We start from the raw sequence: 53,783 nt of genomic DNA, 5'->3' as shown, positions 1-53,783 counted from the left end.
CCAGCAAGCCGGCTCCTACGAAAAGCGATACTGGCGCCATGTTTTTGAGGCATAAAAAAAACGCCCCGAACCAGTCGGGGCGTTTTCATGTGTGGCTCAGCAGCGGGAAATTACTTGCCTTCCCAGCGCTTCAGTACCAGCGTGGCGTTGGTGCCACCGAAACCGAAGCTGTTGCTCATCACGGTGTTGATGGTGGCGTTCTCGCGGGTCTTGGTCAGCACCGGCAGATCGGCCACTTCAGGGTCCAGCTCGTCGATGTTGGCGGAACCGGCGATGAAGTTGCCTTCCATCATCAGCATGCAGTAGATCGCTTCGTGAACGCCGGCGGCGCCCAGGGAGTGACCCGACAGGCTCTTGGTGGAGCTGATGGCCGGAGCCTTGTCGCCGAACACTTCACGCACACCTTTCATTTCCGCGACGTCGCCGACCGGAGTCGAAGTGCCGTGGGTGTTCAGGTAGTCGATCGGGGTGTCGACGGTGGAGAGCGCCTGCTGCATGCAGCGGATCGCGCCTTCGCCGCTCGGGGCAACCATGTCGTAGCCGTCGGAAGTCGCGCCGTAGCCAACGATTTCCGCGTAGATCTTCGCACCACGGGCCAGAGCGTGTTCCAGCTCTTCAACCACGACCATGCCGCCACCGCCGGCGATGACGAAACCGTCACGGTCAGCGTCGTAGGCACGGGAGGCTTTTTCCGGGGTGTCGTTGCGCTTGCTGGACAGGGCGCCCATGGCGTCGAACAGGAACGACTGGCTCCAGTGCTCTTCTTCACCGCCGCCGGCGAAGACGATGTCCTGCTTGCCCATCTGGATCTGTTCCATGGCGGTACCGATGCAGTGAGCACTGGTGGCGCAGGCAGAAGCGATGGAGTAGTTCAGGCCCTTGATCTTGAACGGAGTGGCCAGGCACGCCGAAACGGTGCTGCTCATGGTCCGCGTTACGCGGTATGGGCCGACGCGCTTGACGCCTTTCTCGCGCAGGATGTCCAGCGCTTCCATCTGGTTCAGGGTCGATGCGCCACCGGAACCGGCGATCAGGCCGGTACGCGGGTTGGACACCTGCTCTTCGGTCAGGCCGGAGTCGGTGATGGCGTCTTTCATGGCCAGGTAGGCATAAGCTGCCGCGTGGCCGACGAAGCGATAGATCTTGCGATCGATCAGTTCTTCAAGGTTGAGGTCAATGGAGCCGGAAACCTGGCTACGCAGACCCATTTCGGCATATTCCGGGTTGAACCGGATGCCAGGGCGGCTTGCACGCAGGTTAGCGGAGACGGTCTCTTTGTCATTGCCCAGGCAAGAAACGATGCCCAGACCAGTGATAACGACGCGGCGCATGCGGATAACCCTTAGAAGTTGTCAGTGGAGGTGAACACGCCGACCCGGAGGCCTTCGGCGGTGTAGATTTCGCGACCGTCGACAGTCACCGAACCGTCGGCGATGGCCAGGTTCAGCTTGCCCTTGAGGACGCGCTTGATATGAATGTTATAGGTGACTTTCTTGGCGGTCGGCAGGACCTGGCCGAAGAATTTCACTTCGCCCGAACCCAGCGCACGGCCACGGCCCGGCAAACCTTGCCAGCCCAGGAAGAAACCGACCAGTTGCCACATGGCGTCGAGGCCCAGGCAGCCTGGCATCACCGGATCGCCTTCGAAGTGGCAGGCGAAGAACCACAGGTCCGGATTGATATCCAGCTCGGCGACCAATTCACCTTTGCCGTACTTGCCACCTTCTTCGCTGATCAGGGTGATGCGATCAACCATCAGCATGTTCGGGGCGGGCAGTTGCGCGTTACCTGGGCCGAACAGCTCACCGCGACTGCAGCGCAGCAGGTCTTCCCGGGTAAAGGCGTTTTGTTTGGTCATGCGAGCTCCTCAATAGTCCCATGCGGCAGGTGGGGCAAATCTTCCCGGCCGATCGAAGCGTTCATGCCTCGAACCGGCAGCCTACTCATAGACTATTGCGTTGTGGTGAAAGTCACAGCACCAAGGACATGAATGTACACTTGTGCACTGAAATTATTATTCAAGCCCCTTTTCGGGCCTGTACGGGTGCCTAAGACTGCCGCACTTTCGCCTTTCACGCCAGTCACAGATGGTCGAAAGGCCTGTTCTACTGCACCCATCGTTGCAGAATTTGCTGCAGATCAGTGCGTTTGAAGGGCTTGGCCAGGTAATCGTTCATCCCCGCCGACAGACAGGCTTCGCGGTCGCCCTGCAAGGCGTTGGCAGTCAGGGCGATGATCGGCAGGTCGCTGCAACCGGGCAGCTTGCGGATCAGTCGGGTGGCTTCATAGCCATCGATGATCGGCAAGCGGCAATCCATCAGGATCGCCTCGAAAATCAGACTCTCGGCGCTGCGTACCGCCTGGGCTCCGTCGGCGACGACACTGACCTTGAAGCCCAGGCTGCGCAACATGGCTTCGATGACCGTCTGGTTGACCGGGTTGTCTTCGACCAACAGCACATTGCGTCCTTCGCCGTCGCTGTTGCCGGTTTGCGTGCGGGGAGGTAACTGCGGCTGTGTCTGTTGGTGCAGCGCCAGGGGGATTTCCAGGGTGAACACCGAGCCGCGGCCTTCTTCACTCTGCGCGCGCAGGGTGCCGCCCATGCGTTCGGCGAGGGTGCGGGCAATCGGCAGGCCCAGCCCGGTGCCGCCGTAGCGCCTGGAAATGGAGCTGTCGGCCTGCTGGAACGCGTCGAACATCAATTCCAGGCTTTGCGCCGGGATGCCGATGCCGCTGTCGCGCACGGTGCAGGTGAACCACAGCAACTCGTGGTCCAGCGACTGCCATTGCGCCTCGATGGTGACGCGGCCCCGCTCGGTGAACTTCAGCGCATTGCCGACCAGGTTGACCAGTATCTGCCGGATACGCGTCGGGTCGCCCTTGACCTGCAAGCCTCGCATGTCGTCGGGGATCATCAGTTGCAGGTCGAGGCCGCGTTGTGCGGCGCTGTGCTGGAACGACTGGGCGCAACTGCCGATCAGGTCGGTGAGATTGAACGGAATGTGTTCCAGTTCCAGTTCTGAGCGTTCGATACGCGAGAAGTCGAGAATATCGTTGATGACCTTGAGCAAGTGCTCGGTGGATTCGGAGGCCAGCGCCGCGTACTCCACCTGCTCCTCGGTCATGTCGGTGGTTTCCAGCAACTGCAGCATGCCCAGTACGCCATTCATGGGCGTGCGCAGTTCATGGCTCATCATGGCGAGGAAGTCGGATTTGGCGTTGTTGGCCTTTTCCGCTTCTTCGCGGGTCTGGATCAACTGCGCCATGGCCTGATGCTGTTCGCGGCTGGCCTGCTCGAGACCGCTGGCGAGGTTGTTGATGTGTTGCGACAGCGCCCCCAGTTCGGCGTCATCGACAATGGGCAGCGGTGTTTTGTAGTCGCCGTCCTGAATCGCCTTGACCGCATTGCCGATATCACGGATCGGTTGCGACAGGCTGCCCGCCAGACGCCGGGCCACGAGGAAGGTAAACAGCAGGGCGAACAGCGCCAGAATCGCAGCCTTGAGGACGATTTCCTGCTGGCGACGGCTGAAGGCATCGTTGGACAGGCCGACGATCACCCGACCCAGATAGTCCTCGGTGGGGGCCGCGATAGTGGTTTTGCTGCTCTGGAAAAAGTCATTGTGCAATGCGATTCGCTGGAGCCGGATCGGTGCCTGGAACACTTCGAGCTGTTGCGCGCGATTGTGGTGTTCGTTCGGTTGTTCGACGTACACCAGAACCCGGTTGGCGCTGTCCTGAATTTCCAGAAAGCTCACGTTGGGCGTGGCCAGCGTCGCCTTGAGCAAGGTTTCGAGCACTTCGTTGTTGCCCGATATCACCCCGTACTCGGTGGCGGGGGCCAGTTGGTTGGCGATCAACTGGCCGGTGTGAGTGATTTCCTGACGCAGATCCTGGATGCGCACGAACGTGAAGAAGCTGATCAGCAACAAGGTCAGCAGCAGGGCAGGGCCGAGGCTGATGAGTTGGGTGCGGGTGTTGATGTCCCAGCGACGGCGCAAGTTCATGGGCGGCGTTCTCCTTCAGCCAGCAATGTGGCGACAGACGCTTCGTTTATCTGCTCGATACCCAAGGAGCGCGCTACTTGCGGGTTGCTCGAGACTTTGAATCGCTGGGGATAATGGGTGCGCGGCCAGGTAGCGGGGGGGCGGTCGAGCAATTCGTTGAGTACCGCCAGCCAATCGCTCTGATCGCTATAGGTGCTGGCCAGGCTCCCGGCCTTGACGAATCCGGCGTTGGGTCCGATCAGCGCCACTTGTCGCGAGTAGCTGCTCAGCAGCAGGTTTTTTGCGGTTTGCGGGTTGTATAGGTCGGCGTCGTCCAGGCCCAGCAACACGTCGCTGTTTTTCAGCAAGGCCTGCAACGGACGACTGTCATGAATGTTGTCCCAGCGCTGGGTGACCACCTCGAGACCCAGGGGGAGGGCGGCCTCACGCAGCTCAGCCAACAGGAACTCACTGTGGTTGTCGTAGAGCACGCCGATGCGTTTGGCCTGGGGCAACAGGGTGTGGGTCAAGCGCAACTGGCGGTCCACGGGTGGATCGCTCCATAGCAGGCAAAGGCGCGCAGGCAGCGTGTTGTTCAAGCGTTGCCGGGCTTGCAGGCGGCTGATGCGCAACACCAGTGTCGCCGGGCCCTCGGCGTCTTGCAGGCGCCAGTCGAGGCTGGGCAGGTCGAGCAGTATCAAGCGGATGTTTTCCGGCAACCTGTCGGGAATCGGCAAACTGGCCAGTGCCTGGAATCGCACGTTATCGTTTGGTCGCAACTCGCTCAAGGCCTGGGTAAACGCCCGCACACCGGGGCTGTCTTCGGCCCCCGTGAGCAAAATATCGGCGGCGTTACCCGCCAGGCTGCTGGACAATAGGCACAGCATGGCCAGCAACCGACCCAGGGACGGCATTTTCCAGGCCGGGCGATACCGCATCCTAAAGCTCCAGCTCCGCGCTCAAATACATCACGTGGCGCTGGTCATAATTGTTGTCGTTGAAGGTGGTTGGCTGATTATCCAACCGTTGCTGGAGCACCCCGGCCAGTTCCAGGCTGGCCTTTCCCAAGGCGATGCGTTTGGCGATGCGCGCGTCGACCCGTTCGAAGCGGTAGCCGTTGAGCGCGTCATCGCCATAGTAGAAAAGCGCACTGTTCCATCCTTGTCCCCAATCCCTCAGCCATCCGGCCGAACCGCTGTTGCGTGCGGTCTGCCTGGCATCCAGCGGGTTGCTGGCGTCGGCATCGACGTAGGCATAGGTCAATCGCAGGCGATCGAGGCTGCCGACACGCCAGTCCAGCTGGGTTTCGGCTCCCGAAAAACGCTCTTTATTCGCATTGCTGGCGATGTACTGATTGTTGCGCAGCGGTTCGCTGATCATCCCAGTGATTTCGTCGTGGAACAGCTTCACGTCGAGTGCCAGGCCGGTTTCGGGGAAATAGCCGTTGTAGCCCAGCTCCCGGGAGCGCATGTGCTCTTGATCGAGATCGCCGGGGCCACGGGTCTTGACGAAGTAACGGGCACTGGACTGGCCAAAGGCACCGGGCCTGAGGTTGGTGACCTGATAACTCCAGTTGACGTTGTTCTCGAACATGTCCGGCGAACGGATGGCTTCGGAGTACACCGCACGCAAGCCGTGGCGTGGGTTGATCAGGTAGTTGACTGCCACGCGGGGTGTCAGCGAGCTGCCGATCAACCGGGTGTCCTCGAACATGGCGCCGCCTTGCAGCAACCAGTGTTCGCTGGCACGCCACTCGAACTGGCCGAACACGCGCCAGATCGTGTCATCGAGAGTGCCATTGAAGTAGGTCTCGGAATCCGCCCGGTCGTAACGATAGTTTATCCCGCTGACCAGTCGCAGGTTATCGGCAAGGCTCAGGGTGTCCTGCAGTTCGAGGTCGTAGCGCGATTCCCGGGTGCTCTGGTCGATGTCGCCGCACAGGGTCTGGCTCGCGCCGTTACGCCATTGATCGAGAACCTGGTTGGCCAGTGCCTGTTCGGTGGGTGTGCCGGCAGGCGCGCCCGTGCCGATGAAACGCGTGATGTTGCGGGCCAGCCGTTCGGTGTAGTTCGGATTCAATTGCCAGAGTTCGGTCAGTTGCGGGCTGAACGATACTTCGGCGTCGCAGGCGCGCCAGGTTTGCTGGCGATCCCAGTGTTGGGTCGAACCCTGGATATAAAGGCTGTGATCGGGATTGATGTCCAGGTTCCAGCGCAACGAGCCGGCGTAGTCCTTGGCGGTGACGTCGGAGTCGTCGCCCGCGCGAGTAATCCCCGGGAACACCGGCCGGTAGGTATAGGGCCGCTGGTTGGTGCCGTCCTTGGCATTCAATTGCCAATCCAGGCTTTGCCGTTCGTCGAGGCTCTGGCTGACAGCGAGGTTGAATCGATCGAGGCGACGGCTGTCATGGTAATCAGCGCCGGTGCGGTCGGTGTCGAAGCCATCGTCTTGCTGGCCGGACAGGGACAGGCGCATATCGCCATCCGCCCAGCCCACTCCCTGGCTGGCGTAAAAGTCGTTGATGCCGCGTTGGCCCCGGGTGACCTTCATGCGTGTGCCGTGACTGTCGGCCGGCCGCCGGGTAATGATGTTGACCACGGCCATCAAGGCATTGGCGCCATAGCTGACGGTATTCGGCCCACGAAAAACCTCGATGCGTTCGATGTCTTCCATGGCCACCGGAATGTCGCTCCAGTCGACGGTGGCCAGGCCGGCGCGATACACCGAGCGCCCGTCGATCAGCACTTGCATGCGCCGCGCTGCAGTTGCATTGGTTCCGTGGTAGTTCACCGCCGCCTGATTGCCACTGATGTTGCCGACCATCATCCCCGGCACCAGACGCAGCAGCTCGCTGATGTCGCGGGCACCACTGGCGTGGATCAACGCGCTGTCGACCACCGTCATGCTTCCCGGAACGGCCGCCGGCGACTGCTTCAGGCGCGTGGCCGTGAGCACTTGCGGCAGCGGTTCGCTGTCCAGGAACAGGTCGTCGGCCAGCAATGGCGAGCTGAAAACCAGCGCCAGGACCAGAGGCGAACGCGGTGAAGGAGCACCCGGAGACACAACACATCCCTGTCAGTGATTGTTGGCGCGCATGTTAACCGAGCCGAGTGACTTTTCCATTCACGATGTCCGCATTTTCCTCGGCTTTGTTGGTCTTCTTCCTACGGGTGCCGGTATTTGACGTCGGGGCTGGCCGCCGATGGGCTGCCCCGTATAATGCCGACATCGCCACTGGTATGGATTAACGGATTGCATATGACTGAACAGCGCCCGATTGCGGTCCTGGGAGGCGGAAGTTTCGGAACCGCCGTGGCTAATCTGCTGGCCGAGAATGGGCATCAGGTCCTGCAATGGATGCGTGACCCGGAACAGGCCGAGGCCATTCGGGTCAATCGCGAGAACCCGCGTTACCTCAAAGGCATCAAGATTTTGCCTGGCGTCACGCCGGTCACCGATCTGCAAGCCACCCTGGATGCCTGTGACCTGTGTTTCGTCGCATTGCCTTCCAGCGCGCTGCGCTCGGTGCTGGTGCCGCACGCCGAACGCTTGACTGGCAAATGCCTGGTGAGCCTGACCAAGGGCATCGAAGCCCATACGTTCAAGCTGATGAGCGAGATCCTCGAAGAGATCGCCCCGCAAGCGCGTATCGGTGTCCTGTCCGGACCCAACCTGGCCCGTGAGATCGCCGAACATGCGCTGACGGCCACGGTGGTCGCCAGTGAAGACGAAGAACTGTGCCAGCAGGTTCAGGCCGCGCTGCATGGCCGGACCTTTCGTGTGTACGCCAGCGCCGACCGTTTCGGCGTGGAGCTGGGCGGGGCGTTGAAAAACGTCTACGCGATCATTGCCGGCATGGCGGTGGCGCTGGGCATGGGCGAAAACACCAAGAGCATGCTGATCACCCGGGCATTGGCGGAAATGACCCGCTTCGCGGTCAATCAGGGCGCCAACCCGATGACCTTCCTGGGCCTGGCGGGCGTGGGCGATCTGATCGTGACCTGCTCGTCGCCCAAGAGCCGTAACTATCAGGTCGGGTTTGCCCTCGGCCAGGGCCTGAGCCTGGACGAGGCTGTCACCCGCCTGGGCGAGGTCGCCGAAGGGGTCAACACCCTTAAAGTACTCAAGGCCAAGGCCCAGGAGGTTGGCGTGTACATGCCGCTGGTCGCCGGGCTTCACGCGATCCTGTTCGAAGGCCGCACGTTGGAACAGGTCATCGGTCTGTTGATGCGTGGCGAGCCGAAAACCGACGTCGACTTTATTTCCACCAGTGGTTTCAACTAACCACACTTGCCAGAAAAGCAGGGAGTTGCGCATGAACGATCCAAAAGTAGAAGCCAAATACGAGTCCATCCTCCTGCGCGCGTTGTGGATGATCGTCTTCGTGCTGGTGTGGCAAGTGGCGCAGTTCATCCTCGGCGCTGTCGTGCTGGTGCAGTTGATCTATCGTTTGTTCTATGGCGCCCCGAGCGCCAGCCTGATGAATTTCGGCGACAGCCTGAGCCAGTTTCTGGCGCAGATCGGTCGTTTCGGCAGCTTTCACAGCGACCAGAAGCCTTGGCCGTTCGCCGACTGGCCGACGCCACGTACGCCGGAAGGTGAGGCGCCGCATGTCGTGGCGCCGGCACCGCATCCGGCCCGAGATGAGGAACCCAAACTATGAAACTCTGGGTATTGCGTCATGGTGAAGCCGAGCCATACGGCACTCGAGCCGATTCCGAACGGGCACTGACCGACCACGGCCGCAAGGAAGTGTTGAGCAGTGCGGCGCGGTTGATGGGTCAGCCGTTGACGGCGATCTATGCCAGCCCCTACCTGCGTGCACAGCAGACGGCGCAACTGGTGCGCGAGGCATTGGGCTTCGAGCCCGAGATCCGCACCGTAGAGTGGCTGACCCCGGAAACCGACCCGGACAAAGTGGCCGAGCAACTGGTATCGGTGAGTAACGTCCTTTTGGTCAGCCACAACCCGCTGGTAGGGCATTTGTTGAGTTACCTGCAACATGGTGCCGGGCATCCGCCGGAAAAAGTCAGCACCGCCGGGTTGGCCGAACTCAAAGGCGATGAGTTACTGGTCGGGTCGATGAAGCTCGACAGCATCAAGCACCCTTAGCGCCGCTTTTCTGTGGGAGCGTGGCTTGCCCGCGAAGGCATCGACTCGGTTTACCTGATAAACCGCGGAGCCTGCATCGCGGGCAAGCCACACTCCCACAGGTACGCCATACCCCGAAAGTTTTGTACGAAATAGTCAACCAAGCACTTGCTTGGTTGACTACGCTTGCTCCAGACCAAAATCACAGGAGCGAGTCGCATGTCTGCTGCTTTTCGTTTGCCACTGGACGTTTTCTACGAGCGTGAGGCCCGTCATCCCCGCCAGCGCTTTTTGGTCCAGCCTGTCGGAGGCGGCCAGGTCGAGACCTTGACCTGGGCGGACGTCGGTCATCAGGCCCGTTGCGCGGCCCATTGGTTGCGAGCGCGGGAACTGCCGCAGGGCAGCCATATCGCCCTGATCTCGAAGAACTGTGCGCACTGGATCATTGCCGACCTGGCGATCTGGATGGCTGGGCACGTTTCAGTGCCGTTGTACCCCAATCTCACGGCCGAGTCGGTTTCCCAGGTGCTTGAACACTCGGAAGCGGCGCTGGCGTTCATCGGCAAGCTCGACGACTGGCCAGGCACGTCCCGGGGCGTCAGCCCCGACCTGCCGACCATCAGCCTGCCCCTGCATCCTCCGGGTACGTTCGATTTCAGTTGGGCGGACCTGCAACGCAGCTCGCCGATCCAGGACGATCCCAAACCTGCCGCCGATCAACTGGCAACCATCATCTACACCTCCGGCACCACCGGCCTGCCCAAGGGCGTCATGCACAGTTTTGGCAACCTGGGGTTTGCCACCACCCGCGGCACGTCGTTGTTCGGTCTTAACGAGTCTGACCGGCTATTGTCCTACCTGCCGTTGTGCCACGTTGCCGAACGGATGTTCGTCGAACTGGCATCGATCTATACCGGCCAGACGGTGTTTTTCGCCGAGAGCCTGGACACCTTTCTCACTGACCTGCAGCGTGCGCGCCCGACCGCACTGTTTGGCGTGCCGCGTATCTGGACCAAATTCCAGATGGGCGTGTACAGCAAGATCCCGGCAAAACGCCTGGACTTCCTGCTCGGCTTGCCGATCATCGGCAAACGGGTCGGGCATAAAGTCCTCGCCGGGTTGGGGCTGGATGCTTTGCGCATTGCGCTGTCCGGCGCTGCACCGGTGCCGCAGACCTTGTTGCTGTGGTACCGCAAATTGGGCCTGGACGTGCTGGAGGTCTACGGCATGACCGAGAGTTGCGGCTATTCGCACATCTGCATGCCGGGACAGAACAAACCAGGCTGGATCGGCAAGCCGTGCCCGGAAGTCGAAGTGCGAATCGCCGAGAGCGGGGAGGTGATGGTACGCAGTGGCGCAACCATGCTCGGTTATTTCAAGGAACCGGAAAAAACCGCCGACACCATTACCGAGGACGGCTTCCTGCGCACCGGCGACAAGGGTGAGGAGGACGCCGAAGGCAATCTGCGCCTGACCGGACGCCTGAAGGAAATCTTCAAGACCAGCAAAGGCAAATACGTGGCTCCGGCACCGATTGAAAATCGCCTGGCCGTGCATTCACGCATCGAACAGGTCTGCGTGGTGGGCGATGGCTTGAGTGCGCCGCTGGGGTTGTGCGTGTTGTCGGCGGTCGGCCAGCAGGATGCCGGCGGGGCTGCGCGCGCCGGCTTGCATTCCAGCCTGGAAAAACTGCTTGAAGAGGTCAATGGCGCCCTCGACAAGCATGAGCGACTGCGGCGCCTGGTGGTGGTCAAGGACAGTTGGGCCGTGGAAAACGGCTTCCTCACCCCGACCTTGAAGATCAAGCGCAATGTGATCGAAGCGGCTTACGGTGAGCGCTTTGAAGAATGGAGCGAGCGCAGCGAAGCGGTGCTGTGGCAGGATTGATCCACGAACAAAACCAACAAGGAAACTCTGCGATGAGCCTGTGGCGCACCCTCCCAAACATCGAGCAGTTGAACGCAATCCAGAAAAATACCATCGGCGAAGTGCTGGACATCCGTTTCGAGGCCTTCGACGACGAGTCCCTGACCGCAAGCATGGTCGTCGATCACCGCACCCATCAGCCTTACGGCTTGCTGCATGGCGGCGCTTCGGTGGTGCTGGCCGAATCGGTCGGTTCGATGGCCAGCTACCTGTGCATCGATGCCAGCAAATTCTATTGCGTGGGCCTGGAAATCAACGCCAACCATTTGCGCGGCCTGCGCAGCGGGCGGGTGACGGCGGTGGCAAAGGCGATCCACATCGGCCGCACGACCCATGTCTGGGACATTCGGTTGACCAGCGATGAGGGCAAGGCCAGTTGTGTGTCGCGGCTGACCATGGCGGTAGTGCCGTTGGGAGAGAATCCGCCAGCGCGTTAAACAGGGGGGAGTCGCAGCCTGAAGATGCTCTTGTGGCGAGGGAGCTTGCTCCCGCGGGGCTGCCCCAATAGCTTTTACGACGGCTGCGCAGTCGGGCGCGAGCAAGCTCGCTCGCCACACAAGCTTGTTCAACGGTGACTTTGGCCACATGGCTTTGACCGGACTGTCACCCTTCCTGTCAGTTACGGTCATTGCTGTAGGACGCGGTCTTGCGGACAATCAACGCCTGTTCTCGCTCATGGATTTGCAGGTATGTCGCAACAGATCTTTTTCGCCCACGCCAATGGATTTCCTTCGGGGACCTACGGCAAGTTGTTTGCGGCGCTGGCACCCGAGTTTCAGGTGACGCATCTGGAGCAGCACGCCCACGACCCGCGTTTCCCGGCGGACGACAATTGGTACAACCTGGTGGATGAGCTGATCCATCACCTGCAACAACAGGCTGAGCCCGTGTGGGGCGTCGGTCACTCCTTCGGTGGCGTGTTGCACCTGCATGCGGCTTTGCGTTGCCCTGAGTTGTATCGCGGGGTGGTGATGCTCGACTCGCCAGTGCTGACCCGGACCGATCGATGGGTCATCCGGGCGGCCAAACGCTTCGGTTTCATCGACCGCTTGACGCCGGCCGGGCGTACCCTGGGCCGCCGTGAAGAGTTCGCCGACCTGGACAGCGCGCGGAAATATTTCGCCGGTAAAACCCTGTTTCGCGGCTTCGACCCGGAGTGCTTCGATGCCTACCTGCAACATGGTTTGCACCGGGTCGACGACAAGCTGCGCCTGCGGTTCGACCCGGCCACGGAAATCAGCATCTATCGCGGCGTGCCGCACACCAGCCCGGGCAGCACCCGGCAGTTGCGGGTGCCGCTGGCGGTGGTTCGCGGGCACAGCAGCCGCGTGGTGATGCGCCATCACGCCAGTTCGGTCGACCGCCTGCCATTGGGTGAGTCGTTGACCATGCCCGGCGGCCACATGTTTCCGCTCGAACGTCCCCTGGATACCGCTGAAATGCTCAAAGGCCTGTTCCATCGCTGGGACGGCCGTCGACAACAGGATTGCGCATGAGCCACGTCGTCGAAGAGGTCCGCCTGAGCCTGCCGCACATCGAACTGGCGGCGCACCTGTTCGGTCCTGAAGACGGATTGCCGGTCATTGCCCTGCATGGCTGGCTGGACAATGCCAACAGCTTTGCCCGTCTGGCACCCAAGCTCAAAGGCCTGCGCATCATCGCGCTGGACATGGCCGGTCACGGTCATTCCGGGCATCGCCCGCCAGGCGCCGGTTACGCCATGTGGGACTATGCCCACGATGTGTTGCAGGTCGCCGAACAGCTTGGACTGCGCAAGTTTGCGTTGATGGGGCATTCGATGGGCGCCATTGCTTCGCTGATCATCGCCGGGTCGATGCCCGAGCGAGTCACTCACCTGGCGTTGATCGACGGCATCATTCCTCCTACAGACAAAGGTGAAAATGCTGCCGAGCGAATGGGCATGGCCCTGCAGGCGCAACTGGATCTGCGGGAAAAGCGCAAACCGGTCTACGACACCCTCGACCGAGCCATCGAGGCGCGCATGAAGGGCCTGGTGGCGGTCAGTCGCGAGGCCGCTGAACTGCTGGCGCAGCGTGGCCTGATGCCGGTGCCGGGCGGCTACACCTGGCGCACCGACAATCGCCTCACGCTGCCATCGCCGCTGCGTCTTACCACCGAACAGGCCATGGCCTTCGTCCAGCGGATCAAGTGTCCTGCAACGCTGGTGGTCGCTGCCGACGGCATGCTCGCCAAACACCCGGAATTGCTGGAGCGTCTACCCTTTAGCCGGGAACAGCTGCCAGGCGGCCACCATTTGCATCTCAATGACGAGTCCGGTGCAGATCTTGTCGCAGACTGTTTCAATCGGTTCTTCGCCATTCCTTGACTTGTGCCGGGCAACTGTCGAGGCTTGGCGGGTTGAAAAGGGAGACAACCATGATAGATCTCTACACCGCTGCGACCCCGAATGGCCACAAGGTCTCTATCGTGCTCGAGGAACTCGGCCTGCCCTACACGGTGCATGCCTTGAGTTTCGACAAAAAGGAGCAGAAGTCCGCGGACTTCCTCAAGATCAACCCCAATGGCCGGATTCCGGCGATTGTCGACCGCGCCAACGGCGATTTTGCCGTGTTCGAATCCGGCGCCATCCTGATTTACCTCGCTGAACAGACCGGCAAGCTGATGCCTTCCGATCCGAAGGGTCGTTCGCTGGTATTGCAGTGGCTGATGTTCCAGATGGGAGGTATCGGCCCGATGCAAGGGCAGGCCAACGTGTTCTTCCGCTACTTTCCGGAAAAACTCCAGGGCGCCATCGACCGCTATCAGCATGAAACCCGTCGCCTCTACGAAGTGCTCGATACGCGTTTGCAAAGCGTGGAGTTCCTCGCCGGCGAGTACAGCATTGCCGACATCGCCACCTTTCCCTGGGTGCGTGGTTACGAGTGGTCGGGCGTCTCGGTGGAGGGCTTGACGGCGTTGCAACGCTGGATGGCCACCCTGGAGGCCCGGCCGGCGGTGCAGCGGGGTCTGCAGGTACCGCAACGTGCCGATGAAGCCAGTGTCATCAAGGGCGCCCAGGCCATGCTGATCCGATGAGTCTATCCATGCGTTCATTCAGTTTGCTGGTGCTGTGCGGTTTCAGTCCCTTGTTGTTCGCCGCCGATGTTCCGGGCAGTCAGGACCTCCCGATAGTGCCGCGCATGGTCGATGCCCAGATTGTCGACTATCGCCCTGCCGCCGAGCTGGAGCGGATCTATCCCTTGGGCTCGATCCGCAAGATCAGTGGCCAGTTGCGTTTCGACGGTCAGGTCAGTGCCCGCGGCAACGTCACTTCGGTGACCTACGAGTTGCCACCGGAGCATTCATCCATCGAGGCGTTTACCGCTGCCCGCGAAGCTTTGCAACAGCAGGACGCCGGGCTGCTCTTCTGGTGCCAGGCGCGCGATTGCGGCGAAAGCAGCCTCTGGGCCAATGAAGTCTTCGGCAACGCCAAGCTGTACGGTGCCGACGATCAACAAGCCTATTTACTGCTGCGACTTGCCGCACCACGGGATAACACGCTCGTCGCGCTGTACAGCATCACCCGCGGCAATCGCAAAGCCTACCTGCATGTCGAGCAGTTCGACGCGTCGGCACCGCTGGGCGAGTTGTTGCCCACCTCCGCGACCTTGCTGCGTGAACTCAAGAGCACCGGTGAGCTCGATTTTTCCACTTTGAACAGCGCACCTGACGAAACCTGGCTACGCCTGATTTCTCGCGGACTGAATCTGGACACCACCTTGCGGGTCAGTATTTCCGGAGCCAACGCCGAAGCCTGGCGTCAGGCCCTGGTTGGCCAGGGTGTGCGTGCCGCCCGGATGGAAACCGGCAGCGCCGAAGGCTCTGGCCTGCACATCGAGCTATTGCGATAGGCTGTACCGGGCGAACGTGTACGCTGCGTTCGCCTACTCTTTTGTTGACTGACTTTTTCGAGACATTTGATGATCAATAATGATCGCCTGTTGGTGCAGATCCTGCTCGTGGTGCTGTTTGGCGCGAGCTTCTGGGTGATGGCGCCGTTCTGGTCGGCGATGTTCTGGGGCGCGGTCCTGGCATTTGCCAGTTGGCCACTGATGCGCTTGTTGACCCGATGGCTCAACGGCCGCGAGTCTCTGGCGGCGGCATTGCTGACGCTGGGCTGGATGGTGCTGGTTGCGGCGCCGCTGGTGTGGCTGGGTTTCAACCTCGCCGACCATATTCGCGATGCCACGGCATTCATCAAGGATGCGCAGGTCGAGGGGCTACCGGAAGCACCGGTGTGGCTGGGTTCGATTCCCCTGGTGGGCGAGCGGTTGGTAGGGATCTGGAACAGCATCGATGAGCAGGGCGCGGCGATGATGGTGTCGCTCAAGCCTTATCTGGGGCAGGTGGGTAACTGGTTGCTGGCGCGCAGCGCGCAGATCGGCGGCGGTATTCTCGAGCTGACCCTGAGCATCGTCTTCGTGTTCTTTTTCTATCGTGACGGACCGCGCCTGGCGGCGTTTGTCCACACTTTGCTGGAGCGGCTGATCGGTCAGCGGGCCGGTTACTACATTGAACTGGTGGCGGGCACGGTACAGCGGGTGGTGAACGGTGTGATCGGTACTGCGGCGGCCCAGGCGATCCTGGCGCTGATCGGGTTCCTGATTGCCGGTGTGCCGGGAGCGTTGGTGCTCGGTATCGTGACGTTCATGCTCAGCCTGATCCCGATGGGCCCGCCGCTGGTATGGATTCCTGCGACCGCGTGGCTGGCCTGGAAAGGCGAATACGGGATGGCCATATTCCTCGGGATCTGGGGCACATTCGTCATCAGCGGTGTCGACAACGTGCTTAAACCGTACCTGATCAGCCGTGGCGGTAACCTGCCGCTGGTCATCGTGCTGCTTGGGGTGTTTGGCGGGTTGATTGCCTTTGGTTTTATCGGCCTGTTCATCGGCCCGACATTGCTGGCGGTGGCCTACAGCCTGTTGATCGACTGGAGCAAGACCCAGGCGCGGGTTGAAGATCGCCGGCCCTGAGATTTGCATTGGGTTTCAGGACCTCTTCGCGAGCAAGCCCGCTCCCACAATGGGCCGGTGTGGCTTTCAGGCGCGGGGCAGGCGAATCACCGCCGTCAGGCCGCCACCTGGGGTTTCTTCCAGTGTCAGCTGTCCGCCCATTCGTTGCGCGGCTTCGCGGGCAATGGTCATGCCCAGGCCAACGCCGCCGGAGTTGCGATTGCGCGAGCCTTCAAGGCGAAAGAAGGGTTCGAATACGGCTTCACGTTGCTCCGCGGCGATACCCGGGCCATGATCGATGACCCGAATCACCAGCTGTTCACAATGGTCTTGCAGGGTAATCAGTGCCTGTCCGGCATAGCGCAGGGCATTGTCCATCAGATTGTTGATGCAGGAACGCAAGGCCATCGGTTGCACTTGCAGGGGGGCACAGTGGCCGCTGGCCTGGACGTTCGCGCCCTGGTCCTGGGCATTTTCGCTCAGGGACTCCACCAATGCCTGCACGTCCATCCACTGCGCAGCTTCGCTGGTGCGCTGTTCATGCAGGTAGGTGAGGGTGGCGTCGAGCATGTTGATCATGTCGTCGAGGTCTTGGCGCATCTGGCCTTGCAGCTTGTCGTCGTCGATCTTCTCCAGCCGCAGCTTGAGCCGCGACAGTGGCGTGCGCAGGTCGTGGGACACTGCGCCAAGCATGCGCGAGCGCTGCTTGACCTGTTCCAGGATGCGCCGCTGCATTTTGTTGAACGTGTGCGCCGCTTGGCGTGCTTCCCGTGGCCCGGATTCTTCCAGTGGCGGGCTGTCGAGGTTTTCGCTCAGGCGCTCGGCTGCGTCACTCAGGCGCTGGATCGGCCGGCTGAGCAGTTTGGCACCGTACCAGGCGGCAATGATCAGCGAGACCAATTGAAACGTCAGGGGCACCAAGGGGCCGCCGAACCACGGCCGTGGCGGCCGCTTCTCGAAGCGTGGGTCCAGTGGCGGACGTGGCCCGTCCAGGCCTTCGGAAAACTCCGGAGGCGGCGGAGGTGGCGGCGGGCCGTAATGGTGAAACCAGGCAAAGGCCAGCAGGTGCGCGAGGATAATCGCCAGCAGCAGCACGCCAAACAGGCGGCCGAACAGCGTATCGAAGCGCCCGCGCATCAGCCGATGTCTCGGGCATCGAACAGGTAACCCTCGCCGCGAACGGTCTTGATCAACTGCGGAGCCTTGGGATCGTCGCCGAGTTTCTGGCGCAGGCGCGACACCAGCAGGTCGATGCTGCGGTCAAAGGCTTCAATCGACCGACCGCGGGCGGCGTCCAGCAGTTGTTCACGGCTGAGCACGCGGCGCGGACGTTCGATAAATACCCAGAGCAGGCGGAATTCGGCGTTGGACAGCGGCACCACCAGGCCATCGTCGGCAATCAGTTGGCGCAGCACGCTGTTCAGGCGCCAATTGTCGAAGCGAATGTTCGCGCGCTGTTCGCTGCGGTCATCGCGTACCCGACGCAGGATGGTCTGGATCCGCGCCACCAGTTCGCGGGGTTCGAACGGCTTGGCCATGTAGTCGTCGGCGCCGAGTTCGAGGCCGATGATCCGGTCGGTGGGTTCGCAGCGGGCGGTGAGCATCAGGATCGGGATGTCCGATTCGGCACGCAACCAGCGGCATAGCGACAGGCCGTCTTCACCGGGTAGCATCAGGTCGAGCACCACCACGTCGAAATGTTCCGCCTGCATCGCCTGGCGCATCGCGGTGCCATCGGTGACGCCGCTCGCGTGGATGTTGAACCGGGCCAGGTAGTCGATCATCAATTCGCGGATCGGGACGTCATCGTCGACGATCAGGGCGCGAATGCTCCAGCGTTTGTCGTCACCGGGCGTTTTTTGATCGTCGTTCACGGGTGCTTGGGTGTTGTGCATGCGTGCATTCATCTGCCAGATAGGCTGCCAACCACAAAGATAGGCTGCGAGGTTGTGGTTCCAGCATAGGCGTCCGGCCCGGAGGCGGGAAGTGCTGTTGTAAGGACCTGTTGCGGTTGCCGAGGGTAGCGGGCCTGGGTGTTGAAGGCGTGTCGTGTGTGTATCGAACTCGACACAATCGCCTCAAGGGCTAGTCTTGCCGGAGCGACGCGACGATTTACCGATCATCGGGTCCCGCAGCGGCGCTGGTTCCGCTACAATGCGCGCCGATTTCGACTTGCCTGAGAGCCCACTCATGTCCGCCTGCCAGACTCCTATCATCGTCGCCCTGGATTTCCCTACCCGTGACGCCGCACTGAAGCTGGCCGATCAGTTGGACCCGAAGCTGTGCCGGGTCAAAGTCGGTAAGGAGCTGTTCACCAGCTGCGCCTCGGAAATCGTCGGCACCCTGCGCGGCAAGGGTTTCGAAGTGTTCCTGGACCTCAAGTTCCACGACATCCCGAACACCACCGCGATGGCCGTCAAGGCCGCTGCGGAAATGGGCGTGTGGATGGTCAACGTGCATTGCTCCGGTGGCCTGCGCATGATGGCCGCGTGCCGTGAAGTGCTGGATCAGCGCAGCGGTCCGAAGCCACTGCTGATCGGCGTGACCGTGTTGACCAGCATGGAGCGTGAAGATCTGGCGGGTATCGGTCTGGACATCGAGCCCCAGGAGCAGGTGCTGCGCCTGGCCGCCCTGGCGGAAAAAGCCGGGATGGACGGCCTGGTGTGCTCGGCCCTGGAAGCCCAGGCCCTGAAAACGGCGCATCCGTCGCTGCAACTGGTGACCCCGGGGATTCGCCCGGCGGGCAGCGCGCAGGACGATCAGCGCCGCATCCTGACCCCGCGTCAGGCGCTGGATGCCGGTTCCGACTACCTGGTGATTGGCCGTCCGATCAGCCAGGCGGCAGATCCGGCGAAAGCCTTGGCCGACGTTGTGGCCGAACTCGCCTGATCAAACACCGCACAACCCAATGTGGGAGCGGGCTTGCTCGCGAAGAGGGCGTGTCAGTCAACGAAGAGTTTGTCTGACACACCGCATTCGCGAGCAAGCCCGCTCCCACAATTGGTTTTTGGGTTGTTTCAAATATCGGGTTAGACCTTCAGCACCAACTTCCCGAAATTCTCGCCATTGAACAATTTCATCAGCGTCTCCGGGAAGGTCTCCAGTCCTTCGACAATATCTTCCTTGCTCTTGAGCTGCCCCTTGGCCATCCAGCCGGCCATTTCCTGTGCGGCGCTGGCGTATTGGGCGGCGTAGTCCATCACCACAAAACCTTCCATGCGCGCGCGGTTGACCAGTAGCGACAGGTAGTTGGCCGGTCCCTTGACCGCTTCCTTGTTGTTGTACTGGCTGATGGCACCGCAAATCACCACGCGTGCCTTCATGTTCAGACGGCTCAAAACCGCGTCGAGAATGTCGCCACCGACGTTATCGAAGTACACGTCGACGCCTTTCGGGCACTCGCGCTTGAGGCCGGCGAGGACGTCTTCGCTCTTGTAGTCGATAGCGCCATCGAAACCCAGTTCATCGACCAGGAACTTGCACTTGTCCGCACCGCCGGCGATGCCGACGACACGGCAGCCTTTGATCTTGGCGATTTGCCCGGCGATGCTGCCCACGGCGCCGGCCGCGCCCGACAGCACCACGGTGTCACCGGCCTTCGGAGCGCCGACGTCAAGCAGGGCGAAGTACGCCGTCATCCCGGTCATGCCCAGCGCCGACAAGTAACGTGGCAGGGGGGCCAGTTTCGGATCAACCTTGTAGAAACCTCGCGGCTCGCCGAGGAAAAAATCCTGCACGCCCAGGGCGCCGTTGACGTAATCCCCGACCGCGAACCCTGGGTTGTTCGACGCAATGACTTTGCCCACGCCCAAGGCGCGCATGACTTCGCCGAGCCCGACCGGCGGGATGTAGGACTTGCCCTCATTCATCCAGCCACGCATGGCCGGGTCCAGGGACAGGTATTGGTTTTCGACCAGGATCTGACCTGCCGCCGGCTCGCCGACCGGTATTTCCTGATAAGTGAATGTCTCGCGGGTCGCCGCGCCCACCGGACGTTTGGCGAGCAGGAATTGGCGATTGGTCTGGGAAGTCATGGCAGGCGCTCAAGTTGAATGAAGCTTTGTTGATAGCCGGTCAGCGACGATGCCGCAAGTTCGGCTGATGCGGCGAATGCACGTTGATCCAGTGCAGTGATAGTTGGTACGGAAGTTCCATCACTGCAACTCATGGGGGCTCAACCGGAGTCTTGATAGTGCTGCCGTGTTCAGGATCTCCATGGCTAGACTGGCCCCACGCGATTCCCGGCTTTCTTCTCTTCGAGGACATAACAATGAGCATGACGTTTTCCGGCCAGGTGGTCGTAGTGACAGGCGGGGCGGCCGGTATTGGCCGTGCGACCGCCCAGGCATTTGCCGCCGAGGGCCTTAAGGTCGTAGTGGCCGATATGGACACTGCGGGCGGCGAGGGCACGGTGGCGCTGATTCGTACGGCCGGTGGCGAAGCGACCTTCGTGCGCTGCAACGTTTCTCTGGAAAACGATGTAAAAAATCTGATGGATGAGGTGATCAACACTTATGGTCGCCTCGACTATGCCTTCAACAACGCCGGCATCGAAGTCGAGAAAGGCAAGCTGGCTGAAGGTACGCTCGACGAGTTCGACGCGATCATGGGCGTCAACGTCAAAGGCGTCTGGCTGTGCATGAAATACCAGTTGCCGTTGCTGCTGGCGCAAGGGGGCGGCGCGATCGTCAATACGGCATCGGTAGCCGGCCTTGGGGCAGCGCCGAAAATGAGCATCTATGCAGCCTCCAAGCATGCGGTGATCGGCCTGACCAAGTCGGCGGCCATCGAGTACGCGAAGAAAAAGATCCGGGTCAACGCCGTGTGCCCGGCGGTGATCGACACCGATATGTTCCGTCGCGCTTATGAGGCTGATCCGAAAAAAGGCGAATTCGCCAACGCCATGCATCCGGTCGGTCGCATCGGCAAGGTCGAAGAGATCGCCAGCGCGGTGCTGTACTTGTGCAGCGATGGTGCGGCGTTCACCACGGGGCATTCGTTGGCCGTGGATGGTGGTGTCACCGCGTTTTAAAACGAAGCACCGATACCAGGTGCGGGAACCTGTGGGAGCGGGCTTGCTCGCGAAGGCAATCTGTCAGTTGATACATCAGTTGACTGATACACCGCTTTCGCGAGCAAGCCCGCTCCCACTTTTTTTGGGTTTCCGCTAAAGGACCAGGCAATGTGTTTCAAATGATTAGATCGAACGGTTTTGGCGGCGTTGTCGCACATGTCTTCGAACACTCCTGTGATTAACTGCTTTTCGCAAAATCAACAGGAGTTTGCTTGCTCATGGAGTTGAGAATCGATCGACAGGCGCTTGTGCCCGTCGTACAGCAAATTGTTGACGCACTGACCTGCTGGCTTCACTCCAGCGGGGTATCGCCCGGTACGCGCCTGCCTTCGGTGCGACAGATTGCGCGGATTAATTTGCTCAGTCAGTTAAGCGTCGTTCAGGCCTGCGAACGCCTGGTGACGCAGGGGATGCTGGTGTCAGGTCATGGGGCCAGCTATACGGTTGCCGCCCCGGCTTTGATCGCGAGCGCGAAGCACGAGCCTGTGTGGATTGAGGGAGCTGAGCCCGAACATGGGCCCTGGTCGGGTGAGTTGAGGCTGGGCTGTGGCGGGTTGCCTGAAAGCTGGCGCGAGACCGACGATCTGATTTACGCGATTCGGCAGGTCAGTCGTACCGATACGGCCAGCCTGTTCAACTACAGCACGCCGCTGGGTTTGCCAGCCTTGCGCCAGCAGATACTCAAGCGCCTCAGGCAACTGGATATCCCGGCGCAGGAAAACCGGATCATGACCACGGCAGGTGCCAGTCAGGGGCTGGACCTGATTGTGCGGACACTGTTCAAGGCCGGCGACTGTGTGGTCGTGGAGAGTCCCGGCTATCCGGTGTTATTCGATCTGTTCAGGCTACACGGCATCCATATGGTGAATGTGCCGCGAACACCGCGTGGGCCGGACGTGGACGTACTCGAATCGTTGCTGGTCAAACACCGGCCTCAGGGGCTGTTGATCAATAGCTTTTATCACAACCCGACCGGCAGCAGCCTTGCACCGGTGGTGGCGCGCCGCGTGCTGCAACTGGCCAAAACCTTTGACGTGCAGGTGATCGAAGACGACGTTTATGCGGATCTGCGCAGTGGTTCCGGTACACGTCTGGCTGCGCTGGACGACAACGTGATTTATGTGGGCAGCTATTCCAAAACCCTCAGCAGTTCCTTGCGGGTCGGTTTCGTGGTGGCCGGTGCCGCAGTCACTATGCGTCTGGCCGAGGTCAAGATGATCACTGGCATGGGGGCCTCACGATTTTGCGAGTCGGTGCTGGCCTGCCTGTTGGCAAACGGTGCCTACGGCAAACTGGTGCAACGCCAGCGCCAACGCTTGAACAACGACCGGCGGGTGGTGTTGCAAATGCTCGAGGATGCCGAATGGGAAATTTTCGGCAAACCGGCGGGAGGCCTGTTCATTTGGGCGCGATCAAGAATGGCCGACTACGATCAGGTGCGCACCCAGGCACGTCGCCTGGGTGTGCTGCTGTCATCGAAGACCGCCTTCAACTCCTCGGGTGGGGCCAGCGACTGGCAGCGTATCAACGTGGCCTATGCCTGCGACCCGCGTGCCCGTGCGTTCTTTCAGGCCACTGCCCGGGATCGACCTCAAGCGTTCTGAAAACGACGTGGGCGTAGCTTTTTGCCATTATTCCTGCGCCAGAGCCTTGTGTTGCTACTGGCCCGTTGCGAATCTGCGCCTACAGACTTTGGCAGGGGACTAAGTGCAATGATTTCGGCCGTGCAAGGACGTTTTGCCAACCTCGGTATGGCGAAAAAACTGGGTGTCGGGTTTGTCCTGGTGCTGTTGTTGACAGCACTGGTAGCGGGCATTGGCGTGTGGTCCCTGCAAGTCATCAGCCAGCGCTTCGACGGGCTCAAGCAAATGTCTTCGCTCAACAGCGGTTTGCTGAAGGTGCGGCTGCTGGAGCAGGAATACGCCTTGCACGGCAGTCCGAAAACCGTCGATGCCCTGCACGAGGGCGTCGATGGCTTGATCGCTCTGGCCGGCCAGCTCAAAGCGGTGTCTGCGGCCAATGTGGCGGTAATGAATGATGTCGAACAGTCCCTGGGCGCCTATCGCAAGGCCTTCGACGAGTTTGTCTCGCTCACCCAGGCCAAGGACCTGGCGCTGGAAATGGCCAGTTGGTCGGTGTCCAGCGTGGCCAATAATCTTGATGTATTGCAATCGGGGCTCGCCGATGACGGCGTCTATACGCTGAAAGACTCCGAAGGCAAGGACGGTGCCCAATTCATCGAGCAGGCCAGTCAAGTCAGCCAGGTTTCACGCTTGATGCTGCAAGCCATGAATGAAGCACGCGTGCGTCTGGATCAAAGCCGCAAAGGCGACGACAGCGCCGGGCAAGGCAAGATCGAACAGGCCAGCCAGGCATTGGACCAGGCCGAGCAGCTCAAGACCTCGGTCAAGGACGAGGGTTACCAGACCGTCCTCAATGAGGTGACGGGACACATAGCCAGCTTCAGCGACAAACTCGCCGAGTACACCGGCCTGCTGGAGCAGGAAAAAACCGTCTATCAACAGTTGCACCAACGCGCCGCCCAAGTGGTCGAGCGGGTGGATCAGGCTTATGTCGCGCAAGACGAGGCCATGCAGGCTGAACTGAAAAAGAACTCGCTGCTGATAATCGGCTCTTCCGCTCTGGCTTTGCTGGTCGGACTGGTTGCCGCATGGTTCATCACCCGTTTGATCGTGGCGCCGTTGCGCAGTGTGATTCAGGTGGCGCAGCAGATTGCCTCGGGGGATCTGAGTGCGACCGTTGACGTGACCCGCCGTGACGAAATCGGCCAGTTGATGCAGGCAATGCAGCAAATGGGCGCGGGGCTCAGCCACATAGTCAGTGGCTTGCAGTCGGGTATCGAGCAGTTGGCGACTTCCGCCCAATCGCTGTCGGCGGTGACTGAGCAGACCAATCTTGAGGTCAGCACGCAGAAGGAGGAAACCGAACAGGTCGCCACTGCAATGAATCAGATGACGGCCACGGTGCATGATGTCGCACGAAATGCAGAGGAAGCAGCCCTGGCTGCGCAAACGGCTGACGGCAAGGTCGAAAGCGGTCAGCAGGTGGTACGCCAGAGCATGGCGCGGATCGAACAGTTGGCGGACTCGGCCAATTCCGCCAGTTCGAGCATCGAAAGCCTGAGTGCGGAGATCCAGAACATCGGCACGGTTTTGAGTGTGATCAAGAGCGTGGCGGAGCAGACCAACCTGCTGGCATTGAATGCGGCGATCGAGGCGGCCCGGGCCGGCGAGCAGGGCAGGGGCTTTGCCGTGGTGGCCGATGAAGTGCGGGCGTTGGCCAAGCGAACCCAGCAATCGACCGAGGAGATCGAACGCCTGGTCAGTGCTTTGCGCACGGCTGCGCAGTCGTCGGTGCAGCAGATCCAGAGCAGTGGCGAGTTGGTGAAATTGGCAGTCAGCGATGCCTTGCAGACCGAGAGTGCGCTGGGCAGCATTGCCGCGGCGGTATCGTTGATCCAGCAGATGAACCAGCAGATCGCCGCGGCGGCCGAGGAACAGAGCTCGGTGGCCGAAGAGATCAACCGCAGTGTCACCAGTATCCGCGCCAGTGCCGATCAGTCATCGCTGGCGATGCAGGGCACCGCGGCGTCCAGTATTCAACTGGCGCAACTGGGGGTTGAGCTGAAGGGCATGGTGGGGCATTTCAGGCTTTGAGTTTTGTGGCGTTAATGGCGGGGGTTGGCCTGGAAAATGTGGGAGCGCGCTTGCTAGTCAACTCAACCTGACAGCCAACCTGCTCTCGCGAATGTACCCGGAACCCTGTGGGAGCGGGCTTGCTCGCGAAGACGGCCACACAGTCGATGCGTTTATCCCCGGCTGGACTCATCACCCAAACCCGATACAAAAAAAGGGTTCTTCACGCATTCCCGGGAAACTGTAGGAGCCGGCTTGCTGGCGATGGACTCAAGTGCGCCGCGTTTATTCAGTTCACACGCGTTATCGTTAACGACCATCGCCAGCAAGCCGGCTCCTACAAGGGACCATGCCCACGCGGAAAATGAAGTGACCTCCAAACCAGTGAAAGTCCCAAAAAAAGGCCACCTCTCGGTTAATGCCGATCTGTTTTCGCTGATCAGTCGTAGATCACTTTCTTTTTCCAGTCCGCATCGGCCTCGACGTCTTTGAGGCCTTCGGTCAGCTGGTTGACCTCGCCTTCGACCGGTGCAATGCGATCCATGACCTGGTCATTGGCGCGGGCCAGGAGTTTTTCCAGGTATTCCAGTTGCTCGGCGTAGAGCTGTGGTTCCTGTTGTTTGCGCAGATATTGCACGCCGCGCTCGAATGCCAGGCGGGCCTGCCCGGGCTGGTTCTGTTGCAGGGAATGCTGGCCGAGGTTGTTGAAGAACTCGATGTGCAGCAGCACCAGGATGTGGCGAACTTCACGGATCCAGCGTTTGGCCTCGTTGGGGGGCAGGAAACCGTCCTGTGCCGCGCGGGTGATTTGGCCATGCAAGGCTTCGAGCAGGAAGCGTACATCCTTGGCCTTGGCTTCGGTCTGGATCGGTGCTGGTGGATTGTTGACCGGGATGGATTCTCCCTGGCCGACAAGAGCTTCCAACTCGGCGATCCGTGCCTTGAGGTTGGCGCTGGATTTTTCCAGGTTGAGCAGGCGCTGGCAGACGTTCAGTTCCAGGCGGGCCAACAGCAGCTTGAGTGCCGGGGTCATCAACTGGCCAGGGAAAGTCTCGGTGATTTCGCCGCAGCGTCGCAGGCGATCGTTGAGCTCAATCTTGGTACGGGCCTTTTCCAGCTTGTTGTTTTCCACCACATGGTTCATGTAGCCAATGGCGATCAACAGCGCGATCCCGGCTACTACTAGCAGGGTGATCATGAGTGGCGTCACCGGTAAGACCTCTTTTTAGGGTACGCATGCGAGTTTAGTGGCTTGGCATTTGAGCGCCTAGGCCCGCATGACGGGTTGGATCGGACATGCCTGCGCTTATATCGGCCGCAGCCCCGCTTCTATAAATGGTGGCACGCGATATACAGATTGCCATCACTGGGTGGACTATAACGTCTTGGCGGGTGTCAGAATATAGGCGTCAAACGCCGGGCAGCGGAAAAGCCGCAACGGCGCTCAAAGCACGGCGAAGTCATTGATTTAAATAAATTTATATCAGGGGGTTGACGACTTCTCAATCCATCCATAGAATGCGCGCCACTTGCAGCGTAAAGCACACAGCGAAACGAAGCAGGGAGTGAATGTTGTAGCGTGTCCCCTTCGTCTAGTGGCCTAGGACACCGCCCTTTCACGGCGGTAACAGGGGTTCGAGTCCCCTAGGGGACGCCAATGCGGGAATAGCTCAGTTGGTAGAGCACGACCTTGCCAAGGTCGGGGTCGCGAGTTCGAGTCTCGTTTCCCGCTCCAATTTTAAACAGCTTTGCTTTCGGGCGGGGCTGAGTGAAACCAGAACCAAGTCTTCGGATGCGGATCTGGACACCGAAACACACACCATGTGTTCCGGGTAGCGTGTCCCCTTCGTCTAGTGGCCTAGGACACCGCCCTTTCACGGCGGTAACAGGGGTTCGAGTCCCCTAGGGGACGCCATTTGCGGGAATAGCTCAGTTGGTAGAGCACGACCTTGCCAAGGTCGGGGTCGCGAGTTCGAGTCTCGTTTCCCGCTCCATATTTAACGAAAGCGCCGCTTATTGAGCGGCGTTTTTGTGTCCCCTTCGTCTAGTGGCCTAGGACACCGCCCTTTCACGGCGGTAACAGGGGTTCGAGTCCCCTAGGGGACGCCATTTTGCGGGAATAGCTCAGTTGGTAGAGCACGACCTTGCCAAGGTCGGGGTCGCGAGTTCGAGTCTCGTTTCCCGCTCCATGTTTAACAAAAACGCCGCTCATTGAGCGGCGTTTTTGTTTGCGTGTAAAAAGCGAAATGTCGTCATGCTTCAGTTGCCGATGTTCATTTTTCCCGATTCATCCTGATCATAAAATTCCGGAATCGGATAGTTGAAGCTGTTGAGCCAGCGCTGCATGGCCAGGTCACGTTCGGTAGCCGAAGCGGTTTGCAGAATAGGGGAGGCAACCACGCCGCGAATCTGCAGTTGCAACCACTGTTCGGTGCCTTGTTGCTGCACCGAAGAGGGGCCCGGCTCAATGGCCCAGGCAGCGGTGGACAGGCAAGCCATGCACAGGATCAACAGCCTTTTGGTATTCATCTGGACTCCTCGTACGCTCTACTGGTTCGCACTGGAAGAGGCATCGGCTACCTCAGTCCCGCGACTCCCCCCGGAAGCCAACAGTTTTTGGGTGGAGGCCTTGAGTTTTTCTGCGCGGGTTTGGGCCTCTTCGACTTGCTTGGGGCTCAAGTCGGCGCGGGTCACGAGTTCGGCAGCCACCTTCCAGTTATCCTGGTAGATCAGCAGCGTCACCATATTGAGTGCCGCCAGTGAGTTTGACTGCTTGAGCTCCATGGCGGTCATGAACTCAAAGCGTGCTTCAGGGATCCGTCGCTGATTGAGGTAGACGACCCCCAGGTCATTTCGCATCCTGTCGTCGGTGGGGTCCATTTTCACCGCACGCTCAAGGTGAGTGGCAGCGGTGGCGTTATCATTTCTGGCGGCGGCCAACTGGCCCAGGCCTTGTTCCCCTTCGGCCGCCAGACAAGTGCCGAGCAAGCTTTGATACAACGGACCGGCCTCGCTTCGCCCCATCAAACGCAGCACCCGAGCCTTGCGCAGGCGAACCTGGACCAGGCTATCGGGCAATCCTTCCAAATTCGCCAGGCTGGCATACAAACGACCTTCGTTGGCCATGCTGTCGGCCAGGTTCAGGGCCAGTTCTTGATCCGAACCGGGCTTGGCGCAGTCCGCCGGCCGCGAAGACATGCCATTGCTGGAACAACCTGCGAGCATTAATGTCGCCGCTATTGCTATGACTGCTTTCATCAAAGGTCCCCTGGCTACAACAGTTGGAACGCCTGGCCAATGGCAAAAAGGCTGGCCCGGCAGGTGTCCAGAGTCGCCGTTACGAGTGAGGGCGAGGCAACTCAGGTTCAGGCTCCGGCTCATTGCGAGAGCCCGCTGAGACTGTCGAAGTCGCCATTTTCCAGGAAGAACATGCGATAGAAGTTCGGGTCGTAGTTGCGCAGCTGCTCGCCAGGCAATGACGGTAGTTGTGCATTGGCAGCCAGCGGCTGGACCAGATGGGGAGTGACGATCATCAGCAGTTCGCGCTCTTCACGGTGGATGGTGCTGTCGCGGAAAAACGCGCCCAGAACCGGGATATCGCCCAGCCCCGGAAACTTGTTCACCCGTGAATCGTTGTGGGTGCTGATCAGGCCGCTGATGACGAAGCTTTCGCCGTCGGCCAGGGAGATGCTGGTATCGGTACGGCGCACGGTCAGGGCCGGGACTATCGTGCCGGCGATTTTCACTGCGTTGGTGAAGTCCAGTTCACTGACTTCCGGCGCCACCTTCAGCGCGATGCGGTTTTTCCCGACGATGGTCGGCGTCAGTGTCAGGCGGATACCGAATTCCTTGTACTCGATGGACACGTTATCGCTGCCTGAACTGGGCACCGGAATCGGTACTTCACCGCCGGCCAGGAAGCTCGCGCTCTGCCCGCTGAGCGCTACCAGGCTTGGCCGCGCCAGGGTGTAGGCGAAACCGCTGCCCTCCAGCGCGTTGAGTGCCACCAGGGTATTGCCGGTAGCAAAGGTGAGGTTGAACATGTCGTTGTTCACCGGTATCGACGGCGTGACGATGCCGCCGATGGTGGGCAAGGTTCTCGGCGAGCCGAACAGGAAGTTGCCCCGGACGCCGAAAATCGAGGCGGAGGCTTCCTTGAGTTTGGTCCGGCTGACTTCAACGAAGCGGATATCGGTCTGCACCTGGCTCGGCAACTGCGGGTCGTCGGAAGGCACAGAAGGTACGCTGGTCAGCGCCGAGGTGGCTTTACCCCTGACGAAGACCATGCTTTGGCGCGGCGTTTTCGAACAGGCTGTCCAGACCATCAGGCTGGTGGTTCCCGGTGCAATACCGGTGAGTATGAAAGCGTCGCTGCCGCTGGGTTGCACGTCGGCAATTTTCGGGTCCCCCACCGCCAGTTTTGTTATCGGAGCGGGGCTGCGCAGTTCATTCTGCAGCCCCTGACCGACCTCGTACGTTGCCGGCCAATTGTCCAGTTGCGGACAGCTGGACAGCGCGGCCTGAGCCGCATCCACGCTGAGGCCCATCCAGAACAGACCATGGATAATTCGCTTGAAAGCAGGCATGGGACGAAAGCACATTAAGTACATCCTTGCTGGATAGGTCTTCAGGCTGATTGAGTTGTCTGGGATCACTTCGTGGGGTTAGGGCTATCCGCCCCAAAGCGCCAGGCCACTTATCCATGGCCTTGGCGTTATTCCTTGCGTGCTACATCCGAGCGGGCGCAATTCGCTGATCCGGCTGGACCGCGAGTCGACCTTTGCAAAAGACGGTTTTGAGTGATTCGGTTACCTGGGCTGCCCGCCAGAGCGGTACACGCGGTTTTGGACTGCACTGTCCGCCGACCTGGTTTCCCCGGAAAATGGTCGGCAGTGAAGGTACAGCGCCGGAAAAGGCTTGCCAGGATCATAGTGAGGTAACTCCTTTTGCCAATCCGCTATCTGATCACTGAAGCTAACGTGGAGATTCGAGCCGTTATGACTTCTTGTTCTTTGACGTTAGTTCAATCAAATCAAAGTGCCATGAGTTAAAAGAAAACTATTGGTGCAAGGACTGGAGACAGGGTGGCGGGCAGGGTCGCAGCGCAGTGCGGTTGCCTGGTGTTGACGGGGGGGGTGAAGCAAAAAAAGCCCGCCAGTCTGACTGGGCGGGCCTTTTGCGTTCAGGGCAATGCTTGTATCGATAAAATCAGGCGTATTCACGAACGCCCTGTGCTCAGTCCACGTGATAGTGGACGGACAGCGTGCCTTTTTTCTGCGAAAGGGAGGCGATGGTGACCGCGCCCAGATCCTTCAAGCTGCGTACATGGGTACCGCCACAACCGTAGGCGGGCAGTTCACCGAAGCCGATTTCCCGGACACCTTCGCGCAGTGAAGTCAGGCGCGGCAGGTCGTGGTCGACCCACTGTCCGATGCCATGCTCAATTGTCCGGGCCTCAATGTCCTGCGCGCAATTGCCCGGCTTGAATTGCACACGGCCTTCACCAGGCCAGTGATGCGCCTTGATCGGCATCCAGCCCATGGTTTGTACAAAGTGCCCGATCAAATGCCCGGCCGAATGCATGCGCGTGTTGAACAACCGGCGCTGCTCATCGACGCGGATTTGCGTCATCCCGGTTTTTACCGGCTGGTCGACAAAATGAATGATCCGCTCGGGATCCTGCATCACGCGCAGCACCTGGCTTTCGCCGATCCAGCCGGTGTCAGAAGGCTGTCCGCCACCCTGAGGGTGGAACAGGGTCGCGCGCAAGACCACGGCAAATTCGTTTTCGTGAGGGGTGCATTCCAGGACTTCCACGTTGGCCTTGAGCTCATCACTATGGAAAAAAAGGCGCAGCGTCATATTCCAGGCTCGTATTGATTATCAGTTTTTATTATAGAAAGCCTGTAAATGCGTGATAATCCTGGCAAACATCAAAGGACTTTTGCGCTGTGAGCATAAATCTTCCACTGCCGCTGCTCGGTGAAATGGCGATCTTCGTCAAGGTTGTCGAGACGGGCAGTTTCTCCGAGGCGGCTCGTCAGTTGGGCTCTTCACCTTCGGCGGTCAGTCGTAGTATTTCACGTCTGGAGAAGGCGCTCGCGACCCGATTGCTGCAACGCACCACGCGCAAGTTGCGCCTGAGCGACGGTGGCGAGGAGGTGTTCAAGCGCTGCCAGGAAATGGTCAACGCCGCCCGTTCGGTGATGGAAATCAGTGGTCAGTTCACGGATGAACCCGAGGGGCTGGTGCGTATCAGCGTGCCGAAAGCGGTGGGCCGGATCGTGATTCACCCGCATATGCCGGAGTTTTTGCGCCGTTATCCCAAGGTGGATGTGGAACTGTTGCTTGAGGACCGCCAGGTTGATTTGATTGACGACCACGTCGACCTGGCGATCCGCATCACTGATCGGCCACCTGCGGGACTGGTGGGGCGGCGGTTGCTGACGATCGATCATATGCTCTGCGCGACGCCGCAGTACCTGGCCGAGCACGGTACGCCGACTCACCCCCACGACTTGCTCAACCACAGTTGCATTTACCTGGGCGAAACCCCGAGCGATGCGCGCTGGAAGTTCAAGAAAGGCAGCCAATCGGTCACCGTCGGTGTGCGCGGTCGCTATGCCGCCAATCACACCGGCGTACGTTATGGCGCGGTGCTGCAGCACATCGGGATTGGCAGCCTGCCGTATTTCACGGCGCGCCATGCCCTGGAGAAAGGGCTGATGGTGCAGGTGCTGCCGGACTGGACTTTTCTCGCGTCTTATCACGGAGGCGCCTGGTTGCTGCATTCGCCAACCCGGTACTTGCCTCCCAAGCTACGGGTGCTGATCGATTACCTGGTGGAGTGCCTGGAGAAGGAGCCGACGCTGGGCAAGCCGGGTAAGTCCAACGGTCCGGGCTGGTCGCCGTCGGAGTATGAACTGCCGGAAAGTGACGGCTTGTTCTGAACGAAAAAAAGGTTCTTCACGCAATCCCGGGAAACTGTAGGAGCCGGCTTGCTGGCGATGGACGCAAGTGCGCCGCGTTTATCCAGTTTGTACGCGTTATCGTTAACCACCATCGCTGGCAAGCCAGCTCCTACAGGAGACCGCGTCCGAGATGTGAACACCAAACTGTAGGAGCCGGCTTGCTGGCGATGGACTCATGTGCGCCGCGTTTATCCGGTTCATACGCGTTATCGTTAACGACCATCGCTGGCAAGCCAGCTCCTACAAGGGACCGCGTCCGAGTCAAAATGATGTGAACACCAAACGGTAGGAGCCGGCTTGCTGGCGATGGACTCATGTGCGCCGCGTTTATCCAGGTCACCCGCGTCATCGTTAACGACCATCGCCGGCAAGCCAGCTCCTACAAGGGACCGCGTCCGGGTGGAAATGATGTGAACACCAAACTGTAGGAGCCGGCTTGCTGGCGATGGACTCAAGTGCGCCGCGTTTATCCGGTTCACAGCGTTATCGTTAACGACCATCGCCGGCAAGCCAGCTCCTACAAGGGACCGCGTCCGAGATGTGAACGCCAAACTGTAGGAGCCGGCTTGCTGGCGATGGACTCAAGTGCGCCGCGTTTATCCGGTTCACAGCGTTATCGTTAACGACCATCGCTGGCAAGCCAGCTCCTACAAGGGACCGCGTCCGAGATGTGAACACCAAACTGTAGGAGCCGGCTTGCTGGCGATGGACTCATGTGCGCCGCGTTTATCCGGTTCATGCGCGTTATCGTTAACGACCATCGCTGGCAAGCCAGCTCCTACAAGGGACCATGTCCACGCTGAAACCAGTGAAAGGCACAAAAAAGGCCCGCATGTTCAACCATGCGGGCCTTTTGCATGACCAGTCGGGGATCAGTGCTTGCTGTCCTGGTTTGACAGCGCCAGCAGCTGCTTTTCCTGGTTCCAGTCGAAGGGCTCGTCGTTCTGTTCGGCTTCGAAACGGCGCTCTTCCAGTGCCTGATACAGGTCGATTTCTTCATCGGACAAGTAGTGCAGGCAGTCACCGGCGAAATACCACAGCAGATCCCGTGGAATCAGGTGGGCGATTTGCGGATAACGGGAAATGACTTGAGTCAGGATGTCCTGGCCCAGGTATTGGCTTTCGATCGGATCGATCGGCAGTGACGCCAGCAGTTCGTCGAAGCGCTCAAGGAACAAGGCATGGCTTTCTTCGGGAACCTGCTCGGCCTCACCTACGGCGACCAGGATGCTGCGCAGGTGGTCGAGTAAAACGAGATGATCGGCAACGATGTTGGACACGAGATAAGTCCTCAAGAGCAAAACGGGCGCGGGAGTATAAAGCGCCCGCGCCCGTTTTTACATGTTTGAAGGGATCAGCGGACTTTTCCCTCGGCCAGTGCCAAAGCCTCCTGGTCAAAGTCATCGACATCGATCACCTTGCGCCGTGCCGCTTCGGCTTCACGCAGGGTTTGGGCTTCCACCGGCTGCAACACGCCCGCCTCGAGTGCGGCATCGATCACCGATTCGCCGGCCACCGGTTTGACCTGGCCACTCTTGAGTGCCACATGCAGCTTTTTCTGCAACGGCTGTGCGGCGCCCAGCAGATTGCAGGCGTGTTGCAATGCACCGACCGGATCGTCGCTCGCTTGTGGGCGATAGCATCCCAGGAGCAATTCCTCCAGGGCTGGGTCGCCCTTGGCGCGGCCAATCAACGCAGCGACTTCGGCTCCGAGTTTGTCCGATGGTCCTTTGTGTCGGCGACCGAACGGGAACACGATCACCCGCAACAGGCAGCCCACGACTTTGTTCGGGAAGTTGTTCAGCAGCTCATCCATAGCCCGTTCCGCCTGGCCCAGGCTTTCCTCCATGGCCCAGGCCAGCAGCGGTGTCATGTACTGCGGTGAGTCGAGATCGTTGTAGCGTTTGAGTGCGGCCGAGGCCAGGTAAAGGTTGCTGAGCACGTCGCCCAGTCGAGCGGACAGGCGTTCGCGGCGTTTCAATGCGCCGCCCAGCAACATCATGCTGAGGTCGGCGAGCAGGGCGAAAGCAGCGGCCTGACGATTGAGGGCGCGGAAATAACCTTGGCTGAGTTTGTCGCCCGGGGTGTGTTCCAGGTGCCCGAAACCGAGATTCAACACCAGCGTACTGGCAGCGTTGCCCACGGCAAAGCCGATGTGCTTGAGCAGCAGGCCATCGAACTCTCTGAGCGCCTGATCCTTGTCTTCACGGCCGGCGAGGGCCATTTCCTTGAGCACGAAGGGATGGCAGCGGATCGCGCCCTGGCCGAAGATCATCAGGTTGCGCGAGAGAATGTTCGCGCCTTCCACGGTGATGAAAATTGGCGCGCCGTTCCACTTGCGGCCAAGGTAATTGTTCGGCCCCATGATGATCGCCTTGCCGCCGTGCACATCCATGGCATCGCTGATGCAGTCGCGGCCGCGCTCGGTCAGGTGGTACTTGAGAATCGCTGACAGCACCGACGGTTTCTCGCCCAGATCGACCGCATTGGCGGTGAGCATGCGGGCGGCGTCCATCATCCAGGCATTGCCGCCAATGCGGCCCATGGCTTCCTGAATGCCTTCGAAAGCGGCAATCGGCACGTTGAACTGTTCGCGAACCTGAGCGTATTGGCCCGTCACCAGGCTGGTGAACTTGGCCATGCCGGTGCCCACCGCCGGCAGGGAAATCGAACGCCCGACCGACAGGCAATTCATCAGCATCATCCAGCCTTTGCCGAGCATTTCCTGGCCACCGATGAGGAACTCCAGCGGGACGAACACATCCTTGCCGGAGTTCGGGCCATTCATGAACGCGGCGCCCAGCGGCAGGTGCCGGCGGCCGATCTCGACACCGGCGGTGTCGGTCGGAATCAGCGCCAGGCTGATACCCAGGTCTTCCTTGTCACCCAACAGGTGATCCGGGTCGTAGGCCTTGAAGGCCAGGCCGAGGAGGGTGGCCACCGGGCCGAGGGTGATGTAGCGCTTTTCCCAGTTCAAACGCAGGCCGAGGACTTCCTGGCCTTCCCATTCACCTTTGCAGATCACCCCGGAGTCCGGCATGCCGCCGGCGTCGGAGCCGGCCAGCGGACCGGTCAGGGCAAAGCACGGGATGTCGTCGCCGCGGGCCAGGCGTGGCAGGTAATGATTGCGTTGTTCATCGGTGCCGTAATGCAGCAACAGTTCAGCCGGGCCGAGGGAATTGGGGACCATCACGGTGGAGGCGAGGTCGCCGCTGTGGCTCGCCAGTTTCATCGCCACTTGCGAGTGGGCATAGGCGGAGAAGCCCTTGCCGCCAAACTCCTTGGGGATGATCAGGGCGAAAAAGCCATTGTCCTTGATGAAGGTCCAGACTTCGGGCGGCAGGTCCATGGTTTGACCGAGCTGCCATTCATTGACCATGGTGCAGAGTGTTTCGGTCGGCCCGTCGATGAAAGCCTGTTCCTCTTCGTTCAATTGCGCCTTGGGATAGGACAGCAGTTTGCTCCAGTCCGGGCGGCCGCTGAACAGTTCACCGTCCCACCACACCGTGCCGGCGTCGATGGCGTCGCGTTCGGTTTGCGACATCGGCGGCAGGGTCTTCTGGAACCAGCTGAACATCGGTGCACTGAACAATTTGCGACGCAGGTCGGGCAGCAGCAGTGGCGCGGCGACGGCGGCGATCAATACCCATAAAACCAGCAACAACCAGCCCGGCGCGCGACTGAGCGCACCCATCGCCACGACATAGACGGCCACGATGACCAGGGCGGGCAGCGGGGCGATGCGACGGTGAGCCAAATAAGCAATCCCGACCAGCAGAACCAGTATCCACAACAGCAGCATATTCATTCCTCCGTGAAACCAGGGCGAACCAACCCTCGAAGCTTAGACGGCATCCGTAAAACAGGCTGGCTGGAGCGATGTGATTGGAATCGTGGGAAAAGCGTTGATTGAGCGAGCGGCAAAGCGCCCATGTTTGGCCGAAACGTCGTTATCTCTGTGCTCAAGCGCTCGCTAGACTCGGGGCTTCCCCAGGAGATTATTCTCATGCACGAGTATCTGAGTCCCGGCCGCTTCATCGATAGTGACCATCCGTCCGTGGTGGAGTTCGCCGAAAAACACCGTGGCGTCAGTCGCGATCCGCTTGAGCAGGCGATCAGTCTCTATTACGCCGTGCGTGAAGCGGTACGCTACAACCCCTACACCTTCAGTCGCGATCCGCAGACCCTGCGCGGCAGTTATGCGCTGGCGACCGGGGAAAGTTACTGCGTACCCAAGGCCACGCTGCTGGCCGGTGCCGCGCGGCATTGCGGGATTCCCGCGCGGATCGGCCTGGCGGATGTGCGCAATCATTTGTCGACGCCACGGCTGCTTGAGCTGCTCAAGAGCGACATGTTCGCCATGCACGGCTACACCGAGTTTTATTTGCAGGGTCGCTGGATCAAGGCGACACCGGCGTTCAACCGCAAGCTCTGCGACCTGTTCAATGTGGCGCCGCTGGAGTTCGACGGGATCAACGACAGCGTTTTTCATCCCTACAACCGCGAGGGCGCGAAGCTGATGGAGTACCTCGTCGATCACGGCCAGTTCGCCGACGTACCTGAAGCGTTCTTTTTCGAACACCTGGAAAAATGCTATCCGCACCTGTTCGGCGAGCAACAGCAACCGCTGTTGGGTGACATGCAGAGCGATTTGAGTCGCGCCTGATCCGGCGTATGCTGCCTGCCCACTTATCGAAAAAGAGGCGGTCATGCTGAAGATCTGGGGTCGGAAAAACTCGTCGAATGTCAGGAAACCGTTGTGGGCCGCCGAAGAGTTGGGGCTGGCCTATGAAGCCATCGATGCCGGTGGCGCCTTTGGAGTCGTCGATACCCCCGAGTACCGAGCGATGAACCCGAACGGTCGGGTTCCGGTGATCGAAGACGATGGTTTCGTATTGTGGGAATCCAACGCCATCGTGCGTTACCTGATGGCCCGTCACGCCGGCGGTACGGCCTGGTATCCGGCGGATCTGCAAGCCCGTGCCACCGCCGACAAGTGGATGGACTGGACCACCTCGAGTTTTGCCGGACCGTTTCGCACCGTGTTCTGGGGCGTACTGCGCACCCCGGCAGACCAGCAGGATTGGGCGGCCATCAAGGCGGCGATCAAGGAATGCGACACGCTGCTGGCGATGGCCGATCAGGCGTTGGCGAACTCGCCCTACCTGTCCGGAGACGAGATCGGCATGGGCGATATTCCCCTGGGCAGTTTCATTTATGCCTGGTTCGAGATGCCGATCGAGCGTGTGCCACAACCGCATCTGCAGGCCTGGTATGCACGGTTGAAACAGCGTCCGGCGTATCGCAAAGCCGTCATGACCGCGTTGACTTAATACTCACTATCGACACGCTTGACTGTACTTGTGTGGCGGCGACAAGCACCATTGTGCCAGTTCGCTGCGGTTGTATTGTTCGCCGTCGCCCATACTTATCCCTTTCTTCCCTTCTTGGTGCGTAAATCCGATATGAGTTCCGCTCTGTCCATCCGGCAGCTAACCAAAACCTACGGCAACGGTTTCCAGGCCCTGAGTGGTATCGATCTGGATGTCGCCGAGGGTGACTTTTTCGCCTTGCTTGGCCCCAACGGCGCCGGCAAATCCACGACCATCGGTATTCTCTCGACCCTGGTGAACAAGACCAGCGGCACGGTGAATATCTTCGGTCACGACCTGGACAGGAATCCTGCGCAGCTCAAGCGCTGCATCGGCGTGGTGCCTCAGGAATTCAACTTCAACCAGTTCGAAAAGACCTTCGACATCGTCGTGACCCAGGCCGGCTACTACGGCATCCCGGCGAAAATCGCCAAGGAACGCGCCGAGCAGTACCTGACCCAGCTCGGCTTGTGGGACAAGAAGGACGTGCCGTCGCGTTCGCTGTCCGGCGGCATGAAGCGGCGCCTGATGATCGCCCGCGCGCTGGTCCATGAACCGCGCCTGCTGATCCTTGACGAACCGACTGCCGGGGTGGACATCGAACTGCGTCGCTCGATGTGGAGCTTCCTCACCGAGCTGAACCAGAAAGGCATCACCATCATCCTCACCACCCACTACCTGGAAGAGGCTGAGCAGTTGTGCCGCAACATCGGCATCATCGACCACGGCACCATTGTCGAGAACACCAGCATGAAGCAGTTGCTTAGCCAATTGCATGTGGAAACGTTCCTGCTGGATATGAAGAACACGTTGCACGTGGCGCCTCAGTTGATCGGCTACCCGGCCAGACTGGTCGATAGTCACACCCTGGAAGTCCAGGTAGACAAGTCCATGGGCATCACCGCGCTGTTCACCCAGTTAGCGCAGCAAAACATCGAAGTGCTGAGCTTGCGTAACAAAACCAATCGCCTCGAGGAGTTGTTCGTGTCCCTGGTGGAGAAAAATCTGTCGAAGGTGGCGGTATGAGTTCCGAGCTGCGCCCCAACCTCATTGCCCTCAACACCATCGTTTACCGTGAAGTCCGGCGTTTCACCCGGATCTGGCCGCAGACCCTGCTGCCACCGGCCATCACCATGGTCTTGTACTTCGTGATCTTCGGTAATCTGATCGGTCGGCAAATCGGCGACATGGGTGGCTTCACTTACATGGAGTACATCGTGCCGGGGCTGATCATGATGTCGGTGATCACCAACTCCTACGGCAACGTGGTGTCGAGTTTCTTCGGCAGCAAGTTCCAGCGTTCCATTGAAGAACTGATGGTCTCGCCGTTGTCGCCGCACACCATCCTGATCGGCTACACCCTGGGCGGCGTACTGCGCGGGTTGATGGTGGGGATCATCGTGACCCTGCTGTCGCTGTTCTTCACCGACTTGCAGGTGCATCACCTGGGCGTGACCATCCTGGTGGTGGTGCTGACCGCGACGATTTTCTCGTTGCTGGGCTTCATCAACGCCGTGTTTGCGCGCAACTTCGATGACATTTCGATCATTCCGACGTTCGTGCTGACGCCACTGACCTACCTGGGCGGGGTGTTCTATTCGATCTCGCTGTTGCCGCCGTTCTGGCAGACCGTGTCCCTGGCCAACCCGGTGCTGCACATGGTCAACGCATTCCGCTACGGCATCCTCGGCGTGTCGGATATCCGCATCAGTATTGCGATTACGTTCATGCTGGTGGCGACCGTGGTGCTTTACCTCGGATGTGCGCGGTTGCTGGTCAGCGGACGCGGAATGCGTACCTGAGAAATACCGAGTCGTCTGTTTCGCGAGCAAGCCCGCACACACTGGATCTATGTAGCACTGAAGATCCCTGTGGGAGCGGGCTTGCTCGCGAAGGCGTCAGCCCAGACACTACAAAAAAACGGCCTCCCAAGTGGAGGCCGTTTTGCATTCTCACATCCGGCTCTTCTTGCGCCGCTTCCATTGCCTGGCCACCCACCAGCGCCAATACGTCATCACCAGGAAGTAGGACAGCGCTCCGAGTGCCAGCCCCGTCACGACCGAACCCAGCAGAAACGGTTGCCACAAGGTCGAGATTTCACCCTTGATCCATTCCCAGGTCAGCGAGTCCGGTAACTGCCGGGCGGGAACGTCCATCAACCAGGCACCGGTCTGGTACGTGCAAAAGAATACGGCAGGCATGGTGATCGGGTTGGTCAGCCAGACCAGGCTCACGGCAATCGGCATGTTGCCGCGCACGATGATGGCGAGGATTGCTGCCAGCAGCATCTGCAACGGGATCGGCAGGAACGCGGCGAACAGACCTACCGCCATGGCGCGGGCAACGGAGTGGCGGTTGAGGTGCCACAGGTTCGGGTCATGCAGCAGAGTGCCGAGAAAGCGTAAGGACTTGTGTTCCCTGATGCTCATCGGGTCTGGCATGTAACGTTTGAATAAGCGCCGGGGCATAAGGCTTCTCGGTCGGTCAGGGTGGCAAGTATGTCTGGATTCTACGAACTGCCCATTCAGACTTTGTGACAATTATTGACGACGTCGAGGCTAAGGGCGGGCTAAGCCTAGAGGGTACTCTCAAGGACGGGCTTATGCGCACAGGGATGATGGCGCTGGCGCTGGGTCTTTTGACCTTGCGTTTTTTACCGGCATTACCGCCGGTCTGGTTGTGGCTGGCGATGCCGGTGGCGGGTTTGATGTTGCTGCCGTTCAGGACCTATCCGGTGGCGTTTTACCTGTTCGGCTTGAGTTGGGCCTGCGCCAATGCGCAGTGGGCGCTGGATGACCGACTGCCACCGGTGCTGGACGGAGAAACCCGCTGGGTCGAAGGGCGGGTCACTGGCTTGCCCCGGCATGACGACGGTGTGGTGCGTTTCGAATTGACCGACATCCAGTCCCGGCGTACCCGGCTGCCGCGGCAAATGCGTCTGGCCTGGTACGGCGGGCCGCCGGTGAACAGTGGTGAGCGCTGGCGCCTGGCAGTCAAATTGAAGCGCCCGGTCGGGCTCCTCAATCCGCAGGCGTTCGATTACCAGGCCTGGTTGCTGGCACAACGCATCGGGGTAACCGGGACGGTCAAGCAGGGTGAGCGCCTGGCGCCAGCTCAATGGGCCTGGCGCGATGGAATCCGCCAGCGATTGCTGGCGGTGGATGCCCAAGGGCGAAGCGGCGCGTTGACCGCATTGGTACTCGGGGACGGCGCCGGGCTGAGTCGCGAAGACTGGCAGGTACTGCAGGACACCGGCACGGTGCATCTGTTGGTGATTTCCGGACAGCATATCGGGTTGCTGGCGGGCGTTGTGTATCTGCTGATCGCGGGCCTGGCCCGTTTTGGGTTATGGCCGAACCGTTTGCCATGGTTGCCTTGGGCATGTGGCCTGGCATTCGCCGCGGCGCTCGGTTACGGGATGCTGGCCGGTTTCGGGGTGCCGGTACGACGGGCCTGCCTGATGATTGGCCTGGTGTTGTTGTGGCGTCTACGGTTCCGTCATCTCGGTGCTTGGTGGCCACTGTTGTTGGCACTCAACGGCATTTTGCTGCTGGAGCCCCTGGCGAGTCTTCAGCCTGGCTTCTGGCTGTCGTTCGCTGCCGTTGCAGTCTTGATCTTGACCTTTGGCGGCCGATTGGGACCGTGGCGCTGGTGGCAAACCTGGACCCGTGCCCAGTGGCTGATTGCAATCGGGTTGTGCCCGTTGTTACTGGCACTGGGATTGCCAATCAGCCTCAGCGGGCCGCTGGCCAATTTGTTCGCCGTGCCCTGGATCAGTCTGGTGGTGCTGCCACCGGCATTGCTCGGGACTCTATTGCTGCCGGTGCCCTATGTGGGTGAGAAATTGCTGTGGCTGGCGGGCGGCTTGATCGACTGGTGGTTCAGGGGATTGGGACTCATTGCCGGTCAGGTTCCCGCCTGGGTGCCCACGGCGGTTCCGCTATGGGCCTGGTTGATCGGTGCCTTTGGCGCTGTTCTGCTATTACTGCCGCGAGGCGTACCGATGCGCCCGTTAGGGTGGCCCATGCTGTTGATGCTGGTTTTTGCGCCCAGGCCGATGTTGCCGGAAGGCATGGCCGAAGTCTGGCAACTGGATGTCGGCCAGGGCCTGGCGATCCTGGTGCGCACCCGGCATCACGCGATGCTGTATGACGCCGGACCGCGTTTCGGTGAACTCGACCAGGGGGAACGGGTGGTGCTGCCGGCGTTGCGCAAACTGGGGGTGAAGGACCTCGACCTGATGCTGATCAGCCACGCCCATGCCGACCACGCCGGTGGTGCCCGGGCGGTTACCAAGGGCTTGCCGGTGAACCGGGTGGTCAGTGGTGAGCCGTCGGACTTGCCTGTGGAGTTACGGGCCGAGCGTTGTGAGAGCGGTCGACAATGGACCTGGGATGAAGTCGATTTCCAGCTTTGGCACTGGCCATTGGCCGGGGACAGCAACCAGAACTCCTGCGTCTTGCTGATCGAGGCCAATGGCGAACGGTTGCTGTTGAGTGGCGACATCGATGCCGCCGCCGAGCGCGCTTTGCTGGACAGTCCGTTGGCCCTGCCCACCGATTGGCTGCAGGCGCCACACCACGGCAGTCGCAGTTCTTCGTCAAACGCCCTGCTGGAGGTCTTGCAACCCAAAGGGGTGCTGATCTCACGCGGTCAGGGCAATTCGTTTGGCCATCCGCATCCCACGGTCATCGCGCGTTATCAAAAACGTGGAATGGCGATCTACGACAGCGTCGAACAGGGTGCCATTCGTCTGCAACTGGGGCGCTTCGAGCCGCCGTGGTCAATGCGCCAGGAACGGCGTTTCTGGCGCGATCCGCCGCCTTTGCACCAATAACCGGGCGTTACTCAAGCCCGACCGGATGCGACATACCGGTCTTCGGTGCCAGCACCCCCTATGTTAGAGTGGCGCACTTTTTCGAGGGGATTGTCACTGTGTGGGAATTGGTCAAATCCGGCGGCTGGATGATGCTGCCGATCATTCTGAGTTCCATCGCGGCCATGGCCATCGTCGCCGAGCGTCTCTGGACGCTGCGCGCCAGCCGCGTGACCCCGGAGCATTTGCTCGGGCAGGTCTGGGTCTGGATCAAGGACAAACAGCTCAATAAAGACAAACTCAAGGAACTGCGCGCCAACTCGCCTTTGGGCGAGATCCTGGCGGCGGGCCTCGCCAACTCCAAACATGGTCGCGAGATCATGAAGGAGTGCATCGAAGAGGCCGCTCAACGGGTCATCCATGAGCTTGAACGCTATGTCAGCGCCCTGGGCACCATCGCCGCCATGGCGCCATTGCTGGGCCTGCTGGGTACAGTGCTGGGCATGATCGACATTTTCAGCGCATTCACGGGCTCGGGCATGACCACCAACGCCTCCGTTCTGGCGGGTGGTATTTCCAAGGCCCTGATCACCACGGCTGCGGGCCTGATGGTGGGTATCCCATCGGTGTTCTTCCACCGTTTCCTGCTACGGCGTATCGATGAGCTGGTGGTGGGCATGGAGCAGGAAGCGATCAAGCTGGTCGAGGTGGTGCAGGGCGACCGTGATGTGGATCTGTCCGGGAGCAAAGCGTGAAATTCCGCCGCAAACAACGGGAAACGGTGGACATCAACCTCGCGTCGCTGATCGACGTGGTGTTCATCCTGCTGCTGTTTTTCGTCGTGACCACCACCTTCACCCGTGAAACCCAGCTGCGCGTCGATCTGCCGGAAGCGGTCAGCGGCACGCCCGCCGACGATCAAAGCAAGCCTCTGGACATCACCATCAGCGCCGACGGCGTGTTCTCGGTGAACAACCAGATCCTGGCGAAGAGTGACCTGGCCTCGTTGATGGACGCGCTGCAAAAAGAAGCCAACGGCGACACCAACCGGCCGCTGTCCATCAGCGCTGACGGCAAGACTCAGCATCAATCGGTTATCACTGCCATGGATGCGGCCGGCAAACTCGGTTTCAGTCACTTGCGCATGACCACTATCGAGGCGGCGCCTCCCGCGCCCTGATGGCCATGTCCGATCGATTGCTCGCCGCGTGGTATGACGGTCATCCGGCCCTGAAGCTGTTACAGCCACTGGAATGGCTGTACCGGCGCGTGGTCATGAACAAGCGCAAGCGCTTTCTGGCGGGTGAAGGCGAGATCTATCAGCCGCCGGTGCCGCTGATCGTGGTCGGCAACATCACCGTGGGTGGCACCGGCAAGACACCGCTGATTCTATGGATGATCGAGCACTGCCAGCGCAGCGGCCTGCGGGTCGGCGTGGTCAGTCGCGGCTACGGCGCCAAACCGCCGCAGTTGCCGTGGCGGGTCGAGGCCGAGCAGAGCGCCGACGTTGCTGGTGACGAGCCGTTGCTGATCGTCCAGCGCACGGGCGTGCCGCTGATGATCGACCCCAATCGCAGCAACGCGGTCAAAGCCTTGCTGGCCAGTGAACCGCTGGACCTGATCTTGTCCGACGACGGCATGCAGCACTACCGCCTTGCCCGTGACCTGGAACTGGTGCTGATCGACGCCGCCCGCGGCCTGGGCAACCGTCGTTGCCTGCCTGCCGGGCCATTGCGTGAACCGGCCGAGCGCCTGCAAAGCGTCGACGCGGTCCTCTACAACGGTGCCGCGGCTGATCGCGATGATGGATTTGCCTTTCAATTGCAACCCACCGCGCTGGTCAATCTGCGCAGCGGCGAACGGCGTACCCTCGACCATTTCCCCAGTGGCCAGGCCCTGCACGCGGTGGCCGGCATCGGCAACCCGCAACGTTTCTTCAAGACCCTCGAAACGCTACACTGGCAGCCGGTTCCACATGCGTTTGCCGACCACGCCGAATACAGCGTGCAGGCTTTGAATTTCACGCCGTCATTGCCGCTGGTGATGACGGAAAAGGACGCGGTGAAATGCCGTGCCTTTGCCACCGCCGACTGGTGGTACCTGGCGGTCGATGCCGTGCCGTCGCCGGCCTTCGTAGCCTGGTTCGACACACAGCTGATGCGCCTGCTGCCGGCTCGTTTGTTGCCTTAACTCCGTTTTTTCCAGGGAATGCTCATGGACACCAAATTGCTCGATATCCTCGCTTGCCCGGTCTGCAAAGGCCCGCTCAAGCTCAGCGCCGACAAGACCGAGCTGATCAGCAAGGGCGCAGGCCTGGCCTACCCGATTCGCGACGGCATCCCGGTGATGCTCGAATCCGAAGCTCGCACCCTGACCACCGACGAGCGCCTGGATAAATGACCACAGCCTTTACCGTCGTCATTCCATCGCGTTATGCCTCCACCCGCCTGCCGGGCAAGCCGATGCTGTTGATCGCCGGCAAGCCGATGATCCAGCACGTCTGGGAACAGGCGAGCAAAAGCAGCGCCGAGCGGGTGGTGGTGGCCACCGACGACCCGCGCATCGTCGAGGCTTGCAAAGGCTTTGGTGCCGAAGTGGTGCTGACCCGTGAAGATCACAACTCCGGCACCGACCGCCTGGCCGAAGTCGCAATGAAACTGGGCCTGGCGCCCGATGCCATCGTGGTCAATGTCCAGGGCGACGAACCGCTGATCCCGCCGAGCGTGATCGATCAGGTCGCCGCCAACCTGGCCGCCCACGCGCAAGCGCGCATGGCCACCCTGGCCGAGCCGATCGACGACGCGGACACCCTGTTCAATCCCAACGTGGTCAAGGTCGTCAGCGACCTCAATGGCCTGGCGTTGACGTTCAGCCGTTCCACCTTGCCCTGGGCGCGGGATGCGTTCGCCGTGAACCCTGAGCAGTTGCCGGAAGGTGTGCCGTATCGCCGCCATATCGGCATCTATGCCTACCGTGCCGGTTTCCTGCAGGATTTCGTCAGCTGGGGTCCCTGCTGGCTGGAAAACACCGAGTGCCTGGAACAGCTGCGTGCCTTGTGGCACGGCGTGCGGATTCATGTGGCCGACGCACTGATCGCGCCGCCCGCCGGCGTCGATACCGCTGAAGACCTTGAGCGCGTTCGTCGCCTGCTGGAGGCGTGATGCGGGTTTTGTTTGTCTGCCTGGGCAACATCTGCCGCTCTCCCACGGCCGAAGGCGTGCTGCGACACAAGTTGCGCGAGGCCGGCTTGGCCGATCAGGTTGAAGTGGCCTCCGCCGGTACCGGCGACTGGCATGTCGGCAAGGCGCCGGACAAGCGCAGTCAGGCCGCGGCGAAGCTGCGCGGTTATGACTTGTCCGCCCAGCGCGCCCGGCAAGTCAGCCGTGCCGATTTCGCCACTTATGACCTGATCCTGGCGATGGACAACAGCAACCTGCGCAACCTCAAGGCCTTGCAGCCGGTCAAGGGCAAGGCAGAGCTGGATTTGTTCCTGCGCCGTTATCAGTCGGAAATCGATGAAGTGCCGGACCCGTATTACGACGGCGACCAAGGCTTCGAACAGGTGCTGGACCTGATCGAGCGCGCCAGCGATTTGCTTTTGATCGAATTGAAGGGACGGTTATGAGTTTGCAGGTTCGGTCGCAGGTTTCGCTCAAGCCGTTCAACAGCTTTGGCGTGGATGTCCAGGCCCGGCTGTTTGCCGAGGCCCACAGCGACGCCGATGTGCGCGAAGCCCTGGCCTATGGGCTGGAGCACAAGGTCCCGGTGCTGGTGATTGGCGGGGGCAGCAACCTGTTGCTGACGGCAGATATCGATTCGCTGGTCCTGCGCATGGCCACTCGCGGCATTCGTGTGCTGAGCGATGACGGCGGCAAGGTGGTGATAGAAGCGGAGGCGGGTGAGCCCTGGCATCCGTTCGTGCAGCACACGCTGGCGTTGGGGTTGTCCGGTCTGGAAAACCTCAGCCTGATTCCCGGCACCGTCGGTGCGGCACCGATGCAGAATATTGGCGCCTATGGGGTCGAGATCAAGGACGTATTCGCCGGCCTGACCGCCCTCGATCGCCAGACCGGCGAACTGCGCGACTTCAGCCTGGCGCAGTGCAACTTCGCTTACCGCGACAGCCTGTTCAAGCAGGAGCCGGGACGCTGGTTGATCCTGCGTGTGCGTTTCGCCCTCGACCGCGCCGCGCATTTGCATCTGGAGTACGGTCCGGTACGTCAGCGCCTGACCGAACAGGGCATTGAGCATCCGACCGCCACCGATGTCAGCCAGGCCATTTGCAGCATCCGCAACGAAAAACTCCCGGACCCGGCGGTACTGGGCAATGCCGGCAGTTTTTTCAAGAATCCCCTGGTATCGGCGGCGCTGGCTGCACGGCTCAAGGGGGAGTACCCGGACCTGGTGGCCTATGCGCAACCTGATGGCCAGATGAAATTGGCCGCCGGCTGGCTGATCGAGCGGGCAGGCTGGAAAGGTTTTCGCGATGCTGACGCGGGTGTCCATAAGCTGCAGGCGCTGGTGCTGGTCAACTATGGTGGCGCAACGGGCCTGCAACTACTGAACCTGGCGCAGCGTATCCAGAAAGACATTTCAGAACGTTTCCATGTCGACCTGGAAATGGAACCAAACCGGTATTGAGCTAAGCTTTCAAGACGGATTAAAAAGCCCTGCACGATGTTTATTGTGCAGGGCTTTTTTGGGGCATTCTCTGGTTTGGAGGTCATTTCATTCTCGACCAGAACGCGGTCTCCTGTAGGAGCTGGCTTGCCAGCGATGGTCGTTAACGATTACGCGCATGAGCTGGATAAACACGGCGCACGTGAGTCTATCGCCAGCAAGCCGGCTCCTACAGTTTGGCGTTCACATCATTTCGACCAGGACGCGGTCCCTTGTAGGAGCTGGCTTGCCAGCGATGGTCGTTAACGATAACGCGCATGAACCGGACAAACGCGGTGCACTTGAGTCCATCGCCAGCAAGCCGGCTCCTACAGTTTGGCGTTCACATCATTTCGACCAGGACGCGGTCCCTGGTAGGAGCTGGCTTGCCAGCGATGGTCGTCAACGATGACGCGCATGAACCGGACAAACGCGGCGCACTTGAGTCCATCGCCAGCAAGCCGGCTCCTACAGTTTGGTGTTCACATCATTTTCGACCAGGACGCGGGCCCTTGTAGGAGCTGGCTTGCCGGCGATGGTCGTTAACGATAACGCTGTGATCCGGATAAACGCGGCGCCCTTGAGTCCATCGCCAGCAAGCCGGCTCCTACAGTTTGGCGTTCACGTCATTTCGACCAGGACGCGGTCCCTTGTAATTGGATGGACTCGCCCAAGCCGAGGCGTCAATGCGCCACGGTGGCAGTCTAAACAGCCAACGACAGCGAGGGCGAGTCCATGAAAAATCATAGTTCGTTTGATCAATCCGTGTCTTCTTCCGATTTGTCGGCCTGCACAACCTTGGCGGTCGACTTGGCCAAACAGGTCTTTCAGGTCGCCGGTGAAGATATCCTCGGCCAGGTGCTCTACGAGCAGCGGATCAAGTCGCGCGAGGCGTTTTATGATTTTCTCCGACAGTTGCCGCCGCATGTCGTGGTTTTGATGGAGACCGGTCCGGGTGCCCAGGCCTGGGCCCGGCAGCTGCAAGACCAAGGTAATCCGGTGCGGATTCTTCCAGCCGGTTTGGTGGCCACACATCGCAGCGGGCCTAAAAATGATCGCAACGATGCGCTGGCGATTCTGCGGGCCAATCGCGATGAAAAAATCTGCGCAGTACCGGTCAAAAGCGTTGCGGCGCTGGCAATGCAGGCGTTGCATCGTGCCCGCCAGGGCTATGTGCGTCGACGCACGGCCATCAGTAATCAGATGCGCGGCCTGCTGCTTGAGCACGGCGTAGCCTTGGCACAGGGCGATGTTGCGATCAGCCAGAAAATCCCGCGGGTGCTGGAAGATGCCAGCCAACCGGTGCCGGGCCTGCTGCGTGAACTGATCGACGAACTGTTGGCCGAGTGGCGCCATTTGGGCGAGCGCATCAGCGTACTGACGGGACGCCTGGAAGTGGCCGCCAACGCTGACATGACGGCGAAGCGGCTAATGACTGTGCGCGGCATCGGCCCGGTCACTGCCACGGCACTGGTGGCCAAGGAAACCAAGCCTGAGCGCTTTCCCAATGCCCGCAAGTTTGCCGCGTACTTTGGCATGGTGCCTGACCAGCACAGCAGCGGGGAGACGGTCCGGTTGGGGGGCATGACCAAGCGAGGTGATGCTTATTTACGCAGCCTGATGATCCAGGGGGCCCATGCGGTGCTGCAACAACTACGACCTGATTCCCAGCAACCCGATGACCGCCGCTTGTTGCACTGGATGAGCCGGTTGGGCCGTAAGGAGGCTGCGATCAGGCTAGCCAACCGCAACCTGCGAATCGTCTGGGTGCTTCTACAGAATGACCAGACTTATCGTCGCCACGCGGGTGATGGCCAGCCAGCGACGATGGGCCACTGAGCGACAGAGTTCTGCCACCGAGGTACTAACCGTCTGACCCTCTGCTGAAAAAAATTGACCCCAGGTAAGACCGGCGTGGATTGATGCCTAAGCTCCTACTGGCCTTCGAGGCCTGACTGTAATCGGCATACCACGAGCTTTTCCAATTTTGGCCAGAAGCCGAAGACGGCTTCCACGAATAGGCCTAATACATAGATGCAACGGGGCAGCGGTTTTTCAAAAGCGGGTAGACAGTGGGGGCGAGTCCATACATAGGAGCTGGCTTGCCAGCGATGGTCGTTAACGATAACGCGTACAAACTGGATAAACGCGGCGCACTGGAGTCTATCGCCAGCAAGCCGGCTCCTACAGTTTGGCGTTCACATCATTTCGACCAGGACGCGGTCCCTTGTAGGAGCTGGCTTGCCAGCGATGGTCGTTAACGATAACGCGCATGAACCGGACAAACGCGGTGCACTTGAGTCCATCGCCAGCAAGCCGGCTCCTACAGTTTGGTGTTCCCATCATTTCGACCAGGACGCGGTCCCTGGTAGGAGCTGGCTTGCCAGCGATGGTCGTTAACGATAACGCGTACGAACCGGATAAACGCGGCGTACCTGAGTTCATCGCCAGCAAGCCGGCTCCTACAGTTTGGTGTTCACATCATTTCGACTCGGACGCGGTGTTTTGTAGGAGCTGGCTTGCCAGCGATGGTCGTTAACGATGACGCGTATCAACTGGATAAACGCGGCGCACTGGAGTCCATCGCCGACAGGCCGGCTCCTACAGGTATTGCATTATCGGTGTTTCCCGGGATGTTAATGCTCGGTTAACTTAGTCAGCTAACGATGCACACTCTTGCTTCACCAAAGGCCCGGTGCAGACGTCTGCGTCCGCACAAGAGAGCCCATTAGCCTGAGTCGATCTGCGTGCGACCCACCGAGATCCAGCGGCAGATTGCTCGACCCCATAACTCAAGAAATATGCGGGCGTGCCCATGATTACCCTGAAGCTCAATGGTCAAGACCATCAACTCGACGTCACCGAGGACATGCCGCTGCTCTGGGCGATCCGCGACGTGGCCGGTTACAACGGCACCAAGTTCGGCTGCGGCATGGGCCTGTGCGGCGCCTGCACCATTCATATCGAAGGGGCTCCGGCACGCAGTTGCATCACGCCCATCGGTTCCGTCGTCGGGCAGAATGTCAGCACCATCGACAACCTGCACGCCGACCCGATCGGTAAAGTCGTGCAGCAAGCCTGGCTCGACACGGCGGTCGCCCAATGTGGCTTTTGCCAGGGCGGGCAAATCATGTCGGCGACGGCGCTGCTCAAGACCAATCCGAACCCCAGCGACGAGCAGATAGAAGAGGCGATGGTCGGCAACATCTGCCGCTGCGGCACCTACAACCGCATCAAGACGGCGATCCGCCAGGCCTCCACTCACCTGAAGGAGGCCAAGGCATGAGCCAGTTACCGAATGATTTCGCCCTGAGTAATCTCAGTCGTCGTGGCTTTCTCAAAGGCGTGGGCGCCACCAGTGCGTTAGTGCTGGCGGCGAGCTGGGGCTGGCAAGACGCATTTGCCGAGGACAAAGAGAAAAAGTTCGGCGCCGACGGCATGCCCCACGGCTGGGTCGATGATCCCAAGGTCTATGTGAGCATTGCTGCCGATGGCACGGTAACCGTGATCTGCAACCGCTCGGAGATGGGCCAGGGCGTACGCACCAGCCTGACCATGGTGGTGGCCGATGAACTGGAAGCCGACTGGGCGCGGGTCAAAGTACAACAGGCCCCGGGCGACGAAGTACGCTTCGGCAACCAGGACACCGATGGCTCACGCAGCATGCGCCATTGGTACGAACCGATGCGTCGTTGCGGGGCCGCGGCACGCGCCATGCTGGAGCAAGCCGCCGCTGACCAATGGAAAGTGTCGGTCGGCGAGTGCCATGCGCAACTGCATAAAGTCATCCATAAACCGTCAGGCCGCGAACTGGATTATGGTGCGCTCGCCGCCGCTGCTGGTGCTTTGGCCATACCGGCGCGGGACAGCCTGAGGCTCAAGCAACCTTCCGAATTCCGCTACATCGGCAAGGAAGGCACCAAGGCCATCGATGGTGAAGACATCGTCAAAGGCCGTGCGGTGTACGGCGCCGACGTGCATTTCGACGGCATGCTGTACGCGACCATTGCACGGCCTGCGGTGTATGGCGGCAAGGTCAAAAGCTTCGATGGCAGCGCGGCGATGAAAGTCCCCGGCGTGGTCAAGGTGGTGCAGATCGAAAGCCGGCCCTTGCCTTCGGAATTTCAACCGCTCGGCGGTATCGCCGTGGTGGCGAGCAATACCTGGGCAGCGATCAAGGGCCGCGAAGCGCTGAAAATCGAGTGGGACGACGGCCCCAACGCCAGCTACGACTCGATCGCCTATCGCAAGGAACTGGAAGCGGCCTCGCTCAAGCCCGGCAAGGTGGTGCGCAATACCGGCAATATCGACGAGGCGATGTCCAGCGCCGCCAGCACGCTGGAAGCTTCCTATTACCTGCCGCATTTGTCGCAGTCGCCGATGGAACCGATGGTCGCCATTGCGCGGTTCAAGGACGGTGCGTGCGAAGCCTGGGGGCCGAGCCAGGCACCACAAGTCACCCGGGAACGAATTGGTGAAAGGCTGGGCCTGCCGTTCGACAACGTCACGTTCAACGTGACCTTGCTGGGCGGCGGGTTCGGGCGCAAGTCCAAGCCTGACTTCATCATCGAGGCGGCGATCCTCGCCAAGGAATTCCCCGGCAAGGCGGTGCGGGTGCAATGGACCCGCGAAGACGACATCCACTATTCCTACTTCCACACCGTGTCCGCCGAATACCTCAAGGCCAGCCTGAACAAGGATGGCCTGCCGTCCGGCTGGTTGCACCGTACGGTGGCGCCGAGCATTACCGCGTTGTTTGCGCCGGGCATGAACCATGAGGCGGCATTCGAACTGGGCATGGGATTCACCAACATGGCGTATGCGATCCCCAACATTCGCCTGGAAAACCCCGAGGCCACAGTACATACCCGGGTCGGCTGGTATCGCTCGGTGTCGAACATTCCCCACGGCTTCGCGATCCAGAGCTTTATCGATGAACTGGCGCACAAGGCCGGGGAAGATCCGCTGAAGTACCAGATCAGATTGCTCGGCCCGGATCGTCAGATCGATCCGCGCACCTTGAGTGAAGAGTGGAACTACGGCGAATCCCCCGAGCGTTATCCGATCGACACCGCACGCCTGCGCACGGTACTGGAGACCGCCGCCAAAGCCGCCGGATGGGGGCGTGAATTGCCCAAGGGGCGCGGCCTGGGCCTGGCGGTGCATTACAGCTTTGTGACCTATGTGGCGGCGGTGATCGAGGTGGAGGTCAAGGACGACGGCACGCTGGTGGTGCACAAGGCCGACATCGCGGTCGATTGCGGGCCGCAGATCAATCCCGAGCGGATTCGCGCGCAATTCGAAGGGGCCTGTGTCATGGGCCTGGGCAATGCGGTGCTGGGGGAAATCAGCTTCAAGGACGGCAAGGTCCAGCAGGATAACTTCCACATGTACGAAGTGGCGCGCATGTCCCTGGCGCCAAAAGAGGTGGCCGTGCATCTGGTGACGCCGCCGGGCGAGGTGCCATTGGGCGGTGTGGGTGAGCCGGGGGTGCCACCGATTGCGCCGGCGCTGTGCAATGCGATCTTTGCCGCCACCGGCAAGCGCATTCGCAATCTGCCGGTTCGTTATCAACTGTCGGGCTGGCAGAAGGCCGAAGCCTGATGGACAGCGCCGATCTGAACGTCCTGCGCAGTGTGCTGCAATGGCATCGCGCCGGTCAGCGGGTGATGTTGTACAGCGTGGTCGAAACCTGGGGCACCGCGCCCCGGGCACCCGGCGCCATGCTGGCATTGCGTGAAGACGGCATGGTGATTGGTTCGGTCTCGGGCGGGTGTGTCGAGGATGACTTGATCGCGCGACTGCGCGACGGCCGCCTTGCGTTTGAGGGGCCGCCGGTGCAACTGATCACCTACGGCGTGACCCGTGAGGAAGCTGCACGTTTCGGCTTGCCCTGCGGCGGCACCTTGCGCTTGACCGAGGAGCGTATCGACGATGGGGACTGGGTCGAGCAATTGCTCGCTCATTGCGAGGCACATGAAATCGTTGCCCGTGAACTGAATCTGGTCACTGGCGAAGTGCTTTTGCAGCCGGCCAGTAAAGCTGACGTGTTGACGTTCGATGGCCAGACCTTGCGCGCGATCTACGGCCCGCGCTGGCGCCTGCTGCTGATTGGCGCGGGGCAGCTGTCGCGCTACGTGGCGGAAATGGCCCGGCTGCTGGATTTCGAGGTGCTGATTTGCGACCCGCGCAGCGAGTTCGTCTACGGCTGGGAGGAACAGCACGGACGATTCGTTTCGGGGATGCCGGATGAGGCGGTATTGAATATCCAGACCGATGAACGCACGGCCATTGTCGCCTTGACCCATGATCCACGCCTGGACGACATGGCCCTGCTCACGGCCCTCGACTCCAGGGCTTTTTACGTCGGAGCACTGGGGTCGCGGGTCAACAGCCAGAAGCGCCGGGAAAACCTCGCTCAACTGGGTTTGTCGCAACCGGCGATTGACCGCTTGCACGGTCCCATCGGTTTGCACATCGGCAGTCATAATCCAGCGGAAATTGCCTTGTCGCTCATGGCGGAAATCGTGGCGGTCAAAAATGGCGTTGAACTGAAGCAGAAAAAAATCTTGCAGGAGAGGGTATGAGTGAGTCGATCGGCGTCATTGTGTTGGCGGCGGGGCAGGGCAGCCGGTTTCGTCAGGTGGCGGGCGCCGATAAGGATAAATTGCTCGCTGATTGTACCGGGCGTGATGGCGCGGTGCGGTCCGTCATTGAGCACACGCTGGTTAACCTGCCGGTCGCACTGGACAAGCGTGTACTGGTGACGACCGCTGACCGCCCGCAGGTTGTACGCATGGCTCAGGCTTATGGCTGCGAGATCGTATTGATCGAGTCGACGGGAATGGGCGACAGCATTGCCGCTGGAGTCGCTGCTTGCCAGCAACTCGATGGTTGGCTGATGGTACTGGGTGATATGCCGTTCATCCTGCCGTCCAGTATCGGGCAAGTGGTGGCGGGTATCAGCGCAGACAGTATCAGCGTGCCCGTGCAGGGCGGCGAGTACGGGCATCCGGTCGGGTTCGGACGGGACTTCGCGGCGGGGCTGATGGCGTTATCGGGGGATCGTGGCGCCAAACCGTTGTTCGCCCAAGGGCGGGTGGTTGAAGTGACAGTGGATGATCCTGGCGTGTTGTGGGATGTGGATGTGCCGCAGGCGTTAGTCTTCAAGTAGTGCCGGAGATGATCCCCTGTGGGAGCGGGCTTGCTCGCGAAGGCGGCCTGACAGTCAACTGAGATGTTGGATGATCCAACGC

Annotated in this window: 48 protein-coding genes, 6 tRNA genes and 1 pseudogene; 39 read left to right on the top strand and 16 right to left on the bottom strand. The window is 60.5% G+C overall.

What is annotated here, in order from left to right; translation table 11 throughout:
- Positions 1-110 precede the first annotated feature (110 nt).
- The 5 genes from fabB to KGA88_RS19560 form a co-directional block, all read right to left on the bottom strand.
- Entirely contained in the window at positions 111-1,331 is a 1,221-nt protein-coding gene (gene fabB, locus KGA88_RS19580; RefSeq protein ID WP_007974551.1) for a beta-ketoacyl-ACP synthase I, read from the bottom strand.
- A gap of 11 nt (positions 1,332-1,342) precedes the next feature.
- Entirely contained in the window at positions 1,343-1,858 is a 516-nt protein-coding gene (fabA, locus tag KGA88_RS19575) for a 3-hydroxyacyl-[acyl-carrier-protein] dehydratase FabA (RefSeq protein ID WP_003227150.1), read from the bottom strand.
- 247 nt (positions 1,859-2,105) lie between these two features.
- On the bottom strand, positions 2,106-4,007 hold the full coding sequence (locus KGA88_RS19570) for an ATP-binding protein (RefSeq protein ID WP_110657526.1): 1,902 nt from the start codon (positions 4,005-4,007) through the stop codon (positions 2,106-2,108).
- Positions 4,004-4,924: an ABC transporter substrate-binding protein gene (locus tag KGA88_RS19565; protein WP_223593641.1), complete on the bottom strand. Its 921-nt coding sequence runs from the start codon at positions 4,922-4,924 to the stop codon at positions 4,004-4,006. The genes KGA88_RS19570 and KGA88_RS19565 overlap by 4 nt, the downstream gene beginning before the upstream one ends.
- A gap of 1 nt (position 4,925) precedes the next feature.
- Entirely contained in the window at positions 4,926-7,049 is a 2,124-nt protein-coding gene (locus KGA88_RS19560) for a TonB-dependent receptor plug domain-containing protein (protein WP_223593639.1), read from the bottom strand.
- A gap of 195 nt (positions 7,050-7,244) precedes the next feature.
- Between KGA88_RS19560 and KGA88_RS19555 the strand changes: the two genes are divergently transcribed.
- The 10 genes from KGA88_RS19555 to KGA88_RS19510 all read left to right on the top strand — a co-directional run bounded on the left by KGA88_RS19555 (position 7,245) and on the right by KGA88_RS19510 (position 16,000).
- Complete coding sequence (locus KGA88_RS19555) at positions 7,245-8,270, top strand: NAD(P)H-dependent glycerol-3-phosphate dehydrogenase (protein WP_223593637.1); 1,026 nt, start codon at positions 7,245-7,247, stop codon at positions 8,268-8,270.
- Positions 8,271-8,301: 31 nt separating this feature from the next.
- Positions 8,302-8,649 carry a DUF4389 domain-containing protein gene (locus KGA88_RS19550; RefSeq protein ID WP_110657534.1) on the top strand — a complete coding sequence of 116 codons (348 nt, stop codon included), beginning with the start codon at positions 8,302-8,304 and terminating at the stop codon, positions 8,647-8,649.
- Positions 8,646-9,098 carry a phosphohistidine phosphatase SixA gene (sixA, locus tag KGA88_RS19545; RefSeq protein WP_110657536.1) on the top strand — a complete coding sequence of 151 codons (453 nt, stop codon included), beginning with the start codon at positions 8,646-8,648 and terminating at the stop codon, positions 9,096-9,098. The genes KGA88_RS19550 and sixA overlap by 4 nt, the downstream gene beginning before the upstream one ends.
- Positions 9,099-9,296: 198 nt before the next feature.
- A complete protein-coding gene (locus KGA88_RS19540) occupies positions 9,297-10,964 on the top strand; it encodes an AMP-binding protein (protein ID WP_223593634.1) in 1,668 nt (555 codons plus the stop codon).
- A gap of 32 nt (positions 10,965-10,996) precedes the next feature.
- Positions 10,997-11,440, top strand: a complete 444-nt coding sequence (locus KGA88_RS19535) for a hotdog fold thioesterase (RefSeq protein WP_110657540.1) — start codon at positions 10,997-10,999, stop codon at positions 11,438-11,440.
- A gap of 252 nt (positions 11,441-11,692) precedes the next feature.
- A complete protein-coding gene (locus KGA88_RS19530; protein ID WP_110657542.1) occupies positions 11,693-12,499 on the top strand; it encodes an alpha/beta fold hydrolase in 807 nt (268 codons plus the stop codon).
- Positions 12,496-13,350 (top strand): alpha/beta hydrolase, encoded by an 855-nt coding sequence (locus tag KGA88_RS19525; RefSeq protein WP_223593624.1) that lies wholly within the window; start codon positions 12,496-12,498, stop codon positions 13,348-13,350. Before KGA88_RS19530 ends, KGA88_RS19525 begins: the two co-directional genes overlap by 4 nt.
- A 50-nt stretch (positions 13,351-13,400) precedes the next feature.
- Complete coding sequence (locus KGA88_RS19520; protein WP_110657546.1) at positions 13,401-14,060, top strand: glutathione S-transferase family protein; 660 nt, start codon at positions 13,401-13,403, stop codon at positions 14,058-14,060.
- An 8-nt stretch (positions 14,061-14,068) separates the two neighbouring features.
- Positions 14,069-14,875 (top strand): DUF4892 domain-containing protein, encoded by an 807-nt coding sequence (locus KGA88_RS19515; RefSeq protein ID WP_110657548.1) that lies wholly within the window; start codon positions 14,069-14,071, stop codon positions 14,873-14,875.
- A 69-nt stretch (positions 14,876-14,944) separates the two neighbouring features.
- A complete protein-coding gene (locus KGA88_RS19510) occupies positions 14,945-16,000 on the top strand; it encodes an AI-2E family transporter (protein WP_110657550.1) in 1,056 nt (351 codons plus the stop codon).
- A gap of 66 nt (positions 16,001-16,066) precedes the next feature.
- Here KGA88_RS19510 and KGA88_RS19505 read toward each other — a convergent pair whose 3' ends face one another.
- Both KGA88_RS19505 and KGA88_RS19500 read right to left on the bottom strand, forming a co-directional pair.
- Positions 16,067-17,116, bottom strand: coding sequence for a sensor histidine kinase (locus KGA88_RS19505; RefSeq protein ID WP_223593622.1), 1,050 nt, complete (start codon positions 17,114-17,116; stop codon positions 16,067-16,069).
- Positions 17,116-17,874, bottom strand: a complete 759-nt coding sequence (locus KGA88_RS19500; protein ID WP_110657554.1) for a response regulator — start codon at positions 17,872-17,874, stop codon at positions 17,116-17,118. Before KGA88_RS19500 ends, KGA88_RS19505 begins: the two co-directional genes overlap by 1 nt.
- 295 nt (positions 17,875-18,169) lie before the next feature.
- Between KGA88_RS19500 and pyrF the strand changes: the two genes are divergently transcribed.
- Entirely contained in the window at positions 18,170-18,868 is a 699-nt protein-coding gene (gene pyrF / locus KGA88_RS19495; RefSeq protein WP_181431985.1) for an orotidine-5'-phosphate decarboxylase, read from the top strand.
- Positions 18,869-19,008: 140 nt separating this feature from the next.
- Here pyrF and KGA88_RS19490 read toward each other — a convergent pair whose 3' ends face one another.
- Positions 19,009-20,013 (bottom strand): NADP-dependent oxidoreductase, encoded by a 1,005-nt coding sequence (locus tag KGA88_RS19490; protein WP_110662289.1) that lies wholly within the window; start codon positions 20,011-20,013, stop codon positions 19,009-19,011.
- A gap of 236 nt (positions 20,014-20,249) precedes the next feature.
- On the opposite strand from KGA88_RS19490, the gene KGA88_RS19485 reads away from it, so the two are divergent.
- From KGA88_RS19485 to KGA88_RS31800, 4 genes and pseudogenes are all read left to right on the top strand, one after another.
- A complete protein-coding gene (locus tag KGA88_RS19485; RefSeq protein WP_110662290.1) occupies positions 20,250-21,011 on the top strand; it encodes an SDR family oxidoreductase in 762 nt (253 codons plus the stop codon).
- A gap of 260 nt (positions 21,012-21,271) precedes the next feature.
- The gene (locus KGA88_RS19480) at positions 21,272-22,657 is read left to right on the top strand and encodes a PLP-dependent aminotransferase family protein (protein WP_223593619.1); all 1,386 of its coding nucleotides are present in this window, start codon (positions 21,272-21,274) and stop codon (positions 22,655-22,657) included.
- A 108-nt stretch (positions 22,658-22,765) separates the two neighbouring features.
- Positions 22,766-23,869: pseudogene (locus KGA88_RS31805) on the top strand (HAMP domain-containing protein); the annotation flags it as partial.
- A complete protein-coding gene (locus tag KGA88_RS31800; RefSeq protein WP_411740856.1) occupies positions 23,849-24,730 on the top strand; it encodes a methyl-accepting chemotaxis protein in 882 nt (293 codons plus the stop codon). The pseudogene KGA88_RS31805 and the gene KGA88_RS31800, both read left to right, overlap by 21 nt.
- Before the next feature lie 418 nt (positions 24,731-25,148).
- Here KGA88_RS31800 and KGA88_RS19470 read toward each other — a convergent pair whose 3' ends face one another.
- Complete coding sequence (locus tag KGA88_RS19470; RefSeq protein WP_181432099.1) at positions 25,149-25,907, bottom strand: hypothetical protein; 759 nt, start codon at positions 25,905-25,907, stop codon at positions 25,149-25,151.
- A 383-nt stretch (positions 25,908-26,290) separates the two neighbouring features.
- Between KGA88_RS19470 and KGA88_RS19465 the strand changes: the two genes are divergently transcribed.
- The 6 genes from KGA88_RS19465 to KGA88_RS19440 all read left to right on the top strand — a co-directional run bounded on the left by KGA88_RS19465 (position 26,291) and on the right by KGA88_RS19440 (position 26,898).
- A tRNA-Glu gene (locus tag KGA88_RS19465) sits at positions 26,291-26,366 on the top strand.
- 2 nt (positions 26,367-26,368) lie between these two features.
- Positions 26,369-26,444, top strand: a tRNA-Gly gene (locus KGA88_RS19460).
- A gap of 104 nt (positions 26,445-26,548) precedes the next feature.
- Positions 26,549-26,624, top strand: a tRNA-Glu gene (locus KGA88_RS19455).
- Positions 26,625-26,627: 3 nt separating this feature from the next.
- Positions 26,628-26,703 (top strand) — tRNA-Gly (locus tag KGA88_RS19450).
- 39 nt (positions 26,704-26,742) lie between these two features.
- A tRNA-Glu gene (locus KGA88_RS19445) sits at positions 26,743-26,818 on the top strand.
- A 4-nt stretch (positions 26,819-26,822) separates the two neighbouring features.
- A tRNA-Gly gene (locus KGA88_RS19440) sits at positions 26,823-26,898 on the top strand.
- A 70-nt stretch (positions 26,899-26,968) separates the two neighbouring features.
- Here KGA88_RS19440 and KGA88_RS19435 read toward each other — a convergent pair.
- From KGA88_RS19435 to KGA88_RS19420, 4 genes are all read right to left on the bottom strand, one after another.
- A complete protein-coding gene (locus KGA88_RS19435; protein WP_110661229.1) occupies positions 26,969-27,238 on the bottom strand; it encodes a DUF3613 domain-containing protein in 270 nt (89 codons plus the stop codon).
- Between the two features lie 18 nt (positions 27,239-27,256).
- Positions 27,257-27,967 (bottom strand): tetratricopeptide repeat protein, encoded by a 711-nt coding sequence (locus KGA88_RS19430; protein WP_223593615.1) that lies wholly within the window; start codon positions 27,965-27,967, stop codon positions 27,257-27,259.
- Positions 27,968-28,086: 119 nt separating this feature from the next.
- Complete coding sequence (locus KGA88_RS19425; protein ID WP_223593612.1) at positions 28,087-29,310, bottom strand: type II and III secretion system protein family protein; 1,224 nt, start codon at positions 29,308-29,310, stop codon at positions 28,087-28,089.
- 634 nt (positions 29,311-29,944) lie between these two features.
- Positions 29,945-30,571, bottom strand: a complete 627-nt coding sequence (locus tag KGA88_RS19420; protein WP_223593610.1) for an alanyl-tRNA editing protein — start codon at positions 30,569-30,571, stop codon at positions 29,945-29,947.
- An 89-nt stretch (positions 30,572-30,660) separates the two neighbouring features.
- Here KGA88_RS19420 and KGA88_RS19415 point away from each other — a divergent pair, with 89 nt between their 5' ends.
- Positions 30,661-31,659, top strand: coding sequence for a LysR family transcriptional regulator (locus KGA88_RS19415; protein WP_110662825.1), 999 nt, complete (start codon positions 30,661-30,663; stop codon positions 31,657-31,659).
- A gap of 893 nt (positions 31,660-32,552) precedes the next feature.
- Here KGA88_RS19415 and KGA88_RS19410 read toward each other — a convergent pair.
- A complete protein-coding gene (locus tag KGA88_RS19410) occupies positions 32,553-32,960 on the bottom strand; it encodes a PA2817 family protein (protein ID WP_007991629.1) in 408 nt (135 codons plus the stop codon).
- Positions 32,961-33,034: 74 nt separating this feature from the next.
- Positions 33,035-35,482 (bottom strand): acyl-CoA dehydrogenase, encoded by a 2,448-nt coding sequence (locus KGA88_RS19405; RefSeq protein WP_223593607.1) that lies wholly within the window; start codon positions 35,480-35,482, stop codon positions 33,035-33,037.
- Between the two features lie 204 nt (positions 35,483-35,686).
- Here KGA88_RS19405 and KGA88_RS19400 point away from each other — a divergent pair, with 204 nt between their 5' ends.
- From KGA88_RS19400 to KGA88_RS19385, 4 genes are all read left to right on the top strand, one after another.
- Positions 35,687-36,346, top strand: coding sequence for a transglutaminase-like domain-containing protein (locus tag KGA88_RS19400; protein WP_110660222.1), 660 nt, complete (start codon positions 35,687-35,689; stop codon positions 36,344-36,346).
- Between the two features lie 43 nt (positions 36,347-36,389).
- Positions 36,390-37,013, top strand: a complete 624-nt coding sequence (locus KGA88_RS19395; protein ID WP_223593605.1) for a glutathione S-transferase family protein — start codon at positions 36,390-36,392, stop codon at positions 37,011-37,013.
- A gap of 132 nt (positions 37,014-37,145) precedes the next feature.
- Positions 37,146-38,078, top strand: a complete 933-nt coding sequence (locus KGA88_RS19390) for an ABC transporter ATP-binding protein (RefSeq protein WP_223593603.1) — start codon at positions 37,146-37,148, stop codon at positions 38,076-38,078.
- Entirely contained in the window at positions 38,075-38,854 is a 780-nt protein-coding gene (locus tag KGA88_RS19385; protein WP_223593593.1) for an ABC transporter permease, read from the top strand. Before KGA88_RS19390 ends, KGA88_RS19385 begins: the two co-directional genes overlap by 4 nt.
- 150 nt (positions 38,855-39,004) lie before the next feature.
- Here the strand turns inward: KGA88_RS19385 and KGA88_RS19380 are convergent, their stop codons facing one another.
- Positions 39,005-39,520 (bottom strand): DUF2062 domain-containing protein, encoded by a 516-nt coding sequence (locus tag KGA88_RS19380; RefSeq protein ID WP_223593590.1) that lies wholly within the window; start codon positions 39,518-39,520, stop codon positions 39,005-39,007.
- A gap of 134 nt (positions 39,521-39,654) precedes the next feature.
- Here KGA88_RS19380 and KGA88_RS19375 point away from each other — a divergent pair, with 134 nt between their 5' ends.
- The 13 genes from KGA88_RS19375 (at position 39,655) to KGA88_RS19315 (ending at position 53,701) form a co-directional block, all read left to right on the top strand.
- Positions 39,655-41,889 carry a DNA internalization-related competence protein ComEC/Rec2 gene (locus KGA88_RS19375; protein WP_223593588.1) on the top strand — a complete coding sequence of 745 codons (2,235 nt, stop codon included), beginning with the start codon at positions 39,655-39,657 and terminating at the stop codon, positions 41,887-41,889.
- Between the two features lie 98 nt (positions 41,890-41,987).
- Positions 41,988-42,623, top strand: coding sequence for a MotA/TolQ/ExbB proton channel family protein (locus KGA88_RS19370; RefSeq protein ID WP_110660228.1), 636 nt, complete (start codon positions 41,988-41,990; stop codon positions 42,621-42,623).
- Entirely contained in the window at positions 42,620-43,048 is a 429-nt protein-coding gene (locus tag KGA88_RS19365; RefSeq protein ID WP_223593586.1) for an ExbD/TolR family protein, read from the top strand. The genes KGA88_RS19370 and KGA88_RS19365 overlap by 4 nt, the downstream gene beginning before the upstream one ends.
- Entirely contained in the window at positions 43,048-44,058 is a 1,011-nt protein-coding gene (lpxK, locus tag KGA88_RS19360) for a tetraacyldisaccharide 4'-kinase (RefSeq protein ID WP_223593579.1), read from the top strand. Before KGA88_RS19365 ends, lpxK begins: the two co-directional genes overlap by 1 nt.
- 24 nt (positions 44,059-44,082) lie before the next feature.
- Positions 44,083-44,268: a Trm112 family protein gene (locus KGA88_RS19355; protein WP_003179363.1), complete on the top strand. Its 186-nt coding sequence runs from the start codon at positions 44,083-44,085 to the stop codon at positions 44,266-44,268.
- Positions 44,265-45,029: a 3-deoxy-manno-octulosonate cytidylyltransferase gene (kdsB, locus tag KGA88_RS19350; protein ID WP_110657801.1), complete on the top strand. Its 765-nt coding sequence runs from the start codon at positions 44,265-44,267 to the stop codon at positions 45,027-45,029. The genes KGA88_RS19355 and kdsB overlap by 4 nt, the downstream gene beginning before the upstream one ends.
- On the top strand, positions 45,029-45,493 hold the full coding sequence (locus KGA88_RS19345; RefSeq protein ID WP_223593577.1) for a low molecular weight protein-tyrosine-phosphatase: 465 nt from the start codon (positions 45,029-45,031) through the stop codon (positions 45,491-45,493). Before kdsB ends, KGA88_RS19345 begins: the two co-directional genes overlap by 1 nt.
- A complete protein-coding gene (murB, locus tag KGA88_RS19340; protein WP_223593574.1) occupies positions 45,490-46,509 on the top strand; it encodes a UDP-N-acetylmuramate dehydrogenase in 1,020 nt (339 codons plus the stop codon). The genes KGA88_RS19345 and murB overlap by 4 nt, the downstream gene beginning before the upstream one ends.
- Before the next feature lie 798 nt (positions 46,510-47,307).
- Complete coding sequence (locus KGA88_RS19335) at positions 47,308-48,366, top strand: IS110 family transposase (RefSeq protein WP_223593643.1); 1,059 nt, start codon at positions 47,308-47,310, stop codon at positions 48,364-48,366.
- A 976-nt stretch (positions 48,367-49,342) separates the two neighbouring features.
- Positions 49,343-49,813 carry a (2Fe-2S)-binding protein gene (locus KGA88_RS19330; RefSeq protein WP_008046998.1) on the top strand — a complete coding sequence of 157 codons (471 nt, stop codon included), beginning with the start codon at positions 49,343-49,345 and terminating at the stop codon, positions 49,811-49,813.
- A complete protein-coding gene (locus KGA88_RS19325; protein WP_223593565.1) occupies positions 49,810-52,131 on the top strand; it encodes a xanthine dehydrogenase family protein molybdopterin-binding subunit in 2,322 nt (773 codons plus the stop codon). Before KGA88_RS19330 ends, KGA88_RS19325 begins: the two co-directional genes overlap by 4 nt.
- Complete coding sequence (locus KGA88_RS19320; protein ID WP_223593563.1) at positions 52,131-53,114, top strand: XdhC family protein; 984 nt, start codon at positions 52,131-52,133, stop codon at positions 53,112-53,114. The genes KGA88_RS19325 and KGA88_RS19320 overlap by 1 nt, the downstream gene beginning before the upstream one ends.
- Positions 53,111-53,701 (top strand): NTP transferase domain-containing protein, encoded by a 591-nt coding sequence (locus KGA88_RS19315; protein ID WP_110660037.1) that lies wholly within the window; start codon positions 53,111-53,113, stop codon positions 53,699-53,701. The genes KGA88_RS19320 and KGA88_RS19315 overlap by 4 nt, the downstream gene beginning before the upstream one ends.
- The last annotated feature ends 82 nt before the right edge of the window (positions 53,702-53,783 follow it).

Origin of the sequence: Pseudomonas sp. A-R-19, from assembly GCF_019956575.1 — a bacterium.
Classification (GTDB): Bacteria; Pseudomonadota; Gammaproteobacteria; order Pseudomonadales; family Pseudomonadaceae; genus Aquipseudomonas.
This window is presented reverse-complemented; position numbering and strand designations above follow the sequence as displayed.

Excerpts from the sequence above, each read along its gene's own strand:
- fabB (WP_007974551.1), bottom strand. The coding sequence starts at position 1,331 with ATGCGCCGCGTCGTTATCACTGGTCTGGGCATCGTTTCTTGCCTGGGC.
- fabA (WP_003227150.1), bottom strand. The coding sequence starts at position 1,858 with ATGACCAAACAAAACGCCTTTACCCGGGAAGACCTGCTGCGCTGCAGT.
- KGA88_RS19570 (WP_110657526.1), bottom strand. The coding sequence starts at position 4,007 with ATGAACTTGCGCCGTCGCTGGGACATCAACACCCGCACCCAACTCATC.
- KGA88_RS19565 (WP_223593641.1), bottom strand. The coding sequence starts at position 4,924 with ATGCGGTATCGCCCGGCCTGGAAAATGCCGTCCCTGGGTCGGTTGCTG.
- KGA88_RS19555 (WP_223593637.1), top strand. The coding sequence starts at position 7,245 with ATGACTGAACAGCGCCCGATTGCGGTCCTGGGAGGCGGAAGTTTCGGA.
- KGA88_RS19550 (WP_110657534.1), top strand. The coding sequence starts at position 8,302 with ATGAACGATCCAAAAGTAGAAGCCAAATACGAGTCCATCCTCCTGCGC.
- sixA (WP_110657536.1), top strand. The coding sequence starts at position 8,646 with ATGAAACTCTGGGTATTGCGTCATGGTGAAGCCGAGCCATACGGCACT.
- KGA88_RS19540 (WP_223593634.1), top strand. The coding sequence starts at position 9,297 with ATGTCTGCTGCTTTTCGTTTGCCACTGGACGTTTTCTACGAGCGTGAG.
- KGA88_RS19535 (WP_110657540.1), top strand. The coding sequence starts at position 10,997 with ATGAGCCTGTGGCGCACCCTCCCAAACATCGAGCAGTTGAACGCAATC.
- KGA88_RS19530 (WP_110657542.1), top strand. The coding sequence starts at position 11,693 with ATGTCGCAACAGATCTTTTTCGCCCACGCCAATGGATTTCCTTCGGGG.
- KGA88_RS19525 (WP_223593624.1), top strand. The coding sequence starts at position 12,496 with ATGAGCCACGTCGTCGAAGAGGTCCGCCTGAGCCTGCCGCACATCGAA.
- KGA88_RS19520 (WP_110657546.1), top strand. The coding sequence starts at position 13,401 with ATGATAGATCTCTACACCGCTGCGACCCCGAATGGCCACAAGGTCTCT.
- KGA88_RS19515 (WP_110657548.1), top strand. The coding sequence starts at position 14,069 with ATGCGTTCATTCAGTTTGCTGGTGCTGTGCGGTTTCAGTCCCTTGTTG.
- KGA88_RS19510 (WP_110657550.1), top strand. The coding sequence starts at position 14,945 with ATGATCAATAATGATCGCCTGTTGGTGCAGATCCTGCTCGTGGTGCTG.
- KGA88_RS19505 (WP_223593622.1), bottom strand. The coding sequence starts at position 17,116 with ATGCGCGGGCGCTTCGATACGCTGTTCGGCCGCCTGTTTGGCGTGCTG.
- KGA88_RS19500 (WP_110657554.1), bottom strand. The coding sequence starts at position 17,874 with ATGCACAACACCCAAGCACCCGTGAACGACGATCAAAAAACGCCCGGT.
- pyrF (WP_181431985.1), top strand. The coding sequence starts at position 18,170 with ATGTCCGCCTGCCAGACTCCTATCATCGTCGCCCTGGATTTCCCTACC.
- KGA88_RS19490 (WP_110662289.1), bottom strand. The coding sequence starts at position 20,013 with ATGACTTCCCAGACCAATCGCCAATTCCTGCTCGCCAAACGTCCGGTG.
- KGA88_RS19485 (WP_110662290.1), top strand. The coding sequence starts at position 20,250 with ATGAGCATGACGTTTTCCGGCCAGGTGGTCGTAGTGACAGGCGGGGCG.
- KGA88_RS19480 (WP_223593619.1), top strand. The coding sequence starts at position 21,272 with ATGGAGTTGAGAATCGATCGACAGGCGCTTGTGCCCGTCGTACAGCAA.
- KGA88_RS31800 (WP_411740856.1), top strand. The coding sequence starts at position 23,849 with ATGCAGGCAATGCAGCAAATGGGCGCGGGGCTCAGCCACATAGTCAGT.
- KGA88_RS19470 (WP_181432099.1), bottom strand. The coding sequence starts at position 25,907 with ATGATCACCCTGCTAGTAGTAGCCGGGATCGCGCTGTTGATCGCCATT.
- KGA88_RS19435 (WP_110661229.1), bottom strand. The coding sequence starts at position 27,238 with ATGAATACCAAAAGGCTGTTGATCCTGTGCATGGCTTGCCTGTCCACC.
- KGA88_RS19430 (WP_223593615.1), bottom strand. The coding sequence starts at position 27,967 with ATGAAAGCAGTCATAGCAATAGCGGCGACATTAATGCTCGCAGGTTGT.
- KGA88_RS19425 (WP_223593612.1), bottom strand. The coding sequence starts at position 29,310 with ATGTGCTTTCGTCCCATGCCTGCTTTCAAGCGAATTATCCATGGTCTG.
- KGA88_RS19420 (WP_223593610.1), bottom strand. The coding sequence starts at position 30,571 with ATGACGCTGCGCCTTTTTTTCCATAGTGATGAGCTCAAGGCCAACGTG.
- KGA88_RS19405 (WP_223593607.1), bottom strand. The coding sequence starts at position 35,482 with ATGCTGCTGTTGTGGATACTGGTTCTGCTGGTCGGGATTGCTTATTTG.
- KGA88_RS19400 (WP_110660222.1), top strand. The coding sequence starts at position 35,687 with ATGCACGAGTATCTGAGTCCCGGCCGCTTCATCGATAGTGACCATCCG.
- KGA88_RS19395 (WP_223593605.1), top strand. The coding sequence starts at position 36,390 with ATGCTGAAGATCTGGGGTCGGAAAAACTCGTCGAATGTCAGGAAACCG.
- KGA88_RS19390 (WP_223593603.1), top strand. The coding sequence starts at position 37,146 with ATGAGTTCCGCTCTGTCCATCCGGCAGCTAACCAAAACCTACGGCAAC.
- KGA88_RS19385 (WP_223593593.1), top strand. The coding sequence starts at position 38,075 with ATGAGTTCCGAGCTGCGCCCCAACCTCATTGCCCTCAACACCATCGTT.
- KGA88_RS19380 (WP_223593590.1), bottom strand. The coding sequence starts at position 39,520 with ATGCCCCGGCGCTTATTCAAACGTTACATGCCAGACCCGATGAGCATC.
- KGA88_RS19375 (WP_223593588.1), top strand. The coding sequence starts at position 39,655 with ATGCGCACAGGGATGATGGCGCTGGCGCTGGGTCTTTTGACCTTGCGT.
- lpxK (WP_223593579.1), top strand. The coding sequence starts at position 43,048 with ATGGCCATGTCCGATCGATTGCTCGCCGCGTGGTATGACGGTCATCCG.
- KGA88_RS19355 (WP_003179363.1), top strand. The coding sequence starts at position 44,083 with ATGGACACCAAATTGCTCGATATCCTCGCTTGCCCGGTCTGCAAAGGC.
- kdsB (WP_110657801.1), top strand. The coding sequence starts at position 44,265 with ATGACCACAGCCTTTACCGTCGTCATTCCATCGCGTTATGCCTCCACC.
- KGA88_RS19345 (WP_223593577.1), top strand. The coding sequence starts at position 45,029 with ATGCGGGTTTTGTTTGTCTGCCTGGGCAACATCTGCCGCTCTCCCACG.
- murB (WP_223593574.1), top strand. The coding sequence starts at position 45,490 with ATGAGTTTGCAGGTTCGGTCGCAGGTTTCGCTCAAGCCGTTCAACAGC.
- KGA88_RS19330 (WP_008046998.1), top strand. The coding sequence starts at position 49,343 with ATGATTACCCTGAAGCTCAATGGTCAAGACCATCAACTCGACGTCACC.
- KGA88_RS19325 (WP_223593565.1), top strand. The coding sequence starts at position 49,810 with ATGAGCCAGTTACCGAATGATTTCGCCCTGAGTAATCTCAGTCGTCGT.
- KGA88_RS19320 (WP_223593563.1), top strand. The coding sequence starts at position 52,131 with ATGGACAGCGCCGATCTGAACGTCCTGCGCAGTGTGCTGCAATGGCAT.
- KGA88_RS19315 (WP_110660037.1), top strand. The coding sequence starts at position 53,111 with ATGAGTGAGTCGATCGGCGTCATTGTGTTGGCGGCGGGGCAGGGCAGC.